Source organism: Streptomyces sp. NPDC047000, from assembly GCF_040644295.1.
Taxonomy (GTDB): domain Bacteria; phylum Actinomycetota; class Actinomycetes; order Streptomycetales; family Streptomycetaceae; genus Streptomyces.
Map to the genome: position 1 here is coordinate 1 of NZ_JBEYWE010000005.1, position 41,313 is coordinate 41,313.

A 41,313-nucleotide genomic window follows, 5' to 3' on the forward strand; every position below is an offset into this window, starting at 1 on the left:
GGCTGAAGCGTCGCAGACGTGCGGCGGCCCGGTCGGATCGGGGGATCCGGCCGGGCCGCCGTTTCGGGGGGTGGGGTGGTGGTCAGGGTTCGATGGTGACCTTGATGGCCTCGCCCGCGGCGACCGTGGCGATGGCCTCGGGGACCTGGTCGAGGGTCATGCGGTGGGTGATGAGGTCCTTGACGGGGACCTTGCCCGACGCGATGAGTTCCAGGGCCTGCTTGTTGTGGGCCGGGCTGGAACCGTTGACACCGACCACGGTCAGCTCACGGTAGTGGACCAGGTTGGAGTCCAGCGTGATCGTCGGCGCGGTCTTCGGGAGACCGCCGAACAGGCTGATCCGGCCCTGCCGGGCCGCCATCCGCACACCGTCCTCCTGCGCCTTGCCCGACGCCGCGGCGGTGATGACGACATCGACACCACGACCGTCGGTCAGACGCAGGACCTCCTCGACCATGTCGACGTCCGCACCGCAGATCGCCGCGTCCGGCTGGACCGCGTCCGCGGACTGCTTCAGCCGGCCCGCGTTGATGTCCGCGAGGAACACCCGGCGGGCACCCCGCGCACGGGCGAGGTGGACGTGCATACAACCGATCGGGCCCGCACCCATCACGATCACGTCGTCGCCCTCGCCCACCCGGGCGAGTTCCTGACCGTTGATCGCACACGCCAGCGGCTCCGCCACCGACGCCTCCGCAAAGCTGACGCCCTCGGGGATCCGGTTGAGACCGTCGACCTTCAGCACCGCGTGGGGAACGATCAGATACTCGGCGAACCCGCCGTCGTACTGGTAACCCACCGACGTCTGGTTCGGGCAGATCGTCAGCCGGCCGGCCGTGCAGTCCGCACACTCACCACACGGGACCGCCGCGATGACCTGGACCCGGTCACCCGCCTTCCAGCCACCCGCGACATCCGCGCCGACCTCGACGACCTCACCCGCGATCTCGTGACCCATCACCCGCGGCGGGTCCAGATGCTGATGACCGTGATTGAAGATCTTCACATCCGTACCGCACGTCGAGCAGTTACGGACACGGATCTTCACCTCGTCCGCCTGAGGAGAGGGCTCCGGCACGTCCTCTATCCGGAGATCACCGGGAGCGTAGAAACGTGCGACTTTCATGCGATGTCCTTGCTGATCGATTCCAGGAGCTGATGGATCTCGTCCGGGTCGGAAGAAGACCGCAGCTTCTCCGCCTGATCGGGCTCCAGCAGCAGAAGAGCCAGCGCCGAGAGGACCGCGATGTGCTCGTCGCCCCTCGCCGCGATCGCCACACACGTGGTGACCTGCTGGCCGCCCCAGTCCACACCGGCGGGGAACTGCAGAACCGCCAGCCGGGTCTCACGGACCAGGGACTTCGCCTCCGACGTGCCGTGCGGGATCGCGACACCCTCACCCACGAACGTCGACACCGACCGCTCACGGTCCAGCATCTTGTCCGTGTAACCCGCCTCGACCGCGCCGAGTTCCTGCAGCACCGCGCCGCACTGACGGACCGCGTCCCACCGGTCCACGGCCGTCAGGCCGACACGGATACCCTCACGGGGCAAAACCTCAGGCACGAACCTCTCCTCCGTCACGGATGGCGGCCTCCAGCTTGTCGAAGGCCGGGTCGTTCAGGAACGACTGGAACGGGATGATCACCGCGTCCGGAGCCACCGACCGCGCACGCGCCGCCAGGTCCTGATGCGTGACCACCAGCTTCGTCCCCGCCGGGATCTCGTTGACCGCCTTGTGCGTCACCGTCACCCCGTACGGCTTCAGCCGCTTCGTCAGCTGGCTGGCCAGCATCACACTGCTGCCCATCCCCGCGTCACACGCCACGATCACCGACTTCACGTCCGAACCCAGCAGCGACAGCGTCACCGCCTCCGCCTCGGCCACCACAGCCTCAGCATCCGCCGCCGCATCCGTACCGGCAACCGCGCCCGGCACCGCCACCGCCGACGGATCCACGTCCTCGTCCTTGGCCCGCTCCGTCTTCAGCAGCGCGGCACCCACCACGAACGACACCGCGGCCGCGACCACGATCGCCATCAGGACCGGGAAGTACCCGCCCTTCGGCGTCACCGCGAGATACGCGAAGATGCTGCCCGGCGACGGAGCCGACACCAGACCCGCCTTCAGGATCATCGCCGTCGACACACCCGACATACCGCCCGCGATCGCCGCCAGGATCAGACGCGGCTTCATCAGCAGGTACGGGAAGTAGATCTCGTGGATACCACCCAGGAAGTGGACCACGATCGCACCCGGAACCGACGGACGCAGCGTCTTCGGACCGAAGTACAGGTACGCCAGCAGAATGCCCAGACCCGGACCGGGGTTCGACTCGATCATGAACAGCAGCGACTTACCGTTGTTCGTCGCCTGCTCCACACCCAGCGGCGACAGCACACCGTGGTTGATCGCGTTGTTCAGGAACAGGACCTTCGCCGGCTCCACGATGATCGACACCAGCGGCAGCAGATGACTGCTCACCAGCCAGTCCACACCATGACCCGCGGCCTTCGTCGCCGCCGTCACCACCGGCCCGACACCCGTCAGACCCGCGATCGCCATCAAACCGCCCAGAATACCGGCGGAGAAGTTGTCCACCAGCATCTCGAACCCGGCACGCGTGTGCTGCTTCGTGAAGCCGTCCACCAGCTTCAGCAGATACGCCGTCACCGGACCGATGATCATCGCGCCCAGGAACATCGGCACGTCCGCACCGACCGCCACACCCACCGTGGCGATCGCCGCGACCACCGCACCACGCTGACCGTGCACCAGACGACCGCCGGTGTAACCGATCAGCACCGGCAACAGGAACGTGATCATCGGCGAGACAAGCTTCGCCATCGTCTCGTTCGGCATCCACCCCGTCGGGATGAACATCGCCGTGATCAGACCCCACGCGATGAACGCCGCGATGTTCGGCATCACCATGCCGGCCAGATGCCCACCGACCCGCTGGACCCGGGCTCTGAACCCCGGCCCTTCCAGGTTCTTCAGCTGCGCTGTGTCAGTCATTACATTTTCCGATTCGCTCCGGTAGGGATGAGACACGTCCCCGACCCCGACCAGCCAACAGCCGGTCATCGCGGCCGACCAGCGGCCGATCCAGCGGCAAAACCGCCGTCACCACGACCCCGGACGGAACGACGTCCGCCGGAGCCGGCATCACACTGCCCGGCAGACCCACAGCGGCCGCACCATGCGCCACTGCCGCCACCAGACCCCTCCACCCGGCACCGCCTGCGCCGAGGAAGCCCGCAAGGGAAGCGTCACCCGCTCCCACATCGCTTCGGACGTCGGTCACGGCCGCACTGCCGTACCACTCGCCCTCCGCCGAAACCAGCAGCATCCCGTCCGCACCGAGGCTGGCGAGGACCTGCCGGGCTCCCAGCCCGCGCAGTTCCCGTGCCGCCTCCAGTGCCTCGCCGACCGTCGTCAGGGGTCGGCCCACGGCCTCCGCCAGCTCTTCCCGATTGGGTTTGACCAGGTCCGGACCCTCGCCGAGCGCCGCGAGCAGCGCCGGTCCCGAGGTGTCCACCGCGATCCGCGCACCGGCGTCATGGACCGACGCCACCAGTTCCGCGTACCACTCGGGGGCCAGGCCGCGCGGGAGACTCCCGCAGCACGCCAGCCACTCCGTGTCCGGCCCGATGAGACCGTGCACGGTCTTCAGCAGGGCCTCCGACTCGTCCGCGGTGAGCTCGGGGCCCGGTGCGTTGACCTTCGTGAGCACACCGTCCGGCTCGACCACGCTGACGTTGACCCGGGTCTCGCCGCCCACCCACACCGGGGCGGTCTCGATGCCCTGGCGGCCCAGGAGCTCGGCCATCAGCATCCCCGAGGACCCGCCGAGCGGCATCGCGGCCGTCGTGGCGTGTCCCGCGGCGCCGAGCGCCCGCGACACGTTGACGCCCTTGCCGCCCGGGTCCACCCGGTCCGTGCCCGCGCGGTGCACCGCTCCGCGCCGCAGCTCTGCCACCTCGAAGGTGCAGTCCACGCTCGGATTGGGGGTGATGGTGACGATCATGCCCGGATCACCTGCGGTCCCAGGGCGCTGATCTCGGCGGCCCGCTCGTCGCTCAGGCCGGTGTCCGTGACGACCACGTCCACCTGGTCGATGGTGGCGAACCGGGCGAAGTACCGGGCGCCGTACTTGCCCGAGTCGGCGATCAGCACCACCCGGCGGGCACTCGCGACCATGGCGCGCTTGACGGCGGCCTCCGCGAGGTCGGGCGTGGTCAGTCCGGCCTCCGCCGAGAAACCGTTGGTGGCGATCACCGCGGTGTCCGCCTGCAGGTCGGCCAGATCGCGCAGCGCCCAGGCGTCCACCGCCGCCTGTGTACGGTGGCGCAGCCGGCCGCCGACCAGGTGCAGGTCGAGATGGGGGTACTCGGCGAGCCGGGCGGCCACCGGGAGCGCGTTGGTGACGACGGTGAGCGCGGAGTCCAGGGGCAGCAGGGCGGCCAGCCGGGCCACGGTGGTTCCGGCGTCCAGCAGCAGGCTGCCTTCCTCGGGGAGGAGGGCGAGAGCGGCCTTGGCGATCCGCTCCTTGTCGGCCGCGGCGGTCGAGTCCCGCTCCGCGAGTCCGGGTTCCACGAGATGCAGGCCACCGGCAGGCAGCGCGCCGCCGTGCACCCGGCGCAGGAGTCCCGCTCGCTCCAGGGCGGTCAGATCGCGCCGGACAGTCTCCTGTGTGACGCCGAAGTCTTCTGCCAGCGAAGGGACTTCCACCCGGCCGAGCTCCTGGGCCAGCTGAACGATCCTTTGCTGCCGCTCGGGTGCGTACATGTGGGATCAGGTCCGTTTCATGTGGGGTGATGCCTGTCTACGGCGAACAGTACTCCCGCCCCCAAGAAAGGCAACCACTTCCGAGTGTGTTGTTTTAGTTTTCCGATTGTGTTGACATCGGCGCTCTGAAGCACGTAAAACCTGGGGAAAACACCCCCATCGCGGGGATGGCAAACACAGATGTCCGGACACGCTTCCCCGGCCGTGTCCGGGCTCGGGGGCAGTCTGAGCCGCCTTTCGGACTGCCCCACCGCCACCCCGCCTCCGGTCCGGCCCCGTACGGGGCCGTCGCCGACCCGCTTCTCCAAGGAGACAAAGATGCCTCACCTTCTGGTCACCGTCGGCTCGCAGCAGGGCCTCCACGCCCGCCCGGCCTCCCTCTTCGTGCAGGCCGCGACGCGTCAGCCCGTCAAGGTCACCGTCGGCCGACCCGACCAGCCCGCCGTGGACGCCCGGAGCCTGCTGTCCGTGCTGGCCCTCGGTGCCGCACAGGGCGACACCCTCCAGCTCACGACCGACGAGGGCGAGCACGCCGCGACCGCCCTGGAGGAGCTCGCCAAGGTCCTCTCCAAGGACCACGACGCCTCCTGAGGCCGGGCCCCCTCGCCTCCTGAGGTCCTCCCCGCCTCCTGAGGCCTCCCCCTGGTACGTCTTGCAGTACGCCGTGTGAGCGGTACGCCGCGTGAGCCCGGTTCAGCGTCCCCGTGACCGGGCTGCGCGCGCGATGGTGACCACGGCCTTCTCCAGGGCGTACCCGGGGTCCTCCCCCCCGCCCTTCACACCGGCGTCCGCCTCGGCGACCGCGCGCAGCGCCACCGAGACCCCGTCCGGTGTCCAGCCGCGCATCTGCTGGCGCACCCGGTCGATCTTCCACGGCGGCATCCCGAGCTCACGCGCGAGATCGCCGGGCCGCCCGCCGCGCGCGGAGGACAGCTTCCCGATGGCCCGCACACCCTGGGCGAGCGCGCTGGTGATCAGCACCGGCGCCACCCCGGTGGACAGCGACCACCGCAGCGCCTCCAGCGCCTCCGCCGTCCGCCCCTCGACGGCCCGGTCGGCGACGGTGAAGCTGGACGCCTCGGCCCGCCCCGTGTAGTACCGCCCCACGACCGCCTCGTCGATCGTCCCCTCGACGTCGGCGCAGAGCTGCGACGCGGCGGACGCGAGTTCCCGCAGATCGCTGCCGATGGCGTCGACGAGCGCCTGGCACGCCTCGGGTGTGGCCGACCGCCCCGCCGTCCGGAACTCGCCCCGTACGAAGGCCAACCGGTCCGCCGGCTTGGTCATCTTCGGGCAGGCCACCTCGCGGGCCCCCGCCTTGCGTGCGGCGTCCAGCAGGGCCTTGCCCTTGGCCCCGCCCGCGTGCAGCAGCACCAGCGTGATCTCCTCGGCGGGCGCCGCGAGATACGCCTTCACGTCCTTGACGGTGTCCGTCGACAGGTCCTGCGCGTTGCGCACGACCACGACCTTGCGCTCAGCGAAGAGCGACGGGCTGGTCAGCTCGGCGAGCGTGCCGGGCTGCAACTGGTCCGAGCTCAGGTCCCGCACATCGGTGTCGGCGTCGGCGGCCCGGGCGGCGGTCACCACCTCCCGCACGGCACGGTCGAGCAGGAGATCCTCCTGGCCCACGGCGAGCGTCACGGGGGCGAGAGGGTCGTCATTCGCAGTCTTCCTGGCCACGGCACACAGCATCGCACGCACCACCGACATCGATCCGCCGCTGCCGCCCGGCCCCGGCACGCACCGGACAGCCGGACCTGACAGCCGGACCGGCCTACGGCTCCTCCCGCCACCCGTCCCACTCCCCCGCGAACGCGTCCAGTGCCGCCGCGTCCAGACGGCCCTGCTCGTCCCCCACGAGCACCAACCACTGGGCGTCCTCCGCGTCGTCGTCCCCGGCCAGGGCCTCACGGACGACAGCCGGTTCCTCCTCGGTCCCGAACCGCCCGGCGAGAGCGCCGGCCACCGCCTCGGCGGCATCACGGTCGGGCAGGACCAACACATGTCTCACATCGCTCACCGGGCCATCTTCCGGCATCCGCCGGGCCTCGGTCCCGGGTGATCCGCAGATCCCGGACCACTCCGGTGACGGCAGGCCCTAGTCCTCGAACGGGCCGATCTCGACATCGCCGCCCGGCACCGTCCGCTGCCGCACTCGTCTGCCCTTCTCGATGCCGACGAAGACGTCGTCCGCGGTCACGTGCTCCTTTTCGGCACCGGCATCCGCGCGGGTGTCGTCGGTGTCCGGGCGGGCGCGGCGGACCTCGGCATCCCGCTCCCAGCTGTACGAGCAGTGGATCTCGCTCGTGACCGCCCTGATGCTGTCGGGCGGCAACGCCTTCCTCGCCTCGCGGATCGCCGCCTCGACGGCGGCCTCGAACGCCTCGTGCGCGCGTTTGTACCGGACCGTCGACTCTGCGGTCTCAAGATCGAAATCGATGGTGATCGTCAGGTGCTTCGGAGCAGGCTTCGCTGCCACGGCAACCCCCCTGGTGTGATGGTGGAGATCCAGTCTGCTTGCCCACCCGGCCCGACCGCCACTGATCGCCGAAGGCGGAGACGGAAACGCCCTGCGTGGCGGAGCCGGTACCGCATCAGGTGGCCCGGCCCGGCCGCCGGGCCGGGCGGGGGTGTCGTCGGATCGCCGCTCCTGCGCCAGGATCGACGCATGCTGAGTGTCGGATCCGTTGTACTGGGCGTCTCGGATGTGCCGCGTGCGGCCGCGTTCTGGACGGAGGCGCTGGGATACGTCCCACGGGAAGAGATGGAAGACGATTGGGTGGTGCTGGTCCCGGCGGAGGGCACCGGGGTCCAGCTGTCGCTCGGCCTCAGTGGGACGCCGCTCCAGGAGCATCCCCGGATCCATCTGGACCTGTACGCCGGGGACGCCGCCGACCAGGCCGCCGAGATCGAGCGGCTCGTGTCCCTGGGCGCCCGGCACGTCGACTGGGACCTCTATCCGGACGACGCCGACTTCGTCGTGCTCGCCGATCCCGAGGGCAACCGCTTCTGCGTCATCGACACCGGTCACCACTGACGAAGGCGGGACACACCCCCGGCATATGAAGGGACCCTGCGCAGTCACATGATGCGCCAGGACGGCACGCGCCGTGATTCGCTGTCCTACAACGTGATCGCAGATGAGTGGCCCTCGCTGCGTGACAAGCTGCTCACCAGGGTCACGGCCAAAGCCACTGCCTGACCGTGCGCTGCCGTCACGGAGCGAGGAGGACGCGTTTCCACCGCGTGGAGGCCAGGGGCGTCTTCGTGTGTCCGGCTTCAGGACAGCGGCAGTTCGGCCAGCATGACGGCGTACACCGGAGAGTCCGGGAACGGGCGGCGCTCCCCGATCTTCCGGAAGCCCCAGGACTCGTACAGGGCTTGCACGCGGGGGTGCTCGGTGTCCACCAGCAGGACCACGAGGTCCTCGTCCCGCTCATCGAGGAGGGCCCGGGTGACAAGCTCTGAGACACCCTGCTTCCGGTATTTCTTGCCGACCGCCAACTCCGAGTAGGAGAAGGTGCGTCCCCTGTCGGGCTCTGCGTCCAGGTGCTCACGCCACCACTCGCGGCCCTCGGCCGACGGAGCCCCGTAGGCGAACGCCACGGCCTCCTTGCCGTCATAAGCGATCACACAGGCGAACTCCGGGTTGCCGCCCCAGTGATCCACGAACCAGGAGAAGCGCTGGTTGAACTCGTCGTCCATCGCGTCCACGTAGGCGTCCACGTGCACGTCGATGATCGACTGGCGAATCTTCGACAGATCGCCGTGACCGAAGCGGCGGACGACCAGATCGGCGGCACTCACAGTCAGCTCCATTCGGTTCGGAAGCGGTCGCCCCACTCTTGTGCGACCTCCGCGCCGGGCGCAAGAGTGATCAAGTCGCGGTAGAAGTCGCCGAGCAGGGACCTCATCCGTCCCGGGATCGGCGAGTCGGCCATCAGCTCGAAGACGTCGGAGGCCGTGGCACACGCCTGGTCGATGTCCCGCTGGTGGAGCTGGGTCAGGGCGAGGTTCACGGTGGCCAGGGCCCGGTTGCGACGGAACTGCGGGGTAAAGCCGCAGAGGCTCCCCCGGCCCCGTGGGGCACAGAGGAGCCCCGGCCGTCCGTGCGATCGGGGCTCCTCCCCGTCCGGGCCCTGGTGCACCCAAGTACCGGCCTCGTGCTTCTCCGTCCGGTGTTCGCGGCTCCCCAGCGCGGCTCGGGGGTCATGGCTTCAGTCTCGTGCGATCCGCAGGTTCCGGCCTTCGCCGGAGACGGCCAGGGCGCCGTCGCGGTCCGTGCGCAGGACCGTGGCCCCTGTGGCGCGCAGTGCGGCTACCGTGCTCGGTGCCGGGTGGCCGTACGGGTTGTCGGCGCCGCAGGAGATGAGGGCCAGGCGCGGGGCCGCCCTGCGGATGAGTGCCGGATCCTGGTTCGCCGAGCCGTGGTGGGCGACCTTGAGGACGTCCACCGGGCCCAGGAGCGCACCGGCCGGTGAGTCCAGCAGGGCCTGCTGGGCCGGGGGTTCGAGGTCGCCCAGCAGGAGCAGGCGCAGGCCGGCCGAGCGGACGAGCAGGGTCACGCTGGCGTCGTTCGGGCCGTCGGGGTCCGGGAAGGGGGGCGGTGGCGGCCACAGGACCTGCCAGGTCAGCCGACCCGTGGTGCGGCGTTCCCCGGCCACCGCCCGGGTGACGGGGATCCGGTGCGCGGCCGCCTCCTTCCTCACCAGCTCCGCCTGGTCCGCGGGTTCCTCGAACGGTGTCGTCTCGATCGCGCCCACCGTCCGTCCGCGCAGCACCCCGGGCAGCCCGGCGACGTGGTCGGCGTGGAAGTGGGTCAGGACGAGGAGGGGGATACGGGTGATGCCGAGCCGCCGCAGACAGCGGTCGGCGAGGCCCGGGTCCGGGCCGGTGTCCACGACGATGCCCGTGCCCTCGCCGACCGCCAGCACCGTCGCGTCGCCCTGCCCCACGTCGCACATCGCGAACCGCCAGCCGGGCGGCGGCCAGCCCGTGATCACCCTGGTCAGCGGGGCCGGCCGGACGATCGCGAGCAGGAGCAGCAGGCCGCACACCGCGCACAGCCAGGGGTGGGTCAGCAGGCGTCGCCCGACGGTCACGGTGATCGCGGTGACGGCCGCCAGCAGCAGCGCGCCCGGCCAGGTGCCCGGCCAGTCCACTCCCGCTCCCGGCAGCGCGGCCCCGGTCCTGGCCACCCATGCGATCCCGCCCGCGGGCCATCCCGCGCACCAGGCCAGCGCCCTGGCCAGTGGTATCGCCACCGGGGCCGCGGCGAGGGCCGCGAAGCCGAGCACCGTCGCCGGGGCGACCGCGATCTCCGCGAGCAGATTGCACGGCACCGCCACCAGGCTCACCCGCGCCGACAGCACCACCACGACCGGCGCGCACAGCACCTGGGCCGCGGCTGCCGCCGCCAGTGCCTCGGCCGGCCGGGCGGGCATCCGGCGGCGGACCAGGGCCTCGCTCCAGCGGGGGGCCAGGGTGAGCAGGGCGCCGGTGGCCAGCACCGAGAGGAGGAAGCCGTAGCTGCGGGCGAGCCAGGGGTCGTAGAGCACCAGCAGCAGGACGGCCGCCGCCAGTGCCGGGATCAGGGATCTGCGGCGGCCGGTCGCGAGCGCGAGCAGGACGACGGCCGCGCAGGCGGCGGCCCGCAGGACGCTGGGGTCGGGGCGGCACACGACGACGAAGCCGAGGGTGAGGGCCCCGCCGAGCAGTGCGGTCGCCCGGAGGGAGAGGCCGAGGCGCGGGGCGAGGCCACGGCGTTCGGCCCGCTGGGCCAGGGCCGGTGGGCCGATGAGCAGGGTCAGAAGGATGGTGAGGTTGCTGCCCGACACGGCCAGGGTGTGCGTCAGGTCCGTCGCCTTGAACGCCTCGTCCAGTTCCGGCGGGATGCGGGACGTGTCCCCGACGACCAGGCCCGGCAGCAGCGCCCGCGCATCGGGCGGAAGCCCGTCGGTCGCCTCGCGCAGCCCGGCGCGCAGCCGGCCCGCCAGCCGCTGGGGTGCGGAGGGTCCGGCGACCACCTGGGGCACGGGCTCGTTGCGGATGCGCAGCACGGCGGCGTCGCGGTCCGCGTCCATGAGCGGGGGTGTGAGGCGTGCGGTCACGCGCACGGTGGTGGAGGGCAGGAGGCCGAGCCAGGGAGAGCGGTCACGGGGGCGCGGGCCGGACTTGGATCCGCGCACGTCGACCAGCAGCAGGACCGGTGTCCGTGTCGTCACCGCCGTGCCGCCGGATCGCTCGACCCGTCTCACCTCTCCCTCGATCAGCACGACCGAGGGTGCCGCGTGGTCGCCCCTGACGTGCGGCCGGGTGAGCCGGGGGTCGGAGCCGACCTCGACCTCGGCGGTCACGGTGGCGTACCGGCGCGCCAGGTCCGGCACCGGGCCCCGGCGCAGGTCCGCCCCGTGCAGTCCGGCCGAGGCGGCGGACGCGGCGACGGCGAGGAGGACGGCGGCGCCCGTGGCCCGCGCCCACGGTGCGGCACGCCGCCGTACCGCCGGGGTCAGCAGCGCGCAGGCCAGGAACAGGCTGCCCACCGCCACGGCCGTGGACCGCGCCGCCGACACGGCCGGCAGCAGCGCGGCCGTCGCCCAGACCGCGAGTGCCGGGGGTACGAGGCGCAGGTCCGGCGGGCCTTCCTGGCGGGGGTGGGACGCGCCGAGCCTGCTCGCGGCGGCCGCGTGCACGGCGAGACGGGCGGGGGCCGCCGTCCTGGTGTCGCCGGCGGCCCGGTCCGTGACGTCGCCGGTCATGGCCGGACCAGTTCCCGCAGGTCGGTGAAGCGGCGCTGTCCGATGCCGTCGACCTGGCGCAGTTCGTCGACGGAGCGGAAGCCGCCGTGCCGGGTGCGGTAGTCGACGATGTGCTGGGCCAGTACGGGGCCGACGCCGGGGAGGGCGTCGAGCTGCTGTGCCGTGGCGGTGCTGAGGGAGACCGGCGCCATGGCGGTGACCGGTCCGGTGGCGGGGGCGGGGACGTCCGCGGCGGCCGGTCCCGCGGGTCCGGGTGCGGGTGCCGGGCCGCCGACCGTCACCTGCTCCCCGTCGATCAGGAACCGGGCGCGGTTGAGGCCGGAGGTGTCGGTGCCCGGCCGTACCCCTCCCGCCGCCCGCAGCGCGTCGACCAGCCGGGAACCGGCCGGCAGTCGCCGGATGCCCGGGTTGCGGACCCGGCCGGTGACGTCCACCACGATCTCCGGACCCGCCGTCGCGGCGGCGGCAGCTTGCTTCGGCTGTCCTCCGGGTTCGTTCCTCCGGTCCGGGCCTTCCTGGTACGGGCCCTGCCGGTACGGGGCGTCCGCCCGCACCACCTGCGGCGCACGCACCTGCTGGGTGCGGCCCGCCCAGTAGTGGTGCACGGCGAAGGCCACGGCGACGACCAGCAGCGCCGTCAGGGCGATCACGCTCCGGCGTTCCACTCCGCACCGCGTCTGCACCCACACGGGCAGCCGCTCGCGCACCGCGAGCCCGGCGCGCTCCCGCCGGCCCATACCGCCGGCCACCGGATCGGACACGGCCAGCGGATCCACCACGGACAGCGGATCGACCGCGGGCAGCGGATCGGCCGCGGGCAGCGGATCGGCCGCGGTCTCCTCCCCCGGCGGCGGTCCGTTCCCGGTCCGTACCGATCCGTCGTCGGCGTCCGCCCGTTCGGGGAAGAGCAGTTCCGCCCGGCGCCGGAGTGCCTCCGCGGGGGCCCGGCGGTCACGGCCGGTCCGTCGCCGGACGGCCGAACGTCGGTGCCGGGCGCGGCCGTCGGTGCCGGGCGCGCGGCCCGGTCCGCTGGTCACCGTGGCGGGGCGGGGACTTGAGGGGGCGTCCGGGGAGATCGCCGGGGAAGTCGCTGAGGAGCTGTGCGCGGGGTCGTCCGTGTGTGATCGCAGTGCCATGCGACGAGGATCCGGGATCCCGCCGGATCACGATGATCTTGGTCGGTTTCCGTGGACGGCCGGTCCGTTGTGGACAACTCCGCCCCTCACACGGGTGAATCCGTCAGCGCGGCGAGACCACCGCGCCCAGCAGCCCCGGTCCGGTGTGCGCCCCGATCACCGCGCCGACCTCGCTGACGTGCAGGGCGCCGAGTCCGGGCAGCCGGGTGCGCAGCCGGTCGGCGAGGGCCGATGCCCGGTCGGGGGCGGCAAGATGGTGGACGGCGATGTCGACCTCGGCGCCGCCCGCCCGCTCGGCGACGATCTCCTCCAGCCGGGCGATGGCCTTTGACGCCGTGCGCACCTTCTCCAGCGGTTCGATCCGGCCGTTCTCCAGCTGGAGCAGCGGTTTCACGGCGAGCGCGGAGCCGAGGAGGGCCCGGGCCGCGCCGATCCGGCCGCCCCGGCGCAGATACTCGAGGGTGTCGACGTAGAAGTACGCGGAGGTGGCGGCGGCCCGTTTCTCGGCGACCGCGACCGCCTCGTCGATCGTGCCGCCCGCCTCGGCGGTCTCGGCAGCCGCGAGTGCGCTGAAGCCCAGGGCCATCGCGATCATCCCGGTGTCCACCACTCGCACCGGCACCGGGGCCTCCCGTGCCGCCATGAGCGCGGCGTCGTAGGTGCCGGACAGCTCGGCGGAGAGGTGGAGGGAGACGATGCCGGTCGCGCCGGATGCGGCGGCCTGACGGTAGGTCTCGGCGAAGACCTCGGGGGCGGGGCGCGAGGTGGTGACGGGGCGGCGTTTCTGGAGGGCCTGGACGAGGGCGCGGGTCGAGATCTCGGTGCCCTCCTCGAATGCCTCGCCGTCGACGACCACCGTCAGGGGTACCGCGGTGATGCCGTGGCGCTCCATCGTCCGCTGCGGCAGGTAGGCCGTGGAATCGGTGACGATCGCGACATGGCGGGACATGAACTGGAGGTTACCTTCCGTGGTACCCGGACGGCAGCCCGGCTTCTGCCGACCGGGGGGCGAGAGGCCCGGTCAAGTCGTGCTCTCGGGGCGGGGCTTCTTCTGCCAGGGGTAGGCGGGGCGCCGGGCGGGCGGGTCGAGGGCGGCACGGCCGGATTCCCCGGCGCCCCGCGAGGCGGAGCCGTCGGCGGCCGTGCCGTGTGCCGCCCGGTGGGGTGTGCCGTCGGAGCCCGGCGTGTCCGGCCAGGTCTGCTCGGTCGCCGGGCCGGCGGCGGTGGGGGCGGCCTCGGGCCAGGGGGGCGGGGTGTGCGCCGGGTCTTCGGTCTTCTTCCAGTGCCGCAGGGCCCCGGCCTCCACGTCGATCTGCGCGCTCAGGTTCTCCAGGTCGTCGTCGGCGAAGCGGCGGGCCCGGTCGCGGGCGGCCCAGCGCAGCGCGTCCGCGGACCGGGTGACGCGCTCGGTGCGCTCCCGGAGCGCGGGCAGCAGCTCGGCGAGTTTCGTCCGGTCGGGCTCGGACTCCAGGCGCCTGAGTTCGCCGTCGAGTTCATGGCCGTGCGCGCTGAGCTGCTGGAAGAGGCGCAGCGACTCCTTGAGGGACTCGTCCTCTGCGGCGCCCGCCTGGAGGGCGTCCTGGGTGGCGCGCATCGAGGTGCGCAGCTTGAGGCGCAGCTGGGCGAGTTGGGCGGCGGGGCCGATCTGGGTGAAGGACCTGGCGCGCAGGGTGTGGTCCTCGACGGTGCGGCGGGCCTGGGCGACGGTCCGGTCCACGCCGCGCTTGGCGGCACCGACCGCCTTCACCGTGGCGTAGGCGCCCAGGACCACGAAGAGCAGGAAGAGAAGGGCGAACACGGCGACCACGGCTTCCACGGCACTCCTCCTCAGGCCCCGCACGGCACAGCGTGTGCCGCTCTTCCACGGTAAACGCACAGGGCAGGCCCGGGGTTCCGTCAGAACCCCGAACCTGCCCGTAGGGGATCGCCCGGAGGCGGCTCCCCACCGTGCCCGCGGGCGCGCTACGCGGTGACGATGTTGACCAGCTTCGGCGCCCGCACGATCACCTTGCGGACGGCCGCGCCGCCCAGCGCGGCGACGACCTTCTCGTCGGCCAGGGCGGCCTTCTCCAGTTCCCCGTCGCTGATGCCGGGCGACACCTCCAGGCGCGCCCTGACCTTGCCCTTGATCTGCACGACGCAGGTCACGGTCTCGTCGACGACGTACGCCGGGTCGGCGACCGGGAAGTCGCGGTGGACGACCGAGTCGGTGTGGCCGAGGCGGCGCCACAGCTCCTCGGCGATGTGCGGGGCCAGCGGGGCGGCCATCAGCACCAGCGGCTCGGCCACGGCGCGCGGCACGGCACCCCCGGTCTTGGTCAGGTGGTTGTTCAGCTCGGTGAGCTTGGCGATGGCCGTGTTGAAGCGCAGCCCCTCCAGGTCCTGGCGCACGCCGTCGATCGTCTTGTGCAGGGCGCGCAGGGTGTCCACGTCGATGTCCGCGGGCTCCGTGTCGACGACGGTGACCGCGCCGCTGTCCTCGTCGACGACGTTGCGCCACAGCCGCTGCAGCAGCCGGAACTGGCCGACCACGGCGCGCGTGTCCCACGGCCGGGAGACGTCCAGGGGGCCCATGGCCATCTCGTACAGGCGCAGCGTGTCGGCGCCGTACTCGGCGCAGATCTCGTCCGGGGTCACCGCGTTCTTCAGCGACTTGCCCATCTTGCCCAGCAGGCGGGTGACCTGCTCGCCGCCGTGGAAGTACGCGCCGTCACGCTCCTCGACCTCGGCGGCCGGGACGGCGATGCCGCGGCTGTCGCGGTAGACGTAGGCCTGGATCATGCCCTGGTTGAACAGCTTGTGGAACGGCTCGGCGGACGACACGTGGCCCAGGTCGTACAGCACCTTGGACCAGAAGCGCGCGTACAGCAGGTGCAGCACGGCGTGTTCGGCGCCGCCGACGTACAGGTCGACGCCGCCGTGCGGCAGGCCCTCGCGCGGGCCCATCCAGTAGCTCTCGATCTCGGGGTCGACCAGGCGCTGTGTGTTGTGCGGGTCCAGGTAGCGCAGTTCGTACCAGCAGGAACCGGCCCAGTTGGGCATGGTGTTGGTCTCGCGCCGGTACTTCTTCGGGCCGTCGCCCAGGTCCAGGGTGACGTTCACCCAGTCCTCGTTGCGCGACAGCGGGGTCTCGGGCCGGGTGTCGGCGGCGTCGGGGTCGAAGGTGCGCGGCGAGTAGTCCTCGACCTCGGGCAGCTCCAGCGGCAGCATCGACTCGGGCAGCGCGTGGGCGACGCCGTCCTCGTCGTAGACGACGGGGAAGGGCTCGCCCCAGTAGCGCTGGCGGCTGAACAGCCAGTCACGCAGCCGGAAGTTGACGGTGCCGTGGCCGATGCCCCTGCGCTCCAGCCACTCCGTGACGCGGGCCTTGGCCTCGGCGACGGGCAGCCCGTTCAGGTCGACCTCGTCGTTGGCCGAGTTGATGATCTTCGCGTCGTAGGACGCGAACGCGTTCTCCCACGTGGCGGTGTCGGTGCCGCGCCCGTCGGTCGGCTCGACGATGCAGTGGACCGGCAGTTCGAAGGCGCGGGCGAACTCGAAGTCGCGCTGGTCGCCCGCGGGGACGGCCATGATGGCGCCGGTGCCGTAGCCCATCAGGACGTAGTCGGCGATGAAGACCGGGACGCGGTCGCCGTTGACGGGGTTGGTCGCGTAGGCGCCGATGAAGACGCCGGTCTTGTCCTTGGCCTCGGCCTGGCGCTCCACGTCGGACTTGGCGGCGGCCTGGGCGCGGTAGGCGGCGACGGCCTCGATGGGCGTGGCGTGGCCGCCGGTCCACACCTCGTGGGTGCCCTCGGGCCAGGCGGCCGGGGTGAACTTCTCGACCAGGGGGTGTTCGGGGGCCAGCACCATGTAGGTCGCGCCGAACAGGGTGTCGGGGCGGGTGGTGAAGACGGTGATCTGCTCGCCGTCGATCGGGAAGTCGACGCGGGCGCCCTCGGAGCGGCCGATCCAGTTGCGCTGTTGCAGCTTGATGGCCTCGGGCCAGTCCAGCCCCTCCAGGTCGTCCAGCAGTCGGTCGGCGTAGGCGGTGATGCGCATGTTCCACTGGCGCAGCTTGGCCTTGAAGACGGGGAAGTTGCCGCGCTCGGAGCGGCCGTCGGCGGTGACCTCCTCGTTGGCCAGTACGGTGCCCAGGCCGGGGCACCAGTTGACCGGCGCGTCGGAGGCGTAGGCCAGCCGGTACTCGCCCAGGACGTCGGCGCGCTCCACGGCGGTCAGCCGGTCCCACGCGCGCGTGTGCCCCGGTACGGCACGCTCACCGCAGGCGAACTGGGCGATCAGCTCGGAGATCGGGCGGGCCCTGCCGACCTCGTCGTCGTACCAGGAGTTGAAGATCTGGACGAAGATCCACTGGGTCCACCGGTAGTAGTCCGGGTCGATGGTGGCGAACGACCGGCGCTTGTCGTGGCCCAGGCCCAGCCGGCGCAGCTGGGCCTTCATGTTCTCGATGTTGGCCTCGGTGGACACGCGCGGGTGCGTGCCGGTCTGCACGGCGTACTGCTCGGCGGGCAGGCCGAAGGCGTCGAAGCCCAGGGTGTGCAGCACGTTGTGGCCGCTCATCCGCTGGTAGCGGGCGAAGACGTCGGTGGCGATGTAGCCGAGCGGGTGGCCCACGTGCAGGCCCGCACCGGACGGGTACGGGAACATGTCCATGATGAACTTCTTGGGCCTGGCCGCGAGCGCCGGGTCGCCGGCCAGGTCACCCGTGGGGTTCGGCGCGGCGTAGGTGCCCTCGGCGTCCCAGAAGTCCTGCCAGCGTGCCTCGATGTCGGCCGCCATCGCGGCCGTGTAGCGGTGCGGCGCCGCCACCTCGGCGGCGGGGTTCGTCTCGCTCATGATCCTCAAAGCTCCATCGATCGTTACTGCCTGCGGCTGCGACTCCCCGGAGTCCTTCCGAGACCTTCCGGAAATGAAAAATCCCCTCGCACAGGAGGGGACGCCGCGCCGATGCCGGCCACTCGACTCACCCGGTGGCCGGGACTGATCAGCGCGGCTCGCTAAGCAGAAGGCGTACGGCACGCATGGCGTCAGGGTACCGCAGGCGTCGAGCGGGCCGCGACGGGCTTCCGGTGGGCGGGCGCGGTGGCCCGTCGACCGCTTGTGAAGGTTCTGAAAACCTGAACAACGTTCAATTATAACCCGGCGTAACCACCCCTATGCGGACAACACAGCCCCCGCGCAACCCTTTGATAACAACGCAATAACTCAAACGCCGTACCGCTCGGTTTGGATGCCACTTAGAGTGCTCGGTCGGGACCGCTTTCCCGAACCGCTCGGAGTTGCCCCCATGAACCCTCGCCGCAGTAACAGCTCGCTCCCCAAACCCGGCCGCTCGGCCTACGGGGTGGCGACCGCTGCCGTCCTGCTCCTCATACCCGTGATCGTGATGAACGGAGGCAGCTGGCTCCAGGACTTCCTGAACTTCGGCGCCGGCGTCCTGTCGCTCGTCTGCCTGACCTGCTCGGTGATCTGGGGCCTGGTCGCCCAGGACCGGATCATCCTGAACATCCGCCAGCGCATCGTGGCCCAGGGCATCCACCGGATCACCGCCGTCGGCTCCATCGCGTTCCTCCTGGTGCACATCACCATCAAGCTCGCCCTCGACCACACCGTGCTGATCGCCGCGCTGATCCCCTTCAGCCTCGGCGTCACCGGCAGCGGCGGGCTGATCGGCCTCGGCTCCGTGGCCGGACTGCTCATGATCTTCGTCGGGGTCACCGGCGCCCTGCGCAACCAGTTCGCCTCCCCCGCGCCGGTCGCCGCCCGCTGGCGCGCGATGCACATGCTGGCCTACCCGGCCTGGTGCGCCGCGCTGATCCACGGCCTGTTCGCCGGACGCCCCGCGAAGACGTTCTTCATGGTGTCCTACGAACTCAGCCTGATCGCCGTCGCCGCGATGCTCGCCCTGCGTGCCGCGCCGCGCCCGGTCAAGCGCAAGGTGGCCGACCGGATCATGTCGCTGCTCGGCGGCGACGAACGCGCGATCCTCGACGACCTCGACGCCAGCCGTTCCCGCGTCTCCGAGTCCGCCGCGCCCGCCGGCGGCGGCTCGCTGCCCGGCTACGAGGGACGGCGCGCCCCGCGCTCCCCGCTCGGCGACACCGGGACCGGTGCCCAGCCGCGGGTGATGTCCCCGTCCGCACCGCGGTACGAGGCCCCCGCGGCCCAGCCCGCGAACGGTTTCGCCGCCGCCTACCGGACCGTCACCCCGCCCGGACAGCCCCAGCAGAACTACGGCGCCGACCAGACCGCCCGCATGGACATCCCGATGAACCCGCAGGACACCGGGGCGATGCCGAGGATGAACCCGGGCGGCACCGGCAGCTGGCCGGTCCCCTCCCCTCCCCCGGTCGGCGAGGCCCCGCCGTCGGCCTACGACCCGCTCCAGGACACCGGCTTCAACATCCCCGCCTACGGCAGCCAGGCGCCCGGCGGGTACCGCGGAAGTGACGTGTACGACACCGGTGAGACAAACCCCCTCTACGGCACGTACAACCCCAATGACACGTACAACAGCGGTCCCACCCCAGCACCAAACCCCGGCGAGTCCTTCGACACGCCGGGTTCGGGCGAACCTTGGAACACGCCTTCCGGAGGCTATAGGTGAACGAGGCCCTGCCTGACGTACCGGAAGTCCGCGTGGTCGGGCTTCCCCAGCTCACGTCTGGCTTCGACCTTGTCGAACGACTTGATCTGCCCATGCACCTCAAGGTGCACGGGCCGCTCGAACCGATGGGCGGGGAGCAGCTCGCGCAGCTCTCCGAGGCCATCAGCCTGAAGGGCCGCGGCGGCGCGGGCTTCCCCTTCCACAAGAAGCTGCGCTCGGTCGCCGACGCGGCGATCAAGCGCGGCGTCCGGCCGGTCGTCGTCGTCAACGGCAGCGAGGACGAACCGGCCTGCCGCAAGGACACGGTGCTCATCAACCGTGCCCCGCACCTCATCCTGGACGGCGCGCTGCTGTGCGCCGAGGCCCTGGGCGCCCGCACGCTGGTCATCGGCGTCACCCGGGAGTCCACCCAGCGCTCCATGGAGGCCGCGCTCGCCGAACGCGGCCTCAGCAACAGCCGCCGCTCCGCGCTGCGCGCGAGCGTGCAGCGCAACCCGGTACGCATGGTCACCGGCGCGGCGGCGTCACTGATCCGGTCCATCGACGGCGGCCCGGCCATCCCGCCGGGCCGCAAGGTCAGCGCCTCGCAGAACGGCGTCGGCGGCGCCCCGACCCTGCTGTCCAACGCCGAGACCTTCGCCCAGCTGGCCATCGCCGCCCGCATCGGCCCCGAGCGCTACGGCCACACCGGGCTCTACGACGAGCCGGGCACCGTCATGCTCACGGTCTCCGGCGCGGTCGCCCGGCCCATGGTCCTCGAGGTCCCCACGGGGGTGCCGCTGCGCTACGTCCTGCAACTGGCCGGCGCGCCGCCGGTCCCGCAGGGCGTGCTGACGGGCGGCTACCACGGCAAGTGGATCGACGCGGCCACCGTGAACGAGGCGATCGTCTCCCGCAACTCGCTGGACGCCGTGGGCGGCGCGCTCGGCGCGGGCGCCATCCTTCCGATCAGCCAGGAGACCTGTCCGCTCGGCGAGTCGCTGCGTGTCGCCCAGTGGCTGGCCGAGGAGAGCGCGGGACAGTGCGGTCCCTGCTACCTCGGTCTGCCGGCCGCCGCGCGCGGTCTGGAGGACGTCCTCAACGGCGGCGGACCGGCCGCCCTGGAGGCGCTCAAGCAGGTCGCGAAGAGCGTCAAACGGCGCGGCGCCTGCTCGCACCCGGACGGCTCGGCGATGTTCCTGGAGTCCACCGTCAAGGCGTTCACCGACGACCTCGCCGCGCATGTCCTTGGCAACGGCTGCGGGCGCCCCGTGGAGGGGGTCCTGCCGCTGTTCGAGGGAGGCAGGGCGCCGACGGGCATCCCCGGTGGCGCGGAGCCCGAGGAGACCGGCTCCAGCCGCCAGAAGATCTACGTCGACTGGACGCTGTGCCGCGGCCACGGACTGTGCGCCGACATCCTCCCCGAGGTCTTCGAACTCGGTGCCGACGGCTTCCCGACCGTCGCCCAGGCCCAGGTGCCGCGCTACGCGGAGGCGAAGGCGGTCCGCGCGGTGCGCCGCTGCCCGGCACTGGCCCTGCGCATCGAGGAGGAGACGCCCCGCGACCGCGCCCCGGCCCGCAACCTGCCGGTGGTCTCCCAGGGCCGCGGACGGCGGGCCCTGGGCCGCTGAGGCCCTCATCCCGTACCGGAGAACGGCGGGCGCCCCCGAGGGGCGCCCGCCGTTTCCCTGTCCGGTTTCCCGGACTTCTGTCCCGTTTCCCGGCCGCCCTCGGCGTTTCCCTGATCGCCGGGAAACGCCGAGGGCGGGTCATCCGATCCGGATGACCCGCCCTCACCGATTGTGGAGCTAAGGAGAATTGAACTCCTGACCTCCTGCATGCCATGCAGGCGCTCTACCAACTGAGCTATAGCCCCGTACGGCTACGCGGTCTGACCGCGTGTCGCGCGTGTCCGCCCGGTTTCCCCGGCGGCGACGCCAACATTACACGGTCCACCGGGTGGAACACCAAATCGTTTCCAGGCCGCCCGCCACCGCGCTCACGGGCGCCGGTTCAGGCCGTCACGAACGAGTAGAACCGCTTGAGGGTGCAGTGCTCCTCCAGGAGGCGGCCGTAGATCGGCTCGCCCTCCAGCTCGCGGTAGGTCTCGATCGGGTCGCCCTTTATGATCAGCGCCCGCGCGCATTCCTCGCACCAGTACTGGTAGTCGGGGTTGATCGGCTCCATGTCGCGGACGATCGGCGTACCGCTGCCGCACCAGTCGCACTTCCGCCTGTGTGCACCCATGTATCAGCTCCAGCGGCGGCCGCGGGCCGCGCACACGGAAGAGGCCGTGTCCCGGGTCGACGCCTCGCCGAGGAGGTGGCCGACCTCCCCGAGGATGCTCGCAGGCATCACTACTCCCTCCCGTCGGGCCGCGCCCCCTTCCGGCCGTTTGATTCTGCCACGCCACCGGCCTGACGGTCAGCGACGCCTCAGTACCAGTCAGGACACGGCTCAGGGCCGCCGTCACGGCCGGCGCGGGCTGGTGCGCGAGAAGCGTTACGAAGAGGTATACGCCTGCGGACCCCGGGCGACTCAAGTCCGTTCAGGACCGCTTCATGATCACTTGAGACCGGCTTAAGGAATCCGCGGACCGCTTCGGACAGAGCGGCACATCACAGAAAATCCCGCCCCTGACCCAGGGACGGGATTGTCGTGATGAGGGCGATCCGTGGAGATCGATCTGTGGAGCTAAGGAGAATTGAACTCCTGACCTCCTGCATGCCATGCAGGCGCTCTACCAACTGAGCTATAGCCCCTCGCCGAAGCGGTGTACCGCCGCGCCGTTCTCCCCGCTCGGCGGGGTGAACAAGAAGAACTCTAGCCTGCGACCTGCCGGAAAGTGAAATCCGGCTCCGGCGGGCTCCCGGGCCCCCGGGGCCGGTGCTCAGGGGGTTCAGTCGTCGTCGCCCAGGACCGGCTCGGGGAGGGTGCCGGCGTTGTGCTCCAGCAGGCGCCAGCCGCGCGCGCCCTCGCCGAGCACGGACCAGCAGCAGTTGGACAGGCCGCCGAGGCTCTCCCAGTGCCGGGCGTCCAGGCCGAGCAGCCGCCCGATGGTCGTACGGATGGTGCCGCCGTGACTGACCACGACGAGCGTGCCGTCCGCGGGGAGCTTCTCGGCGTGCCGCAGCACGACCGGGGCGGCGCGGTCGGCCACCTCGGTCTCCAGTTCGCCACCGCCTCGGCGGATCGGCTCACCGCGCTTCCAGGCGGCGTACTCGTCGCCGTGGCGCCCGATGATCTCCTCGTGGGTCAGCCCCTGCCAGACGCCCGCGTAGGTCTCGCGCAGGCCGTCGTCGTGGGTGATCTCCAGGCCGGTGAGCCCGGCGAGCTCGGCGGCGGTGCGGGCGGCGCGGACGAGGTCGGAGGCGACGATGGCGTCGGGCTTCAGGGAGGCCAGCAGCCGGGCCGCACGGCGGGCCTGGGCGACACCGGTCTCGGTGAGCTCGACGTCGGTGGTGCCCTGGAAGCGGCGCTCCACGTTCCACGCGGTCTGACCGTGCCGCCACAGGATGATGCGGCGGCCCCGGCCCCGCCCGGCGTCGGTCACGTCACCGGTGCCGCTCATCGCCATTCACCGCCCAGGTCCGCGGACTCCTCGGCGGCCTGCAGCCGGGCGTGCTCCGCGGCCTTGCCGCGGGTGGCCTTGGCGTCGGCGGGGAGATCGAGCTCGGGGCAGTCCTTCCACAGCCGCTCCAGCGCGTAGAAGACGCGCTCGTCGCTGTGCTGGACGTGCACGACGATGTCGACGTAGTCGAGCAGTACCCAGCGGGCCTCGCGGTCGCCCTCGCGGCGTACCGGCTTGGCGCCGAGTTCGTTCTGCAGACGCTCCTCGATCTCGTCGACGATCGCCTTGACCTGGCGGTCGTTGGGCGCGGAGGCCAGCAGGAAGGCGTCCGTGATCGACAGGACGTCGCTCACGTCGTAGGCGATGATGTCGTGCGCGAGCTTGTCGGCTGCGGCCTGGGCAGCGGTGGTGATGAGCTGGAGAGAGCGGTCGGTCGCGGTCACTACAGGGCTTTCCGTCGGCGGTCACTTGCCACCAAGGGTCTCACGGACCGCCCGTGGGACCCCACGTGATTGACGGATCACGCGGGGTCCCCTGGCCGGGCCGGGGCCCGGGCGGACCGGGCCGGGCCGGAGCCATGGCGGAGCGGGCCGGGCCGGAGCCATGGCGGAGCGGGTCAGGACGACGACGGCTTGTAGTCCTGCCCCAGGACCACCGTGACGTCGGCGTTGGCACCGACGCTGCCCTTGGCCACGGAGCCGCTCGGCAGCCCCAGGGTCTTGGCGACCTCGGTGGCGTTCTCCTTGTCGGCGGCGTCGCCGTACAGCACCTTGGACGTGGCCTCGACGGCCGACGGGGTGCCGCCGTCGAGGAAGGTGAAGCCGCCGTTGAGCAGCACCACGCGGGCCTTCTCGGTGTTGTCCTTGGTCCCGGAGCCGTTCTGCACGGAGACCCGGACCGCGGATCCCTCGTCCGGGCTCTTGGCGGTGCCGCCGAGGACGTCCTTGACCACGCTCGCGCTGGTCTCGGCGCTGAGGGTGCCGTCGGTCTTGACCGGCAGTACGGCGGTTTTGTAGTCGCCGCCCTTGGCGAGGTCGGCGAGCTTGGCGAGGAAGGTGCCCAGGTCCTTGTCGGTCAGGGAGGGATCGAGGATCTGCGCCAGGGTCTGCACGGTGATCGTGGCGGCCGACGGATCCGAGGACAGCTTGCGCAGCACCCCCTGCATGACCTGCCCGAACCGCTCCAGCTGGGCGTCCTGGGACTCGCCGGAGGCGCGGTAGGTGGCGTAGGCGACGGCGAGTTTGCCGCTGAGGGTCTGGTCCTGGCCCTTGTGGACGAGGGGCGAGGCGCCCTTCTTCTTCGAGGACGGGTCGGGCACGTCGGCGTCGGTGTCGATGTCGATGTTGCCGACGAGGTCGACCAGGTTCTGCAGATACGGGGTGTCCAGGCGCCAGGTGCCCTGGATGTCCGTACCGAGGACGGTGTCGAGCTGGTCACGGGTGCCGGAGGAGCCGTCGTCGTCGACGGACTTGGCGAGGGTCGTGGTGGTGCCGTCGTCGTCGCTGAGCGCCAGGGAGTTGGGCAGCAGGACGGTGGTGCCCTTCTTGGTGGTGGTGTTGTCGACGAGGAGCGCCGTGGAGGTGCCGCTCTTGCCGGTGTTGTGCAGATGGACGACGATCACGTCGCGCTTCTGGGCTCCGGCGGCCGTGGTGGTGCCGTTCGCCGAGCCGGCGGAGGACAGGCCGGGCAGCTTCCCGGCGAACCAGAGGTAGCCGACGCCGCCGGTGGCGACCAGGGCGAGCACGACGGCCAGCGCGATGACCCGGCCGCGGGCGCGGCGGCGGGCCTCCTCACGGCGTTCGGTGCGGTTCTCGGTGAACGCGAGCCAGTCGATGACGTCCTCGGAGTCGCCGTCGGGTTCCTCGACGAAGGCGAACTGCGCGGTGTGGTAGTCCCGTTCCGGCGCGGGCCCGGGGGTCTCCTCGGCCGGGTCGGGCTCCGGTCCGCGCACCGGGCCGGGCTGCTGGGGGATGTAGGGGGTCTGCTCGGTGACCCGTGCCTGGCGGCCGGTGGTGGCGGTCTGCCCGTACGGGTCGTACGGCGCCGCGCTCGCGCCACCCTGCGGGCCGGTACCGGTGCCTGTGCCGGTGCCGAAGGCGTCGAAACCGCCGTGGCCGCCGTAGCCGCCGTCGGGGACGGACGGCTGCTGCCCGGTGTCGTACGGCGCGTCGTAGCGGGTGTCGTACGGGGGCACGGGCGGCTGCTGGCCGGTCGCGTACGGGTCGTAGCCGTAACCGGGCTGCTGCTGTTGCTGTTGTTGTTGTGGCTGCTGTTGTTGTGGCTGTGCGTACGGGTCGTAGGCGGCCTGGGCCTGGGCCGGCCGGTAGACCGGCCGCCCGTACTCGTCGTAGCCGACGAGTTCGTACCCGTCCCCGTATCCCGCGTCGTATTCGTTCACCGGTAGCCCCTCTCGGCTCACTCGCCGCGGTACAGCTCGCGCTTGTGGATATAGCGCACGACACCGTCCGGCACCATGTACCAGATGGGTTCTCCTTGTGCGACCCTCGCACGGCAGTCCGTGGAGGAGATCGCCAGGGCGGGGACCTCGACGAGGGAGACGCGGTCCTCGGGGAGCCCCTCGTCGGTCAGGTGATGGCCGGGTCTGGTGACCCCGATGAAGTGGGCGAGGGAGAACAGCTCGTCGGTGTCGCGCCAGGTCAGCAGCTGGGCGAGGGCGTCGGCGCCGGTGATGAAGAAGAGGTCCGTGTCGGGGTTGAGGGCGCGCAGGTCGCGCAGGGTGTCCACGGTGTAGGTGGGGCCGCCGCGGTCGATGTCGATGCGGCTCACGGAGAACTGCGGGTTCTCGGCGGTCGCGATGACCGTCATCAGATAGCGGTCCTCGGCCGGGGAGACCGTGCGGTGGCTCTTCTGCCACGGCTGGCCGGTGGGGACGAACACCACCTCGTCCAGCCGGAACTGCGCGGCGACCTCGCTGGCCGCCACCAGGTGACCGTGGTGGATGGGGTCGAACGTACCGCCCATGACACCGAGACGGCGTCTGCCGGGGCGTGCCGGACCCTGGCCGGGGCCCTGTTCGGGACCTTGTGCCGGACTGTCGTCCCGTCTCCGCGCCGGACGGTGCGGTGTGCCGCCGCCCGTCTCTCCGTCCACGTCGTCCGCCGGACAGGCACTAGGCATGTGGAGCTCTCCCATGCGTGCAGACCCTACCGGCCCGTTCTTGGCGTCCCGGTCCACGGACCGTCCACGGGCCCTCGGCGGACCCTCCACGGGCCCCGGGGCGGGGCCCCGGGGGCGGGTGGCGCGCGGCTCAGCGGTCCCGGTTGAAGCGGGTGGTGATGAACAGCAGGAGCAGCAGGATCAGCAGCGCTCCGCCGCCGGTGACGAAGGGGCTGAGGCTCTCGTGGTTGCCGCCCTCGGCCTCGGCGAGGGCGGCCAACTGGACTGCGGTGTCGGGGAAGCTCATCTTCGGCAGGACCTATCCGGTGTGGGCGGGATAAAGATGTCGGCTCATCGTATGCGGGGGCCCTCGCGCCGGATACGGCGACTCCGCCGTCGGGAACGGCCGGGGAACCTTCGGCGCCCGCCGGTCGTCCTTCTCCATGGCGCGGAGCGTTTCGCCGCGCACTCGTAACCGCACATGGGGGACCGACATGTCCGACGACGGCCACGAGCACAAGGGACACGAGGAGACCGGGCACGAGCGGGTGCCCGGCAGACGGCGCAGGCGTTTCCCGGGGATCTCCTCTCGGGCGTACGAGCACCCGGCCGACCGCTCCGCCCTGGTGGCGCTGCGGAAGCTGAGCGGCTTCGACACGGTGTTCAAGGCGCTCAGCGGGCTGCTGCCCGAGCGCAGTCTGCGGCTGCTGTTCCTGTCCGACTCGGTGCGCGTCTCGGACCAGCAGTTCTCCCATCTCCACGACATGCTGCGGGACGCCTGTCACATCCTGGACCTGGAGAAGGTCCCGCCGATGTACGTGGCGCAGGACCCGCAGCCCAACGCGATGTGCATCGGTCTGGACGAGCCGATCATCGTGGTGACCACGGGCCTGGTCGAGCTGCTCGACGAGGAGGAGATGCGGGCGGTCGTCGGCCACGAGGTGGGGCACGCGCTGTCCGGCCACGCGGTGTACCGCACGATCCTGCTGTTCCTCACCAACATCGCCCTGAAGGTCGCCTGGATACCGCTGGGGAACCTCGCGATCATGGCGATCGTCACGGCGCTGCGCGAGTGGTTCCGCAAGTCGGAGCTGTCCGCGGACCGGGCGGGGCTGCTGGCGGGGCAGGATCTGCGGGCCTCGATGCGCGGCCTGATGAAGATCGCCGGTGGCAACCATCTGCACGAGATGAACGTGGACGCGTTCCTCCAGCAGGCCGAGGAGTACGAGGCGGCCGGTGACCTGCGCGACTCCGTGCTGAAGATCCTCAATCTGCTGCCGCGCAGCCACCCGTTCACCACCGTGCGGGCGGCCGAGCTGAAGAAGTGGTCCGAGTCGCGCGACTACCAGCGGCTCATGGACGGCCACTACCCGCGCCGCAGCGGGGACAAGGACGCGTCGGTGTCGGACTCGTTCCGGGAGTCGGCGGCGAGCTACACCGAGGATGTGAAGACGTCCAAGGACCCGCTGATGAAGCTGGTCAGTGATCTGGCGGGCGGCGCGGGAGGCCTCGCCGGCGATCTCGGCGGGCGGGTGCGGCGCGGGTTCGGCGGGTTCACGGGCCCGACGCCGCCGAAGGACGGCCCGGCCTCGGACACGCCGCCGCCGGGCGAGAACGGCTGACCGGACGGGTCCGGGCACCGGGCATGTGAACTGGACGTACGAGCCGGACGTGCGGACCGGACGTGCGGATCAGGCATCTGGGCCGGACGTCGGGCCGGGCGTACGGACCGGGCTCACAGTCTCGGCTGTGCGCTGGTCGCCAGGGTGCCGCACAGGGCGGTGGCGCTGTCGGTGGCGAAGGGGTCGGTGCCGGCCGGGCCGCCCGCCTTGGCGCTCCGGCCGGCGAGCAGCGGATGCAGCCGGTTGGACGAGTCCTCGGCGCAGGACAGCGGCCCGGCCTGGACATAGGAGACGGCGAGCTGGGCCTGGTGCAGCCGCAGGTCCGCGGCGTCGAAGCGGAAGTGCAGCTCACGGCGGACGGTGAACAGGGACACCCGGGCGCCGGCCGGGGCGCCGGTGGGCCGCAGCGCGTAGACGAAGGTGTGGTCGGCGGTGACCTCGAGGGTGGCGGCGTCGGCCTCCTCGGCCCGCAGGGAGCCCTGTACCCGGATCTTGGGATCGGCCAGCGCGGCCTGGGCCGGGTCGAAGCGGACCAGCCAGCCGCTGGGGGTGTGCCGGCCGTCGGCGGCGGGGTGGGCGAAGCTCTCGTCGAACTGGTCGAGCTGCCCGGTGTCGAGCAGGATGCGCACGGGCTGCACCTGCCCGCCGGTGAGCACCGCGGGGTCGAGCGAGGAGTGCACGAGGTAGTCCTTGGCGGTGGTCAGGGCGGTGACGATCTGCCCCTCCGAGAAGTGCGCCGTGCGCCGGGAGGCCGGCAGCGGGATGCCCTCGGCACCGATCCGGAACTGGGCGGCGGGGCTGTGGGCGTAGAGGTACTCGGCGTTCGCCGCGCCGGGGACCTTGCCCTGCGGGGAGAGCGGGATGACGGTCGTCCGGAGCGGTTCGAGGGACCGGCCGGCCTGCGGTGACCGGTAGGGGTGCCGGACGCCCATGTAGATCGCGGTGCCGAAGGCCACGGCGATCAGGACGACGAGGGCCAGGATCTGCCGGGACAGCCCGCGGCGCAGGGACGGGCGACGGCGTACGGCGGGCGCGTGGTCGGCCATGCGCTCCTGGGCGGAGTACTCCTGGAGGCGGGCAGCACGGACGAACGACTCGTCGAAGACGACGGATCGGTATTCGTCCTCCGCACCTCCGGGGCCGCCCTCGGGCGTCCCCTCGGGTGGGTCTCCAGGCCCGCCCATATCTTCAGAGTAGGTCTGGCGGCGCTCAGGTAAACGCCCTGGTACACGACAAGTTCTGACAGGTTCTCAACAGAATCGTGAGACTTCCGTACGGAATGTGACCGGTTCGCCGGTCAGGGGCTGTGCGGGAGTGCCGGGACGGGCGACCGGGAGCGGCCGGCGGAAGCGGAGGGCGCCGCCGCACTGCCCTGCTCCAGCCCGGTGGCGGCGGGCGCCGGCACCCGGTCACGGCTGCCGGAGGAGGAGCCCCGGTAGACGGCGGTGAAGGCCAGCGCGACCATGCCGATGCCCATGACGAGGGCGAGCAGCCAGGCGACCGGCCGGTGCCAGCGGACCTGTTTGCCGTAGCCGGCGGGCGCGCCGTAGCGGTTGTCGAGGTCCTCGAAGCCGTCGGGGCCGGCGAAACCGCGGGCACGGGCGTGGCCGGTCCGGCCGCCGGTGCCGTGGCCGTCGTCGGGGAACTCGTCGTCGGCCGGGGTGCCTCTTCGGCGGGTGCGGCGGGCCTCGGCCTCGGACGCCTCGGCCCTCGCCTCGGCAGCCGCCAGGAGACGTTCGACGGCGGTCGGCTCGTGCACCGTCGCCGCCCGTACGAACGCGTCGTCGAAGACCACGGAGGCGAACTCTTCGTCCGGCACCCCGTGGTCGTGGTCGTCGTCGGGCTCCCAGCCGTCAGGGAACGGCATACCCCCCACGTCCTCCGGCACAGGTCCAGCGTAGTCCCGAGGGGTCAATTTGGGCAGATGACAGGGAAATTCATCCAGCTGGTGAGACCGCCTCCGCACGGCCGGGACGCCGGCGCGCACACCGCCGGAGCGCGGACCGGGCACGGACAGCGGCAGCCGCCTGCGGCATATGCCCTGATTCACGCCCGGTTGCCCACCGCCCCGGTCGGCTCAGCGGCGTACGTGTCCGTCGCCGGTGACGATGTACTTCGTGCTGGTCAGCTCGGGCAGGCCCATCGGGCCGCGGGCGTGCAGCTTCTGGGTGGAGATGCCGATCTCCGCGCCGAAGCCGAACTGGCCGCCGTCGGTGAAGCGGGTGGAGGCGTTGACGGCGACGGTGGTGGAGTCGACCAGCTGGGTGAAGCGGCGGGCGGCCTGCTGGGAGGTGGTCACGATCGCCTCGGTGTGGCCGGAGCTCCACAGCCGGATGTGCTGGACGGCCTTGTCGAGCGAGTCGACGACGCCGGCGGCGATGTCGTAGGACAGGTACTCGGTGTCCCAGTCGTCGGGGGTCGCCTCCACGACGGTGGCCCGGGAGTCCTTGGCGTACGCCAGCACGCGCGGGTCGGCGTGCACGGTCACCCCGGCGTCCGCGAGGGCGTCGAGGGCGCGCGGCAGGAACTCGGGGGCGATGTCCTGGTGGACGAGGAGGGTCTCGGCGGCGTTGCAGACGCTGACCCGCTGGGCCTTGGAGTTGACCAGGATGTCGATCGCCATGTCGATGTCGGCCTGGGCGTCGACGTAGACATGGCAGTTGCCGGTGCCGGTCTCGATGACGGGGACGATGGACTCGCTCACCACGGTCTGGATCAGGGAGGCGCCGCCGCGCGGGATGAGCACGTCGACCAGACCGCGCGCCCGCATCAGCTCGCGCACGCTCTCGCGGCCCTCCCCCGGCACCAGCTGCACCGCGTCGGCGGGCAGCCCGGCGCCGCCGACGGCGTCGCGGATCACCCGGACGAGGGCGGTGTTCGACTCGTACGCGGAGGCCGAACCGCGCAGCAGCACCGCGTTGCCGGACTTCAGGCACAGCGCGGCGGCGTCGACGGTGACGTTCGGGCGGGCCTCGTAGATGATGCCGATGACCCCGAGCGGGACGCGGACCTGGCGCAGGTCGATGCCGTTGGGAAGGGTGGAGCCGCGCACCACCTCGCCGACCGGGTCGGGCAGGGCGGCCACGTCGCGCACGTCGGAGGCGATCGCGCGGACCCGCTCCGGGGTGAGGGTGAGCCGGTCGATGACGGACTCGCTGGTGCCGGCCTCGCGGGCCCTGGCGACGTCCTTGGCGTTGGCCTCGACGATCTCGCCCGTACGGACCTCCAGGGCGTCCGCCACGGCGAGCAGCGCGTCGTCCTTCTCGGCCCGCGGCAGCGGCGCGAGGTCGGCGGCGGCCGCCTTGGCGCGGTAGGCGGCCTGGGCGACCGGTGACATGGAGTCGTACGGCGAAAGCGTGGTCATGAGGGAAGCGTAGTGCGGGGCGCCGGGCTGTCCACGGTTCGTCCCGAACGCCGAGACGCCGGTGTCGTGGGGCGGAAACCGGGCGGGCCCGGGGTCCGGAGGAGCGGGCGCCGACCGGAGGGGGGCGGGCCTCCGTCAGAAGGGGTGGACGCCGACCGGGACGGCGGGCGGCGGCCCGTACCCCTCGGCGACGCGCTGGTGATAGGTCTCGCGGTCGATGACCTCCAGGCCGACGATCTCCCAGGCCGGCAGCCCGGCCGTCTGGCGGTGCTCGCCCCACAGCCGCAGCGCCACGGCGGCCGCGTCGTGCAGGTCACGGGCCTCCTCCCAGTAGCGGATCTCGGCGTGGTCGTTGGCGTAGCGGCTGGTCAGCAGGAAGGGGTGGTCGTGGGCGAGCTGCTCGAGCCCCCGCCGCAGGTCCTTCAGCGGGACCTCGCGCCCGGCGACGCTGAGGGTGACGTGCCACAGCCGGGGCAGTTCGGCCGGCTGCTCGTAGCTGTCCCCCGCCGCGACACTCGTCAGACCACCGCGGGACGCCGCAGCCCCAGGGCGCACTCGTCTCACGACGGGCCTCCTTCTCGTCCGCGATACGGAACCGTCACCGGGATCCGGTCCCGGCAACCGGTTCCCTGGACAAAGTCCAGCAGCCCGCAGGGGCTCGCGGGGCATTTTCGCGGAACGTCCACCGGCCGGGTCGGACGTATCGGCAGATTACGGGTGCGGGACCGTCAGGTCGGCTGCGTGTACGACGTGGCGTTCGTACGCGGCACGCTCCGGTGACCGCGCTGCAACCGAGTTGAAGCGGTCCGCGCACCGGTTCGCCGGGAGCGGGCTGCATGATGGAACCCATGCGAACACAACGTGCGATGCGGACGGCCGTGGCCGCCGCCTGCGGTGCGCTGGTGATGTCCTCGGCGGCGTGCGGCAGTTCGGGCCAGAAGGCCCACGCCGCGACCAGCGACCAGGCGGACCGGACGACACCGCGGACCACGGCACTCAAGCGGATACCCGGCGTGGGCGACCGGCTGTGGAAGCAGGTGCCGGCCGCTTCCCGGCAGGTCGTCACGGTCTACGGCGCGGGCCGGAACTCGGCCGACTCGACCGTCGTGCTCTACACGAAGAGCGGCTCGACCTGGAAGCAGACGAAGTCCTGGGCGGCGCACAACGGCAAACGGGGCTGGACGACGGACCATCACGAGGGCGACAAGCGCAGCCCGGTGGGGGTGTTCACGCTGACCGACGCGGGCGGCGTGCTGGACGACCCGGGCGCCCTGCTGCCGTACACCAAGTCGGCGTCGTTCCAGGCACCGCACTACTGGGACAAGGCGTACTGGCACGACTTCGACTACGTCATCGCCATCGACTACAACCGGGTCAAGGGCACCTCGCCCAGCGACCCGACCCGCCCGGAGGGCCAGTCGAAGGGCGGGAGCATCTGGCTGCACATGGACCACGGCAGCGGTACGTCGGCGTGCGTGAGCCAGCCGAAGGCGGACATGGAGTACCTGCTGCGCACCCTCGACCCCGCGCAGCACCCGGTCGTGGTGATGGGCGACAGGGCGGACCTGAAAGCCTGAGGCGGGAGCTACGGGGGCGCACCGCCCTCCGGTCGCTCCGCCGTCACGGACGCAGCACGACCAGGTCGTCCCGGTGGACGACCTCGCGTTCGTAGGCGGGCCCCAGTTCGCGGGCGAGTTCGCGGGTGGAGCGGCCGATGAGCTGGGGGATCTCCTTGGCGTCGAAGTTCACCAGCCCGCGGGCCACCGCGTTTCCCGCGCTGTCGCGCAGTTCGACGGGCTCACCGGCGGTGAAGTCGCCCTCGACGGACGCGATCCCGGCGGGCAGCAGTGACTTGCGGCGCTGGACGACCGCCTGCACGGCGCCGTCGTCGAGGGTGAGGGCGCCCTGCGGGGTGGAGGCGTGCTGCAGCCACAGCAGCCGGTCCGCGGAGCGCCTGCCGGTGGGGTGGAAGTACGTGCCGGTGTCGTGTCCGGCGAGGGCGGCCGCGGCGTGCACGGCGGAGGTGAGCACCACGGGGATGCCGGCGCCCGTCGCGATCGCGGCCGCCTCGACCTTGGTGACCATGCCGCCGGTGCCGACGCCGGCCTTGCCCGCGCTGCCGATCTCGACGTGCGCGAGGTCCTCGGGGCCCCGGACCTCGGCGATCCGGGAGGTGCCGGGCCTGCTGGGGTCGCCGTCGTAGACGCCGTCGACGTCGGACAGCAGGACCAGCAGGTCGGCGTGGACGAGATGGGCGACGAGGGCGGCGAGGCGGTCGTTGTCGCCGAAGCGGATCTCGTCCGTGGCGACGGTGTCGTTCTCGTTGACGACCGGGAAGGCGCCCATGGCGAGGAGCTCGTCGAGGGTGCGGGCCGCGTTGCGGTGGTGCGCGCGGCGGCTCATGTCGTCGGAGGTGAGCAGCACCTGGCCGACGCGGATGCCGTAGCGGGCGAAGGAGGCCGCGTACCGGGCGACGAGCAGCCCCTGCCCGACGCTGGCGGCGGCCTGCTGCCGGGCGAGGTCGCGGGGGCGGCGGCGCAGGCCCAGCGGGGCGAGTCCGGCGGCGATGGCGCCGGAGGAGACGAGCACGATCTCCCTCTCCCCGCCGCTGCGGCTCTTGGCGAGCACGTCGACCAGGGCGTCGACCCGGTCGGCGTCGAGGCCTCCGGCGGCGGTGGTCAGGGAGGAGGAACCCACCTTGACCACGATCCTGCGGGCTTCACTCGCGGCCTGTCTTGCCCTTGCCACCTTGCTGTCCGTCTCCTCGTCGGTCCGGTTTCCCCAGCCCGAATGTACGCGAGGCGGAGCACGGATCGCCCCTCGGTCCAGCACCCGGACCGCTCCGCCGGATTGACGCCGCGGGCCCGGAAAATCGCCGGCAATCACCTCCGCAGTCGATTATCGGCTATTCATCTCGGCATTTTCGGACATGGCGCGGCAATGGTAAGGAAAGACCGCTCGCCCACATCGGTTCCGGCGGTTGTCCGCCGGACCGGAACCGCCGGCACCCGTCGCCGAATCCGGCGGCGCCCGCTCCGCCGCGGAAGAGCGCACAGCCCGCGGCAGAACGGCCGCCGGACCGCGGACAGCCGCCGCACAGCGTCCCGGCGGGACCGGCGGCGGGCCCTCCGCTCAGCCTCTGTGGTGGCGCCAGCCCGCCCAGGCGGACTCGATCATCTCGTCCAGGTCGTGCCGGGCCGTCCACCCCAGTTCCGCACGGATGCGCTCCGCCGAGGCGACCACGCGCGCGGGGTCGCCGGCGCGGCGCGCGGCCAGTTCGGGCTTCACGTCCCCGCGACCGGTGACCTTGAGGATGCGCTCCACCATCTCCAGCACCGAACTGCCCTCGCCCCGCCCGACGTTGAGGGTGAGCGCGGTACCCGCCGGGGCCTCGGCCAGGTGCCGGGCCGCGGCCAGGTGCGCGGAGGCGATGTCCTGGACATGGATGTAGTCCCGTACGCAGGTGCCGTCCTGCGTGGCGTAGTCGGCGCCGAAGATCCGCGGGGCCTCGCCCGCCTCCAGGCGCTCGAAGACCATGGGGACGAGGTTGGTGACGCCGGTGTCGGCGAGGTCGGGGGCGGCGGCTCCCGCGACGTTGAAGTAGCGCAGGCAGGCGGCGCGCAGGCCGTGGGCGCGGGCGGCGGCGTTGATCAGCCACTCGCCGATCAGTTTGGTCTCACCGTAGGGGTTCATGGGCACGCAGGGGGTGTCCTCCGTGACGAGGTCCACATCCGGCATGCCGTAGACGGCGGCGGAGGAGGAGAAGACGAGCCGTTCGACGCCGGTGGCCGCCATCGCCTCCAGCAGGGTCTGCAGCCCTGTGACGTTCTCCCGGTAGTAGTGGAGCGGGCGCTCCACCGACTCCCCCACCTGCTTCTTCGCGGCGATGTGCACCACGCCGGTCACCCCGTGGTCACGGATCGTCCGCTCCAGGAGGGTGGCGTCGAGCACACTGCCCACGACCAGCGGCACCCCGGCGGGGACCCGTTCGGCGCTGCCCGTCGAGAGGTCGTCGCAGACGACCACACCCGCGCCGCCCGCGACCATGGCACGCACCACATGCGCTCCGATGTACCCGGCACCGCCCGTGACCAGCCAGCTCATCCTCATGCCTTCCGCAGTCTTCGACACTCGACAGCAGACTTGTCCATGCGCCCGGGAAAATCGAGTCCGACATTCTCGACATAGTAGGAAATCCAGGTGAGTCAGGTGACTTGGAAGTGAGTCGGGTGACAGTCGGGAAAGCCGTGCAACCAACCACCGGGGACAACGGTCACAGCAGGTGGACAACGGAGACACCGCCGCCGTTCACCCTCTCGTTACCTCACTCACAGGAACTTCTGGTGAACCCTTATGCTGATTCGGTGGCGTGTCCCGTGTTCAACGGTCCGAAGAGCCAACTCCGCTCTCAGCTCACGCTTACGCGGTCAGTCCCCGGAACAGGTTGAAGGATGCCCAAACTCTCTCTCGTCGTCCCCGCCTACAAAGTCCAGAGCTACCTGGCCGAGTGTCTCGACTCGGTACTCGCACAGGACTACACGGACTTCGAGGTCATCGCCGTCGACGACTGCTCGCCGGACGGCTCGGGAGCCATCCTCGACGAGTACGCGGAACGTGACGCGCGTGTGCGGGTGATTCATCTCGCGGAGAACGTCGGGCTGGGACGCGCGCGCAACGCGGGGATGGAACAGGCCGAGGGCGACTATCTGCTGTTCCTGGACAGTGACGACACCCTGTCCGCCGGCGCGCTCAGGGCGGTGGCCGACCGCCTCGACGCCACCGGGGACCCCGACATCCTCGTCTACGACTATGTGCGCACCTACTGGGACGGCCGGGTCCGGCCCAATCAGCGGGCCGACATCCTCGCGGCCGAGAGCCCGGACGTGTTCACGCTCACCGAGCGGCCGGAGCTGCTGGAGCTGCTGCAGATCGTCTGGAACAAGGCCTACCGGCGGGACTTCGTCACCCGGCACGGCCTCACCTTCCCGCCGGGGTACTACGAGGACGCGCCCTGGACGTTCTGCTCCATGATCAGCGCCGAGCGCATCGCCGTACTGGACCGCGTCTGTGTGCTCTACCGGCAGCGGCGCGAGGGCGGCAACATCCTGAAGACCCGCAGCCGTAAGCACTTCGACGTCTTCGACCAGTACCGCCGGGTCTTCGAGTACGTCGACGCCCACCCCGAACTCGACGTCTGGCGCGGGCCGCTGTTCCGCAAGATGGCCGACCACTACCTGACCGTGCTCGAGCGTCCCGACCGTCTGCCGCACGACGCCCGGGCGGAGTTCTTCCACCTCGCGGCCAAGGACTACAAGGCCCGGCTCCCCCAGGGCCTGTCACGGCCGGCCGGCGGCCGCGGCCACAAGTACGCCATGCTCGAGCGGGACGCGTACGCCAGCATGGTCGGTGCCACCGCCGCGGTGCGGCTCCGCCAGAACGTCAGGACCCGCGCCCGCACCGCCGTGAACCGGTCGAAGCGCAGCGCGATGGGCGTCTTCTACCAGTCCCAGCTGAAGCTGCCGATCGACGAGGACCTGGCGGTGTTCTCCGCCTACTGGAGCCGCAGCGTCTCCTGCAACCCCGCCGCGATCTCCGCCGAACTCGCCCGGCTCGCCCCGCACATCCGGCGTGTGTGGGCCGTCCGGGCGGACGAGGCGGCGCGGGTACCGAAGGGCGTGGAGGTCGTCCGGGTGGGCTCGCGCCAGTACTGGGCCGCCCTCGCCCGCGCCAAGTACCTCGTGAACAACGTGAACTTCGCCGACAGCGTGGTCAAGCGTGAGGGCCAGATCCATCTGCAGACCCACCACGGCACCCCGCTGAAGACCATGGGTCTGGACCAGCGCAAGTTCCCCGCGTCGACCGCCATGGACTTCGACAAGCTCCTCGAGCGCTGCGACCGCTGGGACTTCAGCATCAGCTCCAACCGGTTCTCGACCGCCGTGTGGGAGCGCGTGTACCCCTGCTCGTACACCTCCCTGGAGACCGGCTATCCGCGCAACGACATCCTGGTGAACGCCACCCACGAGGATGTGCGCGCGGCCCGCGCCGGGCTCGGACTCACCGACGGTGCCAAGGCGTTCCTGTACATGCCCACCCACCGCGAGTACCAGCCCGGGTTCACCCCGGCCCTCGACCTCCCTCGCCTCACCGAGGAGCTGGGGCCCGACGCGACCCTGCTGGTGCGCGGCCACTACTTCTACGGCAGCTCCCCGCACGTGGCCGAACTGCAGCGCGCAGGACGGATCATGGACGTCTCGGGCCACCCGCGGGTGGAGGAGCTGTACCTCGCCGCGGACGCGCTGATCACCGACTACTCCTCGGCGATGTTCGACTACGCCGTCCTGGACCGGCCGGTCATCATCTACGCACCCGACTGGGACATCTACTCCGCGGTCCGCGGCACCTACTTCAACCTGCTCGAACAGCCGCCCGGTTCGGTGGCGACCACCCAGGCCGAGCTGATCAGGCTGCTCGCCTCGGACGAGTACGACGGCCCCGACGCGGCCGAGCACCGGCAGGCGTTCCGCAGACGCTTCTGCGAGTACGACGACGGACACGCCGCCGAGCGCGTGGTCCGCCGGGTCTTCCTCGGCGAGGAAACGCCGCTGCCGTTCGTCCCGTTCGCCGAACGCCCCCACGCACCGAACCCCGCCCAGGCACTCGAACTGGTCGAGCGGGCCTGACTCAAGGAAAGGAATCTCACCAAGCCATGGCCCCCCGGCTCAGTGTGATCGTCCCCATCTACAACGTCGAGCGCTATCTGCCCGCCTGCCTGGACTCCCTCGCGGCACAGACCTTCGGTGACATAGAAGTCCTGATGGTCGACGACGGATCGCCCGACGACTCCGCGGTGATCGCGGGCGAGTACGCCGCCCGCGACAGCCGGTTCAAGCTCATCCGCAAGGAGAACGCCGGGCTCGGCGCCGCCCGCAACACCGGCATCGCCCACATCTCCCCCGCCGCGGAGTTCCTCACCTTCGTCGACAGCGACGACGTCATCCCGCCGGACGCCTACCGGCTGATGGTCACCAGCCTCGACGAATCCGGCTCGGACCTCGCCACCGGGAACGTCTTCCACCTCAAGGGCGAGAAGTCCTGGCAGGTCCCGCTGCTGAAAATGCTCGCCGGCGAGGCCCGCAAGCGCACCCACATATCCAGGAACCCCAAGCTGGTCGCCGACCGCATCGCCTGCAACAAGGTCTTCCGGCGCACCTTCTGGGAGGAGCACGGTTTCGCCTTCCCGGAAGGCATCCTGCACGAGGACATCCCCGTCGTGCTGCCCGCCCACTACAAGGCCGAGGCCGTCGACATCATCGGCGAACCGACGTACTTCTGGCGGCTGCGCGAGGGCGAGTCGGCACCCTCCATCACGCAGCGCCGCAAGGAGCCCCAGGCGATCCGCGACCGGGTCACCGCGGTGAGCATGGTCAGCGACTACCTCGCCCAGCAGACCGGCGCGGAGTTCGCCGAGTACAAGCGCCAGTACGACGACCGTGTGCTGCGCGACGACCTGCGGCTGTTCCTGCGAGTGCTGCCGGACGCGACCGCGGAGTTCCACGAGGCCTTCCTCGACGCGGCCAACCACTACCTCGACACCATCGATCCCAAGATCGTCATGGGACTGCCCGCGGATCTGCGGGTCCAATGGCTCCTGGTGCGCAAGCACGCCATGCCCGAGCTGATCGCCCTGCTGGCCTCCCAGCGCCGCAAGGATCCCATCGAGGTGTCCGGCACCTTCCGCAAGTACGCCGGATTCCGCACCCTGGAGGAGAGCGGTCTCGAGCTGCCCAAGGCGGCGCTGCGCATCGACGGCGACCTGGATCTGCGGGCCCCGCTGCGCTCGGTGAGCTGGCAGAACGGCAAACTGCTGCTGACCGGCGACGCCTGGATCGACAAGATAGACATGGCCGGCAGGCGCAGCAGCCTCAAGGTCGTCCAGCTCAAGCGCGACGGCTCCCGCCGCCGTATGTTCCTGGTGGCCAGGAACGTTTACCACCCCGAGTGCACCACCGACTCCGGCCAGAAGCGCTACAACTACGACTGGGCGGGCTGGGAGCTGGAGTTCGACCCTGCCAGGCTACGCAAGGGCGGGGCCTGGCAGGAAGGTCTGTGGCACGTCGGCGTCAACGTCTACGCCTCGGGTCTGATACGGCGCAGCGGTGTCTGGGCGCGCGGCGGTTCCGCGGCCAACTTCCCGCCCTACCAGTGGCTCGACGACGACTTCCGGCTGCTCCCGGTGGTCGAGCGCGGTGCCCTCAAGCTGCGTGTCGAGAAGGTACGCGCGCTGATCACCGGCCGTCGTCTGGCCGGTGACGTGGTGGAGATAGACGGCGAGATACGCACCGGGCTCACGTCGGGCGAGACGCTGACCCTGCGACTGAGCAACGCCAGGGGCGGGGAGACACGCACGTACGCCGCCGAGGTGACGCAGGACAGCTCGAAGACGGCCTTCCGGGCCCGGGTACCGCTCGCCGACGTGGCCCTCCTCGGCACCGACAGCGTCGATGACCAGGCCCAGCCGACGCGCCGGCTGTGGAGCACCGCCCTGCTGGCCACCGCGGAGGACGGCACGGAACGCCAGTTCGGCAGTGTGGTGCGCGACGGCCTGGAAGACCTCAGCTTCGATCTGCCCACCTCCTTCGGCCAGGCCGGTGCCCACCGGGAGATCGCACTGGTCTCCGGCAGCAACGGCTACTTCAAGATCGTCGGCCGCACCCGCCGTGCCGTGATCACCGGCGTCGGGGTCGAGGACGGCCGGATCACCGTGCGCGGCCGGGCCTCCCGGGCGCTGGCCGGGTCCGATCTGGTCCTCAAGGCGAGCAACCGCTTCGACGAGCGCAGGACACCGGTGGAGTGGGCCGACGACGCCACCTTCTCCGCGGCTTTCGACCCGTCCGTGATGGGCGGCTCCGGTCTGGTGCCGCTGAAGGCCGGCCGCTGGAACCTGCTGCTGCGCGGCCAGGACACCGAGGTGCCGGACACCGAGTTCGTCATCGACCGGCTCGCCATCCGCCAGTTCCCGCTGCAGGCCGAACTGAACGGGCGCCGCTACTGGTTCGAGAACCGCTGGGACGACTTCCCGCAGCTCAACTGCCGTTCCGAGCTGAGCGACCTGGAGCGCGGCCCCTACCGCCAGCTCCAGCTGCGGCGCGAGGTGTACGAGCCGCTGTGCCGGGAGCCCCTGCGCGACCAGGTGTTCTTCCTCAGCTACAACGGCAAGCAGTACTCCGACAGCCCGCGCGCGATGCACGAGGAACTGCTGCGCCGCGGAAGCGACATGAAGTTCCTGTGGGCGGTGCGCGACAGCCAGGTGGTCCTGCCGCCGACGGCCGAGAAGGTCCGTATGTGGGGCCGTGAGTGGTTCGAGGCGCTGGCCTCGTCCCGGTACATCGTCACCAACGGGCATCTGCCCGAGTGGGTGGTGCGCCGTCCCGGCCAGGTGATCGTGCAGACCTGGCACGGCACCATGCTGAAGAAGATCGGCCACGACATCGAGACCCTCTACTTCGACCGCGAATACCAGAGCCGTCTGGCGCTGGAGGCGAAGAACTGGAGCCTGCTGGTCTCGTCCAACAGGTTCTCCACCCCGATCCTCAAGCGGGCCTTCTCCTTCGACGGGGAGATCCAGGAGGCGGGTTACCCGCGCAACGACTATCTCTACGCGCCGGACAAGGCGAAGATCGCCGACAAGGTCCGGGAGGAACTGGGCCTGCCCAGCGACAAGAAGATCGTGCTGTACGCGCCGACCTGGCGCGACGACCAGTCGCACAGCGCCGGCCAGTACCTGTTCGACCTGCGGATCGACCTCGACGACGCGCGCAGGCGCCTGGGCGACGACCACATCCTGCTGATCCGGCGTCATTCCAACGTCGTGGACCTCGTGCCCGGCGCGGGCAACGGTTTCGTATGGGACGCCTCGGAGTACCCGGACATCGCCGATCTGTACCTGGCCGCGGACATCATGATCACCGACTACTCGTCCGTGATGTTCGACTACGCGCACCTGAAGCGGCCGATGCTGTTCTTCACGTACGACCTGGAGCACTACCGCGACACGCTGCGCGGGTTCTACTTCGACTTCGAGAAGGACTCTCCCGGCCCGCTGATCTCCACCTCCGAGGAACTGGTCACCGCGATCCGGGACATCGACAAGGTCTCCGCCGAGTACCAGGACCGGTTCGAGAGGTTCCACCACCTCTTCTGCGACCTGGACGACGGCCATGCCTCGGCCAGGGTCGTGGACCGGATGCTGGAGCAGGCCAGGGAGTCCTGACCGAACGGGGACGAGGTCCACGACGTTGGAATGACGCCGGATCAGCAGGATGTGGTCGTCGCCCAGGCGCCTGCGCGCGTCGTCGAGGTCG

34 protein-coding genes, 2 tRNA genes and 1 pseudogene are annotated in these 41,313 nt (G+C 71.2%); 8 read left to right on the top strand and 29 right to left on the bottom strand.

Going from position 1 to position 41,313, the window contains the following annotated elements; translation table 11 throughout:
• Nucleotides 1-82 precede the first annotated feature (82 nt).
• The 5 genes from ABZ862_RS10560 to ABZ862_RS10580 are packed head-to-tail and all read right to left on the bottom strand — an operon-like array spanning nt 83 to nt 4,792.
• Complete coding sequence (locus ABZ862_RS10560; protein ID WP_360955526.1) at nt 83-1,126, bottom strand: zinc-dependent dehydrogenase; 1,044 nt, start codon at nt 1,124-1,126, stop codon at nt 83-85.
• Nucleotides 1,123-1,566 carry a PTS sugar transporter subunit IIA gene (locus ABZ862_RS10565; RefSeq protein WP_360955528.1) on the bottom strand — a complete coding sequence of 148 codons (444 nt, stop codon included), beginning with the start codon at nt 1,564-1,566 and terminating at the stop codon, nt 1,123-1,125. The genes ABZ862_RS10560 and ABZ862_RS10565 overlap by 4 nt, the downstream gene beginning before the upstream one ends.
• Complete coding sequence (locus ABZ862_RS10570) at nt 1,559-3,055, bottom strand: PTS mannitol transporter subunit IICB (protein WP_360955530.1); 1,497 nt, start codon at nt 3,053-3,055, stop codon at nt 1,559-1,561. Before ABZ862_RS10570 ends, ABZ862_RS10565 begins: the two co-directional genes overlap by 8 nt.
• Nucleotides 3,012-4,031: a 1-phosphofructokinase gene (gene pfkB, locus ABZ862_RS10575; RefSeq protein ID WP_360955532.1), complete on the bottom strand. Its 1,020-nt coding sequence runs from the start codon at nt 4,029-4,031 to the stop codon at nt 3,012-3,014. The genes ABZ862_RS10570 and pfkB overlap by 44 nt, the downstream gene beginning before the upstream one ends.
• Nucleotides 4,028-4,792: a DeoR/GlpR family DNA-binding transcription regulator gene (locus ABZ862_RS10580; RefSeq protein WP_360955534.1), complete on the bottom strand. Its 765-nt coding sequence runs from the start codon at nt 4,790-4,792 to the stop codon at nt 4,028-4,030. The genes pfkB and ABZ862_RS10580 overlap by 4 nt, the downstream gene beginning before the upstream one ends.
• A gap of 318 nt (nt 4,793-5,110) precedes the next feature.
• Here ABZ862_RS10580 and ABZ862_RS10585 point away from each other — a divergent pair, with 318 nt between their 5' ends.
• Nucleotides 5,111-5,383 carry an HPr family phosphocarrier protein gene (locus ABZ862_RS10585; RefSeq protein WP_360955536.1) on the top strand — a complete coding sequence of 91 codons (273 nt, stop codon included), beginning with the start codon at nt 5,111-5,113 and terminating at the stop codon, nt 5,381-5,383.
• A gap of 102 nt (nt 5,384-5,485) precedes the next feature.
• Here ABZ862_RS10585 and holA read toward each other — a convergent pair whose 3' ends face one another.
• The 3 genes from holA to ABZ862_RS10600 form a co-directional block, all read right to left on the bottom strand.
• Complete coding sequence (holA, locus tag ABZ862_RS10590) at nt 5,486-6,472, bottom strand: DNA polymerase III subunit delta (RefSeq protein ID WP_360955538.1); 987 nt, start codon at nt 6,470-6,472, stop codon at nt 5,486-5,488.
• Nucleotides 6,473-6,566: 94 nt separating this feature from the next.
• Complete coding sequence (locus tag ABZ862_RS10595; RefSeq protein ID WP_360955540.1) at nt 6,567-6,812, bottom strand: hypothetical protein; 246 nt, start codon at nt 6,810-6,812, stop codon at nt 6,567-6,569.
• Nucleotides 6,813-6,890: 78 nt separating this feature from the next.
• Nucleotides 6,891-7,271, bottom strand: coding sequence for a hypothetical protein (locus ABZ862_RS10600; RefSeq protein WP_360955542.1), 381 nt, complete (start codon nt 7,269-7,271; stop codon nt 6,891-6,893).
• Between the two features lie 189 nt (nt 7,272-7,460).
• Between ABZ862_RS10600 and ABZ862_RS10605 the strand changes: the two genes are divergently transcribed.
• Nucleotides 7,461-7,829, top strand: coding sequence for a VOC family protein (locus tag ABZ862_RS10605; protein ID WP_360955544.1), 369 nt, complete (start codon nt 7,461-7,463; stop codon nt 7,827-7,829).
• A 242-nt stretch (nt 7,830-8,071) separates the two neighbouring features.
• Here ABZ862_RS10605 and ABZ862_RS10610 read toward each other — a convergent pair whose 3' ends face one another.
• The 7 genes and pseudogenes from ABZ862_RS10610 to leuS form a co-directional block, all read right to left on the bottom strand.
• The gene (locus ABZ862_RS10610) at nt 8,072-8,611 is read right to left on the bottom strand and encodes a GNAT family N-acetyltransferase (RefSeq protein ID WP_360955546.1); all 540 of its coding nucleotides are present in this window, start codon (nt 8,609-8,611) and stop codon (nt 8,072-8,074) included.
• Nucleotides 8,602-8,841 (bottom strand): annotated as a pseudogene (locus ABZ862_RS10615) (hypothetical protein); the annotation flags it as partial. The gene ABZ862_RS10610 and the pseudogene ABZ862_RS10615, both read right to left, overlap by 10 nt.
• Nucleotides 8,842-9,009: 168 nt before the next feature.
• Nucleotides 9,010-11,550 (bottom strand): ComEC/Rec2 family competence protein, encoded by a 2,541-nt coding sequence (locus tag ABZ862_RS10620; protein WP_360955548.1) that lies wholly within the window; start codon nt 11,548-11,550, stop codon nt 9,010-9,012.
• Nucleotides 11,547-12,686, bottom strand: coding sequence for a ComEA family DNA-binding protein (locus tag ABZ862_RS10625; protein ID WP_360955550.1), 1,140 nt, complete (start codon nt 12,684-12,686; stop codon nt 11,547-11,549). Before ABZ862_RS10625 ends, ABZ862_RS10620 begins: the two co-directional genes overlap by 4 nt.
• A gap of 103 nt (nt 12,687-12,789) precedes the next feature.
• Nucleotides 12,790-13,635: a DegV family protein gene (locus ABZ862_RS10630; protein WP_360955552.1), complete on the bottom strand. Its 846-nt coding sequence runs from the start codon at nt 13,633-13,635 to the stop codon at nt 12,790-12,792.
• A gap of 72 nt (nt 13,636-13,707) precedes the next feature.
• On the bottom strand, nt 13,708-14,502 hold the full coding sequence (locus tag ABZ862_RS10635; RefSeq protein WP_360955554.1) for a hypothetical protein: 795 nt from the start codon (nt 14,500-14,502) through the stop codon (nt 13,708-13,710).
• A 146-nt stretch (nt 14,503-14,648) separates the two neighbouring features.
• Nucleotides 14,649-17,525 carry a leucine--tRNA ligase gene (gene leuS / locus ABZ862_RS10640; protein ID WP_360955556.1) on the bottom strand — a complete coding sequence of 959 codons (2,877 nt, stop codon included), beginning with the start codon at nt 17,523-17,525 and terminating at the stop codon, nt 14,649-14,651.
• Nucleotides 17,526-17,976: 451 nt separating this feature from the next.
• On the opposite strand from leuS, the gene ABZ862_RS10645 reads away from it, so the two are divergent.
• Both ABZ862_RS10645 and ABZ862_RS10650 read left to right on the top strand, forming a co-directional pair.
• On the top strand, nt 17,977-19,296 hold the full coding sequence (locus ABZ862_RS10645; RefSeq protein WP_360955558.1) for a cytochrome b/b6 domain-containing protein: 1,320 nt from the start codon (nt 17,977-17,979) through the stop codon (nt 19,294-19,296).
• Complete coding sequence (locus tag ABZ862_RS10650; protein ID WP_360955560.1) at nt 19,293-20,906, top strand: NADH-ubiquinone oxidoreductase-F iron-sulfur binding region domain-containing protein; 1,614 nt, start codon at nt 19,293-19,295, stop codon at nt 20,904-20,906. The genes ABZ862_RS10645 and ABZ862_RS10650 overlap by 4 nt, the downstream gene beginning before the upstream one ends.
• A gap of 172 nt (nt 20,907-21,078) precedes the next feature.
• On the opposite strand, the gene ABZ862_RS10655 is transcribed toward ABZ862_RS10650, so the two are convergent.
• The 8 genes from ABZ862_RS10655 to ABZ862_RS10690 form a co-directional block, all read right to left on the bottom strand.
• Nucleotides 21,079-21,151, bottom strand: a tRNA-Ala gene (locus ABZ862_RS10655).
• Between the two features lie 137 nt (nt 21,152-21,288).
• Entirely contained in the window at nt 21,289-21,522 is a 234-nt protein-coding gene (locus ABZ862_RS10660; RefSeq protein ID WP_006136074.1) for a hypothetical protein, read from the bottom strand.
• Nucleotides 21,523-21,964: 442 nt separating this feature from the next.
• A tRNA-Ala gene (locus ABZ862_RS10665) sits at nt 21,965-22,037 on the bottom strand.
• A 137-nt stretch (nt 22,038-22,174) separates the two neighbouring features.
• Nucleotides 22,175-22,852 carry a histidine phosphatase family protein gene (locus ABZ862_RS10670; RefSeq protein ID WP_360955563.1) on the bottom strand — a complete coding sequence of 226 codons (678 nt, stop codon included), beginning with the start codon at nt 22,850-22,852 and terminating at the stop codon, nt 22,175-22,177.
• On the bottom strand, nt 22,843-23,289 hold the full coding sequence (gene rsfS / locus ABZ862_RS10675; protein WP_360955565.1) for a ribosome silencing factor: 447 nt from the start codon (nt 23,287-23,289) through the stop codon (nt 22,843-22,845). The genes ABZ862_RS10670 and rsfS overlap by 10 nt, the downstream gene beginning before the upstream one ends.
• Nucleotides 23,290-23,462: 173 nt before the next feature.
• A complete protein-coding gene (locus tag ABZ862_RS10680; RefSeq protein ID WP_360955567.1) occupies nt 23,463-25,244 on the bottom strand; it encodes an LCP family protein in 1,782 nt (593 codons plus the stop codon).
• 17 nt (nt 25,245-25,261) lie between these two features.
• Nucleotides 25,262-25,828, bottom strand: coding sequence for a nicotinate-nucleotide adenylyltransferase (gene nadD / locus ABZ862_RS10685; RefSeq protein ID WP_360955569.1), 567 nt, complete (start codon nt 25,826-25,828; stop codon nt 25,262-25,264).
• 286 nt (nt 25,829-26,114) lie between these two features.
• Nucleotides 26,115-26,270: a hypothetical protein gene (locus tag ABZ862_RS10690; protein ID WP_360955571.1), complete on the bottom strand. Its 156-nt coding sequence runs from the start codon at nt 26,268-26,270 to the stop codon at nt 26,115-26,117.
• A 187-nt stretch (nt 26,271-26,457) separates the two neighbouring features.
• Here ABZ862_RS10690 and ABZ862_RS10695 point away from each other — a divergent pair, with 187 nt between their 5' ends.
• Nucleotides 26,458-27,585, top strand: a complete 1,128-nt coding sequence (locus ABZ862_RS10695; protein WP_360955573.1) for a M48 family metallopeptidase — start codon at nt 26,458-26,460, stop codon at nt 27,583-27,585.
• 113 nt (nt 27,586-27,698) lie between these two features.
• Here ABZ862_RS10695 and ABZ862_RS10700 read toward each other — a convergent pair whose 3' ends face one another.
• The 4 genes from ABZ862_RS10700 to ABZ862_RS10715 all read right to left on the bottom strand — a co-directional run bounded on the left by ABZ862_RS10700 (nt 27,699) and on the right by ABZ862_RS10715 (nt 31,504).
• Nucleotides 27,699-28,769: a hypothetical protein gene (locus ABZ862_RS10700; protein WP_360955575.1), complete on the bottom strand. Its 1,071-nt coding sequence runs from the start codon at nt 28,767-28,769 to the stop codon at nt 27,699-27,701.
• 113 nt (nt 28,770-28,882) lie between these two features.
• Nucleotides 28,883-29,452 (bottom strand): hypothetical protein, encoded by a 570-nt coding sequence (locus tag ABZ862_RS10705; protein ID WP_360955577.1) that lies wholly within the window; start codon nt 29,450-29,452, stop codon nt 28,883-28,885.
• A 210-nt stretch (nt 29,453-29,662) separates the two neighbouring features.
• Nucleotides 29,663-30,949, bottom strand: a complete 1,287-nt coding sequence (locus tag ABZ862_RS10710; protein ID WP_360955579.1) for a glutamate-5-semialdehyde dehydrogenase — start codon at nt 30,947-30,949, stop codon at nt 29,663-29,665.
• A gap of 135 nt (nt 30,950-31,084) precedes the next feature.
• Nucleotides 31,085-31,504, bottom strand: a complete 420-nt coding sequence (locus ABZ862_RS10715) for a hypothetical protein (protein ID WP_360956073.1) — start codon at nt 31,502-31,504, stop codon at nt 31,085-31,087.
• A 293-nt stretch (nt 31,505-31,797) separates the two neighbouring features.
• Between ABZ862_RS10715 and ABZ862_RS10720 the strand changes: the two genes are divergently transcribed.
• Nucleotides 31,798-32,526, top strand: a complete 729-nt coding sequence (locus tag ABZ862_RS10720) for a L,D-transpeptidase family protein (protein ID WP_360955581.1) — start codon at nt 31,798-31,800, stop codon at nt 32,524-32,526.
• Between the two features lie 43 nt (nt 32,527-32,569).
• On the opposite strand, the gene proB is transcribed toward ABZ862_RS10720, so the two are convergent.
• On the bottom strand, nt 32,570-33,697 hold the full coding sequence (gene proB, locus ABZ862_RS10725; protein ID WP_360955583.1) for a glutamate 5-kinase: 1,128 nt from the start codon (nt 33,695-33,697) through the stop codon (nt 32,570-32,572).
• A gap of 384 nt (nt 33,698-34,081) precedes the next feature.
• The gene (galE, locus tag ABZ862_RS10730; RefSeq protein ID WP_360955585.1) at nt 34,082-35,053 is read right to left on the bottom strand and encodes a UDP-glucose 4-epimerase GalE; all 972 of its coding nucleotides are present in this window, start codon (nt 35,051-35,053) and stop codon (nt 34,082-34,084) included.
• Nucleotides 35,054-35,400: 347 nt separating this feature from the next.
• On the opposite strand from galE, the gene ABZ862_RS10735 reads away from it, so the two are divergent.
• Both ABZ862_RS10735 and ABZ862_RS10740 read left to right on the top strand, forming a co-directional pair.
• A complete protein-coding gene (locus ABZ862_RS10735; RefSeq protein WP_360955587.1) occupies nt 35,401-37,632 on the top strand; it encodes a CDP-glycerol glycerophosphotransferase family protein in 2,232 nt (743 codons plus the stop codon).
• Nucleotides 37,633-37,658: 26 nt separating this feature from the next.
• A complete protein-coding gene (locus ABZ862_RS10740) occupies nt 37,659-41,222 on the top strand; it encodes a CDP-glycerol glycerophosphotransferase family protein (RefSeq protein ID WP_360955589.1) in 3,564 nt (1,187 codons plus the stop codon).
• Nucleotides 41,223-41,313 lie beyond the last annotated feature (91 nt).

Excerpts from the sequence above, each read along its gene's own strand:
- ABZ862_RS10560 (WP_360955526.1), bottom strand. The coding sequence starts at position 1,126 with ATGAAAGTCGCACGTTTCTACGCTCCCGGTGATCTCCGGATAGAGGAC.
- pfkB (WP_360955532.1), bottom strand. The coding sequence starts at position 4,031 with ATGATCGTCACCATCACCCCCAATCCGAGCGTGGACTGCACCTTCGAG.
- ABZ862_RS10580 (WP_360955534.1), bottom strand. The coding sequence starts at position 4,792 with ATGTACGCACCCGAGCGGCAGCAAAGGATCGTTCAGCTGGCCCAGGAG.
- ABZ862_RS10585 (WP_360955536.1), top strand. The coding sequence starts at position 5,111 with ATGCCTCACCTTCTGGTCACCGTCGGCTCGCAGCAGGGCCTCCACGCC.
- ABZ862_RS10605 (WP_360955544.1), top strand. The coding sequence starts at position 7,461 with ATGCTGAGTGTCGGATCCGTTGTACTGGGCGTCTCGGATGTGCCGCGT.
- ABZ862_RS10610 (WP_360955546.1), bottom strand. The coding sequence starts at position 8,611 with ATGGAGCTGACTGTGAGTGCCGCCGATCTGGTCGTCCGCCGCTTCGGT.
- ABZ862_RS10620 (WP_360955548.1), bottom strand. The coding sequence starts at position 11,550 with ATGACCGGCGACGTCACGGACCGGGCCGCCGGCGACACCAGGACGGCG.
- ABZ862_RS10625 (WP_360955550.1), bottom strand. The coding sequence starts at position 12,686 with ATGGCACTGCGATCACACACGGACGACCCCGCGCACAGCTCCTCAGCG.
- ABZ862_RS10630 (WP_360955552.1), bottom strand. The coding sequence starts at position 13,635 with ATGTCCCGCCATGTCGCGATCGTCACCGATTCCACGGCCTACCTGCCG.
- leuS (WP_360955556.1), bottom strand. The coding sequence starts at position 17,525 with ATGAGCGAGACGAACCCCGCCGCCGAGGTGGCGGCGCCGCACCGCTAC.
- ABZ862_RS10645 (WP_360955558.1), top strand. The coding sequence starts at position 17,977 with ATGAACCCTCGCCGCAGTAACAGCTCGCTCCCCAAACCCGGCCGCTCG.
- ABZ862_RS10660 (WP_006136074.1), bottom strand. The coding sequence starts at position 21,522 with ATGGGTGCACACAGGCGGAAGTGCGACTGGTGCGGCAGCGGTACGCCG.
- ABZ862_RS10670 (WP_360955563.1), bottom strand. The coding sequence starts at position 22,852 with ATGGCGATGAGCGGCACCGGTGACGTGACCGACGCCGGGCGGGGCCGG.
- nadD (WP_360955569.1), bottom strand. The coding sequence starts at position 25,828 with ATGGGCGGTACGTTCGACCCCATCCACCACGGTCACCTGGTGGCGGCC.
- ABZ862_RS10690 (WP_360955571.1), bottom strand. The coding sequence starts at position 26,270 with ATGAGCTTCCCCGACACCGCAGTCCAGTTGGCCGCCCTCGCCGAGGCC.
- ABZ862_RS10695 (WP_360955573.1), top strand. The coding sequence starts at position 26,458 with ATGTCCGACGACGGCCACGAGCACAAGGGACACGAGGAGACCGGGCAC.
- ABZ862_RS10700 (WP_360955575.1), bottom strand. The coding sequence starts at position 28,769 with ATGGGCGGGCCTGGAGACCCACCCGAGGGGACGCCCGAGGGCGGCCCC.
- ABZ862_RS10705 (WP_360955577.1), bottom strand. The coding sequence starts at position 29,452 with ATGCCGTTCCCTGACGGCTGGGAGCCCGACGACGACCACGACCACGGG.
- ABZ862_RS10710 (WP_360955579.1), bottom strand. The coding sequence starts at position 30,949 with ATGACCACGCTTTCGCCGTACGACTCCATGTCACCGGTCGCCCAGGCC.
- ABZ862_RS10720 (WP_360955581.1), top strand. The coding sequence starts at position 31,798 with ATGCGAACACAACGTGCGATGCGGACGGCCGTGGCCGCCGCCTGCGGT.
- galE (WP_360955585.1), bottom strand. The coding sequence starts at position 35,053 with ATGAGCTGGCTGGTCACGGGCGGTGCCGGGTACATCGGAGCGCATGTG.
- ABZ862_RS10735 (WP_360955587.1), top strand. The coding sequence starts at position 35,401 with ATGCCCAAACTCTCTCTCGTCGTCCCCGCCTACAAAGTCCAGAGCTAC.
- ABZ862_RS10740 (WP_360955589.1), top strand. The coding sequence starts at position 37,659 with ATGGCCCCCCGGCTCAGTGTGATCGTCCCCATCTACAACGTCGAGCGC.